This window comes from Mobilicoccus sp. (assembly GCF_032060985.1).
In the GTDB taxonomy this organism is placed as follows: domain Bacteria; phylum Actinomycetota; class Actinomycetes; order Actinomycetales; family Dermatophilaceae; genus Mobilicoccus.
In genome coordinates this window covers 57,672-115,342 of the sequence record NZ_DAMBGD010000001.1, presented here as the reverse complement: position 1 = coordinate 115,342, position 57,671 = coordinate 57,672, and the positions used below count along the sequence as shown (strand labels likewise).

Here is a 57,671-nt window from a genome sequence, read left to right as displayed (position 1 = left end):
GGCTTGCCGAGCTGGGCCTTGGCGAAGGAGATGGCCGTGCCCGCGGCCTTGAAGTTCGGCGCCGGGAGGTTCGCGGGAGAGACGCCCGTGGCGGAGGACGACGACCCGACACTCCCCGCGGCGCCGACCTGGGCACGGATGCGGGCGGCCTCGGCGGCCTCGGCGGCCTCACGCAGCTGGGTCTGGCGCCGCTGCTCGACCTGCACGCTCGTACGACGGAGTTCGGCGAGGCGGGCGACGAGCTGCTTCTCCTGCGCGGCGATCTGGGTCGAGATGTCCGCGGCCTTCTTGGCGGCGTCCTGGGCGTCCGTGAGCGCCGTCGCGGCCTGGGTGGCGGCCTGCTGCTGGGCCTTCTGGGCGGCCACCGCAGCAGCCGCAGCCGCGGCCGCGCGCGCCTGGGCGTCGCGGGCGTCCTCGAGACGCCCCTGGCGGTAGTCCTGAGCGGCGGTGATGTCGGCCTCGGCCCGGGCCATGTCGCCGGTCGACTTGGCGAACAGCCACGCGAACTCGCTGAGCGAGCCACCCCGCATGTAGAGCTGGGCGGCCATGTGCTCGACGTCGCCCTGAGAGGCTTCGGCCTCGGCGGCCGCGGCGGCGGCGGTCTGTCGGGCGGTGGCGGCGGCTCGCGTCTTCTCGGCGAGGAGCGCCCGCGCACCGTTCGCCTTCTCCGCGGCGATCTCGGCGGCGTCCTGCGCCGCCTGCTGCTGCTCGCGCGCGTCGTCGAGCCGCTTCTGCACGGCGGCGACCTCGGCCTGGGTGTCCTCGACGGCCTTGGCGGCGGCGTCGACCTCGGCCTGCGTGACGACCCTGCCGCCCGGATCCGGAGCGGGATCCGCGAACGCCGTCGCCGGTGCGGAGATCCCGCAGGCGAGCACCACGGCCACGCTCATTCGTCCACGCCAGGTCATCGTGCTCCTCGGAGTCAGGTTCGGGGCCGTCTCCCTCACGATCGGCACGCCCGAGATCAATTGCAGCACGGGCACTCATGTGATGCCCGTCGCCATGCCTACTTCAGACCGAACGTTGACCGACGGGCCGGAGAACACGGACACCGGCCGCACTCCTGACCTCCGCACCCGGGGACACAACGCGCGAACACCGAGACGGCAGATGGGATCGCACGTCGGCTACTGCTGGAGCAGTACCGCCGCTGCCATCCCCTCTGCCGTCTCGGTTGAGGGGGCGGGCGTCGGGGGTCGTCCGAACACACGACGCCGGGGCCACGCGGTGTGCGTGGCCCCGGCGTCTGGTCGTCCGAGCCGCGGTCAGCGGGCGGCGGACCCCTCGGTGTAGTCGGCGTCGGAGTCCTTGACCCACGCCATGAGCTTGCGCAGTTCGCGGCCGGTCTTCTCGATGGGGTGCTGGGCACCCTTCTCCCGCAGCGCCGTGAACTCGGGCGCGCCCGCGTCCTGGTCCTCGATGAACCGGGTGGCGAACGTGCCGTCCTGGATGTCGGCGAGGACGGCCTTCATGTTCTCCTTGACGTGCGGGTCGATGACCCGCGGCCCGGAGACGTAGTCGCCGTACTCCGCGGTGTCGGAGATCGACCAGCGCTGCTTGGCGATGCCGCCCTCGATCATGAGGTCGACGATGAGCTTGAGCTCGTGCAGGCACTCGAAGTAGGCGATCTCGGGCTGGTAGCCGGCGTCGACGAGAGTCTCGAAGCCGTACATGACGAGCTGGCTCGCGCCACCGCAGAGCACGGACTGCTCACCGAAGAGGTCGGTCTCGGTCTCCTCGGTGAACGTCGTGCCGATGCCGCCCGCGCGCAGGCCGCCGATGGCCTTGGCGTACGACTTCGCCGTCTCCCAGGCCGAGCCGGAGTCGTCCTTCTCGACGGCGAGGAGCACCGGCACACCGCGACCGTCGGTGTACTCGCGCCGCACGATGTGACCGGGGCCCTTGGGGGCGACCATGACGACGTCGACGCCCTCCGGGGCCTCGATGTAGCCGAAGCGGATGTTGAAGCCGTGCGCGAAGAGGAGCGTCGCGTCCTTCTTGAGGTGCGGCAGGATCTGCTCCGCGTAGACGGTCCGGGCGGTCTGATCGGGCACGAGGATGACGACGACGTCGGCCTCGGCCGTCGCGTCGGCGACGGAGAGGACACGCAGACCCTCGGACTCCGCCTTCTCGCGGCTCTTGCTGCCCTCGGCGAGACCGATGCGGACGTCGACACCGGAGTCGCGCAGGTTGAGGGCGTGCGCGTGGCCCTGACTGCCGTAACCGATGACGGCGACCTTCTTGCCTGAGATGATCGAGAGATCGGCGTCGTCGTCGTAGAACATCTGTGCCACGAGTGGCTCCTTCGTTGGTGAGGGATCGGTGGAGGTGTGTGGGAGCGAGCGCCCGGTGGGTTCAGTGCCGCGAGCTGCGGTCACTGATCGAGCGGGGGCCCCGGCCGATGGCGACCATGCCGGACTGGACGAGTTCGCGCACGCCGTAGGGCTCGAGAAGGGCGAGGAGCGCCTCGAGCTTCTCGACCTTGCCGGTGGCCTCGATGGTCACGCTGTCGGGCGAGACGTCGACGACGCGGGCGCGGAAGAGGTCGACGGTCTCGAGCACGTGGCTGCGCGTCGTGGGGTCGGTCCGCACCTTGATGAGGATGATGCGCCGCTCGACGAAGTGTTCGAGCTCGACCACCTTGATGACCTCGACGAGCTTGTTGAGCTGCTTGGTGACCTGTTCCACCGGCAGCTCGTCCGCGTCGGCGACGACGGTCATCCGCGAGATCGCCGGGTCCTCGGTCTGGCCGACGGCGAGGCTGGAGATGTTGAAGCCGCGCCTCGAGAACAGGGCGGCGATGCGGGTGAGCACACCGGGCTGGTTCTGCACGAGCACGGAGAGCACATGGCGGGTCATCGGGCGCCTCCAGCCTTCTCGTTCATCGCCTCGATGGCGCGGGTCTCGTCCTCGTCGCCGCGGTCCCACACCGGGGACATGCCGCGGGCGTACATGATCTCGTCGTTGCTCACGCCGGCCGGCACCATCGGCCACACCATCGCGTCGCGGCAGACGACGAAGTCGATGATGACGGGCCCGTCGGTGACCTCCAGCGCCTTGCGGATGGTGTCGTCGACGTCCTCCTTGGTCTCGCAGCGGAGGCCGACGCAGCCGTAGGCGTCCGCGAGCTTGACGAAGTCGGGGATGCGCGAGGCGCCGTGGCTCGTGTGCAGGTCGGTGTTGGAGTAGCGCTCGTTGTAGAAGAGCGTCTGCCACTGCCGCACCATGCCGAGCGAGCTGTTGTTGATGACGGCGATCTTGATGGGGATGCGGTTGATGACGCAGGTCGCGAGCTCCTGGTTGGTCATCTGGAAGCAACCGTCGCCGTCGATGCCCCACACGACGCGGTCGGGTTCGCCGACCTTGGCGCCCATGGCGGCCGGCACGCAGTAGCCCATCGTGCCGAGTCCGCCGGAGTTGAGCCAGGCGCGCGGACGCTCGTAGCGGATGAACTGCGCGGCCCACATCTGGTGCTGACCGACCCCGGAGGCGTAGATCGCCTCCGGGCCGGAGAGGGCGCCGATGCGCTCGATGACGTACTGCGGGGAGAGCAGACCGGACTCCGGCTCGGTGTAGCCGATCGGATAGGTCTCCTTCCACGACTGCGCCTCCTCGCGCCACGCGGAGTAGTCGGTCTCGACGCCCGTGCTCCGGAGCTCGTCCAGGAGATCGGTGACGACCTGGGCGGCGTCCCCGACGATCGGCACGTCGGCGGTCCGGTTCTTGCCGATCTCGGCGGGGTCGATGTCGGCGTGGATGACCTTGGCGAGCGGCGCGAACGTCGCGAGCTTGCCGGTGACGCGGTCGTCGAACCGGACCCCGAGCGCGATGAGCAGGTCGGCCTTCTGCAGCGCCGTCACCGCGGACACCGAGCCGTGCATGCCGGGCATGCCGAGGTGCAGCGGGTGGGTGTCGGGCACGACACCGCGACCCATGAGGGTCGTGACGAGCGGGATCTGCGTGAGGTCGACGAGCTCGCGGAGCACCTCGCTGGCGCCGGAGCGGATGATGCCGCCGCCGAGGTAGAACACTGGGCGCCGGGAGGCGGCCATGAGTTTGGCGGCCTCGCGGATCTGCTTGCTGTGCGGCTTGGTCACGGGCCGGTAGCCGGGCAGCGCGAGCTTGGGCGGCCAGGCGAACCGGGTGCGTGCCTGCAGCGCGTCCTTGGTGATGTCGACGAGCACCGGGCCGGGGCGTCCGGTCGCGGCGATGTGGAACGCCTCGGCGATCGCCCGCGGGATGTCCTCGGGATCGGTGACGAGGTAGTTGTGCTTGGTGATCGGCATCGTGATGCCGCGGATGTCGGCCTCCTGGAAGGCGTCCGTGCCGATCGCGCCACTGCCGACCTGTCCGGTGATCGCGACGATCGGGACCGAGTCCATGTGCGCGTCGGCGAGGGCCGTGACCAGGTTCGTCGCTCCGGGGCCGGAGGTCGCCATGCAGACCCCGACCTTGCCGGTGGCCGCGGCGTACCCCTCGGCCGCGTGCCCGGCGCCCTGCTCGTGCCGCACGAGGATGTGGCGGACCTTCTCGGAGTCCATGAGCGGGTCGTAGGCGGGGAGGATCGCGCCACCGGGCATCCCGAAGACGACCTCGACGCCGACCTCCTCGAGGGAACGGACGAGGCTCTGAGCACCCGTGAGCTCCTCGACGACCTGCGTCGGCGTGCCCTGAGGGCCCGGGACGGGGAGGGAGGAGGTGGGAGCGGAGGCGGCGTCGCCGCGCGCCGGCCGCGGCGGCGGCGCGGGGCGCGGAGGTCGGGGATCGGTCACGGTGGGTCACCGCTTTCGTGAATTCGCTACGTGTGGGACGAGGGTCGTACGTGGACGTGTCCCGGTCGATTCTGCCGTCTCCTGGTCGTGAGCCGGTAAGGCGACCCACCCGGATCGGTCGATCCGGGACCGGTCATGAAAAAACCCCGCCGTCCGCCGTGGGGACGATGGGGTGAGCGCGTCGGCGAGTGATCGCTGACGCGCTAAGGGAGTACGAGAATACCGGGCATGCGCCCACCATGCCGGAGCCGACCCCCGGCGTCAAAGATATGAGACCCACATCTCAGGATGCGAACGCCGGGGACGCCGGGGCGTGCGGCTCAGCGGAACGTCACGGCCTGCCAGCGTGACCAGGTGCTGGAGGTGCCACCGGCGGTGGCGCGGACGCGGATCTGCACCGTGGTGCCCCGGGTGCCCTTCAGCAGCGCGGAGGTGCGTCCCGTCTTCGAGTACCAGACCTGCTCCTTGCCGGTCGAACGACCGACGACCCGGCGGATCCGAGCGTCGTAGCGCACCGCCCTGCCGGGCGACCTCCACGTCACGCGACCGTTCCTCGCGACGGACAGGGACGGGGTCGCCACCCTCACCGTCGTCGCGGTCGGGCGCGGGGACGGTCGCCCGACCGCGGCCGCGGATCGGCGGGTCACCTTGCCCGGGGTGCCGGCCACGGCCCGGCCGCTCGCGGCGACGTTCACGGTGACCGTCGCGGCACCGCGACCGACGGCGCCCACCGAGAACCCGACCCCTCCCCCGTAGGAGGCGAAGGTCGACCCGGCCGGCAGCGACCAGTCGGCGTCGCTGCCGGAACCGGTCGGCGAGGCGTCGAGCGCGACGGTGCCCGGCCACTGCTCGGTCGTCGCGGCCTCCTCGCGCAGGACCCGCACCCCGGCGGTCATCGGCATGTACAACCCCGCGTCGCGCCCACCGCGGTCGCGGTACTCGACCCAGTACACCGCGCCAGAGCGCGGGTCCCGGACCCGGGCAGCCCTCACCCCCGAGAGACCCGACACCGGGCGGAGGGTCACGGTGCGACTCCCGGCAGCGACGTCGACGTAGTCCCCCGTCCCGGCGAACCCGACGCGGACGGCCTGCGGCATCGACAGAGACCCGGCGTTGCCCTGCGACGACGCCGACATCACGTCGAAGGGGTCTCCGTACTCGTCGACCCGGCACCCACCGGGCAGGCGGGCGAGGTCGGCATCGGAGGTCGAGCGGCAACGCAGGCCCTTGGCATGGGCGAGCCCGAGGTTGTGACCGAACTCGTGGGCGAGGACGGGCCAGGCCGTGTCCGACACGTAGGCGACACCGCCGCTCGAGAGATCGTGCCCCATCGAGGCCAGGCCGTAGCTGCAACCGGCGTCGACGGCGGTGCGGGGGAGGACGACGACGAGGTGCTTGTCAGGGCCTTCGCGGAAGCCGGTCGCGCGGGCGGCCTCGGTCCACACGGCGAAGGCGGAGTCCCGGCACGTGTACGCGGACGCATAGGGCTTGGAGACCGTCCCGAGCTGGAGCGCGACCTTGCCGCCGCTCTGCTCGCGCCAGTACGTGTCGGCTCCCTTGACCTGCGCCGCGACCTGGGCGGCGGTCGCGACGGTGCCGGACACGCCCTTGGGCCGGACGATGGCGACGGTCACCGTGTGCACCGCCGAAGCCGCGGCACCCGCGGCGACCTCGGCGTGGGCGAGGACGACGGTCTCGCGTGAGGCGACCGGGGTGCCCTCCTCGGCGATGTGGTCCGCGACGGCATGGGACAGCGGCGAATCGCTGGGCGCGGGCCGCAGGGTGGAGGCGCGCAGCTCGGAGCGGGTCACGGTGTGCTCCTCGGCGCCGTCGACCGGGCGACCGGCGCGGATGTCGTCGACGACGTCCTCGGGCACGGGCACGGTCACCCGAACCCGTTCACCGGACTCGGTCACGCCGCCGTCGGTGAGGGGCACACGGTCGCCGCTCGGCAGGCGGACCGCGACGTCGGAGCCGGACGTCACGTCGGACAGCCGCTCGACGACGCCCTCGACGTTCACCTCGGCACCGTCGGACTCGCCGCTGAACGCGTACACCGCCGGGGAGGCCAGCCCCCCCAGCACGGCGACGACACCCACGACCACGACCCACCGGTGTTCACGCATCCTGCGCCCCTCTTCCATCCCTGAACCGCATCCATCCGTGGAGACGGGCCGCCCGTCTGGCAGAACGGGCGGCTCCCTCCGTCATCGGCCGGGGAAGGGGGTGCTCTTAGACAATGAGGACGAGCATTTTGGACGCGCGTCACGTCCCGTTTTTCAACCACGCTGGCGCGGCGACGGATTCGGACGACGCGCGCCGACGTGGCCTGGGACGCATCCGGCGCGATCGCGTGGTCCTGGGCGCGCCGGGGGTCGGGTGGGGGCGCTCGGAGCGGGGGCGCGGGGGCCCCGGACCGACCGGTGCAGGCGCGGTCGACCGGCCGAACGGGCGTTGCTCAGGCGTCGGCGTCGAGGCCCTCGGAGCCGCCGGGCCGGCACACGAGGAGGACCGTGTCGTCGGCAGGGAACTGCGCCCAGGAGCCGGGGTGGGCCATGACGCCGATCGTCGCGGGCTCCCACACGTCCGGCAGGTCGCACCGCACCTCGGCGCACGTCGCGAGGTCCTCGACGGCCGGGGCGTGGGCGATGACGAGCAGATGGGTGACGTCGTCGGACGCGGTGCGCACGACCTCGGCGAGATCGTCGACGGTGCCGTTGTAGATGGCCTCGTCGTACTGCACGTCCTCGCCCTCGAGCCCACCCTCCTGCATGGCCTCCCAGGTCTGGCGGGTGCGGACGGCGGTGCTCACGATCGCGAGGTCGAGCTCGACCCCCTGCGACGCGAGCCAGGCCCCCACGTCGCGGGCGTCCTCGACCCCACCCTCGGTGAGTTCGCGGTCCTCGTCCCCGCCCGCGGAGTGCGGCTCGGCCTCCCCGTGCCGCATGAGGACGAGGAGGCGTGCACCGGAATCGAATCCTGCGTTGTCCATGGTCCCAGCATGCAACGAGGGGCCGCGCTCGCGGGAGACCGTCAGCCGTCGACCCCGAGCGTGGCGAGGATGAGCTGCCGCACCTTCGCCGCGTCGGCCTGGCCCTTCATCTCCTTCATCACCTGTCCGATGAGCGCCCCGGCCGCCTGCACCTTGCCGCCACGGACCTTCTCGGCGATGGCCTCGTTGCGGGCGATGACGGTGTCGACCGCCTCCTGGAGAGCACCGTCGTCCGAGACGATCGCGAGACCTCGGGCGTCGGCGACCTGCGTCGGCGTGCCCTCCCCCTCGAGGACCCCGTCGAGCACCTGGCGGGCCATCGCGTCGGTGAGGCGACCGCTCGCGACGAGGGCGTCCAGTTCGGCGATGTGTGCGGGGTCGACGTCGAGGTCGGAGAGCTCGCGCCCGTCGGCCTTGGCCCGGCGGGCCACCTCGCCCAGCCACCACTTGCGCGCCGCAGCGGGCGTGGCGCCGGCCTCGACGCTCGCCGCGATGAGGTCGAGGGCCCCGGACCCGAGGACGTCGCGCATCTCGAGGTCGGAGTACCCCCACTCCCCCTGCAGCCGGCGGCGCCGCGCCGCGGGCGGCTCCGGCAGCGTCGCGCGCAGCTGCTCGATCCGTTCGCGACTCGGAGCCACCGGGACGAGGTCGGGCTCGGGGAAGTAGCGGTAGTCGTCGGCGTCGGACTTCGGCCGCCCCGAGGTCGTCTCGCCCGTGTCCTCGTGCCAGTGCCGGGTCTCCTGCAGGATCGACCCGCCCGCGGCGAGCACCGCGGCGTGCCGACGGATCTCGGCGACGACCGCACCCTCGACGCTGCGCAGGGAGTTGACGTTCTTCGTCTCCGTGCGCGTGCCGAGAGGCACGGCGAGCTGCTCAGGGCTGTCGGGGGCGCCGACGCGGGGACGCAACGAGAGGTTGACGTCGCAGCGCAGCGAGCCCTGCTCCATGCGCGCGTCGCTCACGTCGAGGGCGCGCATGATCTCGCGCAGTGCGCCGACGTACGCGCGTGCGATCTCCGGCGCGCGGTGCCCCGCCCCGACGACGGGCTTGGTGACGATCTCGATGAGCGGGATGCCCGCGCGGTTGTAGTCGACGAGGGAGTGCACGGCGCCGTGGATGCGGCCCGTGGACCCGCCGACGTGGGTGAGCTTGCCCGCGTCCTCCTCCATGTGGGCCCGCTCGATCTCGACCCGGAAGGTCTCGGTGCCCTCACCGTCCTCGGACGGGATCTCGACGTCGAGGTGACCGTCGTGGACGATCGGCTCGTCGTACTGGGACGTCTGGAAGTTCTTCGTCATGTCCGGGTAGAAGTAGTTCTTGCGGGCGAACCGCGAGTACGGCGCCACCTCGCACCCGAGGGCGAGACCGATGCGGATCGCCGCGTCGACCGCCGCCGCGTTGACCACCGGCAGCGCGCCGGGCAGACCGAGGCACACCGGGCAGACGTGCGTGTTGGGTTCCGCGCCGAACTCCGTCGAACAGCCGCAGAACATCTTCGAGGCGGTCGACAGTTCGACGTGGACCTCGAGGCCGAGGACGGGGTCGTAGGCCGCGAGCGCGTCGTCCAGGGCGAGCGGCTCGACGGAGTCGGAATCGACGTGGGTGAGGTGCTCGGTCATCGGGTGGCCTCCGTGCACGGGATCTGCGTGTGGGACGTCGTCGCTGCGCTGTCGCCGCCGTGGGGCAGGTCCGGGATGCGGTCCAGCAGCCCTCCACCCCAGGCGTGCCGCAGGCGGGCCTCGAGGGCCGCGCCGACGGCGTAGAGGCGGTCGTCGGCCATCGCCGGGGCGTAGACCTGGAAACCGCTGGGCAGGCCGTCCTCGTCGGCGAGCCCGTTGGGGAGGGAGAGTCCCGGCAGCCCCGCGAGGTTGGCCGGGATCGTCGTGATGTCGGCGAGGTACATCGCGAGCGGGTCGTCGTGGGTGGAGCCGAGCCGGAACGCCGTCGTCGGCGCCGTCGGCGACACGAGGACGTCGGCCCGGGTGAAGGCGGCCTCGAAGTCGCGGGCGATGAGCGTGCGCACCTTCTGGGCCTGCCCGTACCAGGCGTCGTAGTACCCGGACGACAGGGCGTACGTGCCGAGGATAATGCGCCGCTTGACCTCGGCGCCGAACCCGGCGGCGCGGCTCGCGGCCATCGTGCGCTCGGTGCTGCCGGCGTCCACCCGCACGCCGTACCGCATCGCGTCGTAGCGGGCGAGGTTGCTGCTCGCCTCGGCCGGGAGGATGAGGTAGTACGCGGCGACGGCGTGGGCGAAGCTCGGGCAGTCGACCTCGACGATGTCGGCGCCGGCCTCGCGCAGGTGGTCGAGGGATTCGGTGAACCGGGCCCGTACCCCGTCGGAGAGGCCCTCACCGAGAAGGTCGCGGACGACGCCGATCGTCATCCCCGAGACGTCCGCGCGCCGGGCGGCCTCGACGACGGGCGGGACGGGGGCGTCGATCGACGTGGAGTCCCGCGGATCGTGCCCGGCGAGCACCTCGTGCAGCAGCGCCGTGTCGAGCACGCTGCGTCCGCACGGGCCGATCTGGTCCAGGCTGCTCGCGAGGGCGATGACGCCGTGGCGGGACACCCCGCCGTACGTCGGCTTGCACCCGACGGTGCCGGTGAACGCCGCCGGTTGACGGATCGAGCCGCCCGTGTCGGATCCCACCGCCAGGGGCGCGGAGAACGCCGCGAGCGCCGCGGCCGACCCGCCACCGGAGCCGCCCGGCGACCTGTCGAGATCCCACGGGTTGTGGGTGTCGCCGTAGGCGCTGTGCTCGGTGGAGGAGCCCATCGCGAACTCGTCCATGTTCGTCTTGCCGAGGATCGGCATCCGGGCCTCGCGCAACCGCTCGACGACGCCCGCGTCGTAGGGAGGGACCCACCCCTCGAGGATGCGCGAGCCCGCCGTCGTGACGAGGCCCTTCGTGCAGGCGACGTCCTTGACGGCGATCGGCACCCCGGCCAGCGCGGGCAACTTCTCCCCCGCCTCGCGTGCCCGGTCGACGTCGGCCGCGGTTGCGAGCGCGCCCTCGGCGTCGACGGCAAGGTAGGCGTGCACCGCCGACCCGGTGGACTCGATGCGGTCGAGGTGGGCGCGGGTGAGGTCGACCGACGTCACCGTGCCGTCGGCCAGGGCGGCGGCGAGGTCGGCCGCGCTCGCGCGGGTCAGGGCCTCGGGGGTGTCGAGAGTGGGTGGCACGGGGGTGTCCTTCGCGAGTGCGTGATGCGGGTGCGTGATGAGGATGCGCTGTGCGGGTGCGTGATGCTGTGAGCGCATCACTCGGGCCGGGATCGGGGCGGGGTGTGTGGGGCGGGCGGGGTGTGCGAGGCGGAAGCCTCGCGGGTGGGGCGGTGAGGGGCTCGCCGCCCCGGGCGTTCAGTCGTCGGTGAGGATGCGCGGGACGACGAAGCGGTCGTCCTCGACGGCCGGTGCCGCGGCGAGGGCCTCCTGCGCGGTGAGGCCGGGACGCACCTCGTCGGCGCGCATGACGTTGACGAGGGGCTGAGGATGCGACATGGCGGGCACGTCGTCCGCCGCCACCTCGCGCACCTGCGCGAGGGAGTCGAGGATCACCGACAGGTCGCCGGCGAGCTGCTCGCTCTCGGCGTCGGTGAGGTCGATGCGCGCGAGCATCGCGAGATGGTCCACCTGGTCACGGGAGATCCTCGACATATCCGCCAGTCTAGGTGGCCCCGCCGACAACCCGTCCTCCCCTGCGCCACGCCCACCCCCCGCGTGGCGCGCCTCGACCCCGAAGGCCGAGCTCGGACGCCCCGGCGCGGCGGCGTCACCGGGGTGGCCGCGAGTCGTCGGCTCGTTGGGCCCCTTGGAATCGTGATGGAGGCAGAGTCGTGCGGTCGACTCGGGCTCGGCATCCACGGCCGGGGCGTCATCCACCCGGCGGCGCCGACCGACAGGACCGCACCCGGCGCCGCCGGGACGTCGTCAGTCGCCGAGGACGGAGATCCGGACCTGACGCTCGGGGTTGTCGACGTTGAGGTCGACGAAGCAGACGCTCTGCCACGTGCCGAGGGCAAGACGCCCGTCGACGATGGGGAGGGTCGCGTGTGGGGGCACGATCGCGGGCATGACGTGAGTGCGGCCGTGCCCACGCGTGCCGTGGGCGTGTCGCCACCGGTCGTCCGCGGGGAGGAGGTCGTCGAGGGCGGCGAGGAGGTCGTCGTCGCTGCCGGCGCCGGTCTCGATGACGGCGATGCCCGCGGTGGCGTGCGGGACGAAGACGTTGAGGAGCCCGGACTGCACGCCGGACTCCGACACCACCCGCTCGCATTCGCGCGTGATGTCGAGGACGACCTCGCGACGGCCGGTCGTGATGTCGAGAACCGTGGTGACCATGACCCCATCCTCCCAGCCGACCCGGCACCGCCCGAAGTGGCGGGGACACCCGAGACGGCAGAGGGGTACGACGCCACGGTACTGCCCTGGCAGTACCTCACCTGCCATCCCATCTGCCGTCCCGGGGTTCTCCGGTGAGTCGGCGCCCGATTCAGAGGGCGATCTTGTCGCGCCCCTTGAGCTGAAGGATCTCGCGCGCGTCGTCGGGGGTGGCGATCTCGAAGCCCAGCTCCTCGACGATCGTACGCAGCTTGCTCACCTGGACCGCCGAGGATTCGGCGAGCGACCCGTCGGTGGTGAAGAGGCTGTCCTCGAGGCCGCAGCGCACGTGCGACCCCATCGTCGCGCCCATCGTCGCGAGGGGGACCTGGCGCCGACCCGCACCGAGGATGGACCACTCGTAGTCCTCGCCGAAGAGCCGGTCGGCCGTGCGCTTCATGTGCATGAGGTCCTCGGGGTGGGTGCCGATCCCGCCGAGGATGCCGAACACCGACTGGATGAGCAGCGGCCCGGTCGCGAGCCCACGGTCCACGAAGTGCTTGAGCGTGTAGAGGTGGGAGATGTCGTAGCACTCGAACTCGAACCTCGTGCCGTTGGCCGTGCCCTGGGTGAGGATGGTCTCGATGTCCTTGAACGTGTTCTTGAAGACGAGGTCGCGCGAGTTCTCGAGGTACTCCTTCTCCCAGGTGTGCTCGAACTCGCTGTAGCGGGCGAGCATCGGGAACATCCCGAAGTTCATCGACCCCAGGTTGAGCGAGGCGACCTCCGGCTCGAAGGTCATGCAGGGCCGCATCCGGTCCTCGACGGTCATCGCGGGCGACCCGCCGGTCGTGATGTTGAGGACCGCCTCGGTGTTGGCGTGGAGCTTCTCCATGAAGGGCCGGAACGCGTCGGGGTCCTGCGTCGGACGGCCCTCGTCCTCGGTGCGGGCGTGCAGGTGGAGGATCGCCGCGCCCGCCTCGGCGGCCTCCAGGCCGGCCTGCGCGATCTCGTCGGAGTTCGCCGGCAGGTACGGCGACATGGACGGGGTGTGGATCGAGCCCGTGAGGGCACACGTGATGATGACCTTGCGCTTCTTCGCCATGCTTGCTCACCTCGAACGTCGTCGGTCGGGTCGTCCTCAATCTAGGCGTCGGCAGGAGCGGGAGACGCTGCGCGGACGACCCCGTTCGCCGAACGGTCGGCGTGGGGCCTGGTTATCGTTGGTGCATCCCCCAGTGGAGGAGACTCGACGTGGACATCCTGCTCATCGCCGGAATGTGGCTCGACGGGCGCGCCTGGGACGCCGTCGTCCCTGCCCTCGAGGCCGCGGGGCACACCCCCCTCGCCCTCAGCCTCCCTGGTCAGGGGCCCGAGCGCTCACCCGCGACTCTCGACGACCAGGTCGACACCGTCGTCGCCGCGATCGACGCCGCGGACGGGCCGGTGCTCGTCGTCGGACACTCGGCCGCCGCCACCCTCGCGTGGCTCGCCGCAGATCGACGCCCGGGGAAGGTCGCCCGGGTCGCGCTCGTGGGCGGGTTCCCCGGCGATGACGGCGAGCCGTACTTCCCCGTGTTCCCGGCGGTCGAGGGCGTCGTGACGTTCCCCGGGTGGGAGCCGTTCGAGGGCCCCGACAGCGCCGACCTCGACGAGGCGACCCGACGTCATATCGAGTCGCTGTGCGTCCCCGTGGCCGAGGGCGTGACCGGCGGCGTCGTGCGTTACGAGAGCGCGCGCCGGTTCGACGTCCCGGTCACGCTCGTGTGCCCCGAGTTCTCCGCGGCCGACGCGCGGGCGTGGGTCGCGGCGGGCGACGTGCCCGAACTCGCCCGCGCCCGACACGTCGACGAGATCGACGTCGACTCGGGCCACTGGCCGATGTTCTCCGTCCCCGACGCCCTCGCCGCGGCGCTCGTGGAGGCGGCGGAACGTCCGCATCTGCTCGACCTCCCGCCGTGGGAGCCTCCCATCACCGGCACGGACGCCGAGCATCTCGGCGCCTCGTTGGACCGCCTGCGGGCGACGTTCCGGTGGAAGGCCGACGGGCTCACCATCGACCAGCTGCGACGACGTCTCCCCTCCTCCCGCCTGTCGCTCGGCGGGCTCCTGCGACACCTCGCGGTCGTCGAGGACGACATCTTCGCGGGGCGCATCGCGGGCGAACGATCCGACGCGCCGGCCTCGATGCCGGAGGGCGCCGACCCCGAGGCGTGGATGTTCGACCTCGCCGACGACGTCACCGCCGACGACCTCTACGCGGTCTACGACGACGCGGTGCGCCGCGCGCGGGAGCGCTACCGCTCCCTCGTCGAGGACGGCGGCCTCGACGCCCCGGCCGCGATGAGGTTCGGCGGTCTGCGTCCCCACGCCCGACGCCACGTCCACGACATGCTCGAGGAGTACGGCCGGCACACCGGCCACGCCGATCTCCTCAGAGAGGCGATCGACGGGCGCGTGGGCGAGGACCCGGACCCGACGTGGACGTGGGCCGTGCTCACCGAGACCCGCACGACGACGGGGTAGGCACGACCTCGGGTCTCGTCGCTCCCGGCCCCTCCGGTGTTCGACGTGCTCCTGCGCAACAAGTTCCGTGGTCGCCGGCGTGCCCACCCCCGTCGTGAGTACCCCCGAGCCTGCGGTCGTGTCAGCCCTGCCCTCTCGGCGGCTCCGGGAAGGGCACCGAGGTCGCGCGGTCAGGACCTCGCACGCCCCGACCGCCGACGGGACGGCATGAGCCCCGCGGGCGGGGTGATCTCGCGGGGGTCGCGGCCCTGGACGATCGCGACGATGCGGCGGAACGACGTCGTTCCCGGCTCGACGCAGTCGGCATGACCACGCGGACCGAGGAGGACGTCGCCTGTGCGTCGGTCCTCCCGATCGGTCTCCCAGACCCCCGTGTCGAGGTCGATGATGCCAGGGAGGGTCATCGGGTCGGCGCCGAGGATCCGCTCCCCCACCCATTCGCCGGCGGTGCGGGCGGGGGCGAACGGCAGCGAGGCGGCCGAGGCCAGCGCCGTGTCTCCCTTGCGCCACAACCGGATGAGGTCGCCCGGCGCGGTGAGCGCGTAGCGGGTGACGTGCCGGGCGCGACCGAGGGCATCACGATCGGGGTAGTCGGCCACCGACCGGATGCCCGGCCCGATCCCCGGCACCCCGGCGTGGACGACCCGGTCGACGCGCAGGCCGAGCGCTTCGGCGGCGCCGACGATCGTGCCGCCGTAGGAGTGTCCGATGACGGTGATCGGCACGCCGCTCGGCACGTCCAGCCCCTCGACGCAGTTCCGTAGCGGTGCGGCGGCCGCCCGAGCGAAACGACCGAGCGGCGCCTGGGTTCCGATCGCGGACGGGAAGGCGGCCCCCATCCACGTGACCACGGCGGTGCGACCGCTCGGGTCGGCGGCGAAGAGCGACCGGACGATGTTCGTCGGCCACCCGAACTGCCGGACGGTCGTGCCCGTACCGCCGACGTAGACGGCGACCTGCGCCGTCTTCTCGTCGATCGCCCCCCACAGCTCGACGACGCGTCCGTCGGGGTGGAACTCCACGACCTGCCGGTGAGCGCGACGACCGCGACCCTGGTCGACGCGGTCGTGGAGGAGACGCTGGGTGAGCTGGACGAGGGCCCGGTGCTCGGCGCGCAGTGCGGTGGCCCGGTCGGCGTCGACCGTCGCGATCGCGGTGACGGCCTCGTTGCCGAGCCAGGCGTCGAGCACCGACCCCTGCACACTGCGCCACGGCGACGACGCGTCGCGCCGACGTTCGTCGGCGATCTCGTCGGCGAACCCGACGTCACGGGCCCGCATGCGTCGAAGGTCGGCCCGCATGACCCACCGGTTGGCCTCCATCCGGGCCGAGAGGGGGGCGCCGTCGAGAGACCCGACGACCCGTGGGTGGAGCAGCGCGCTCCGGCGCACCTCCTGTTCGCCCGCCGAGGCACACAGCTCGCGGACGCGGGCGACCTCGAGGACCGACGTGTCGCCGTGCTGCGTTCGGGACGACGCCCGGACCCCGACGAGCCACGGGGGCTCGGTGGAGTCGGCCGGGTCGGTGAGCGCGGCGAGGAGATCGGGGTCCCGCGCGAGGAGCCGGGCGAGCTGCTCCGGCGCCGCGTCGGCGAGCGCCGCACGGAGGCTCGCGCCCGACGTCCCGGGCGCGGGCGGGCCGCTGGTCGTTCCCAGGACCGGCTCCGCCGCCCACGCCGTGCCGGCGAGCAGGTCGGAGAGCGCGGGAAGGGCGCGGGTCGCCTCGGTGATCGTGTCGCGGCAGCGGGCATCGGCGTGGGCGAGGACGTCGGTGCAGGCGCGGATCTCACGCAGTGCGGTGGGACGGGTGCGCAGGAGGCGTCGTAACCGCGTGCCCTGATCGTCCAGCGCGATGGAGAGCCCGAGGACGGCGGCGCGGACGGTGACGATCGCCGTGAGCAGCCGCTCGGCGGCCTCGGCGTCGACACCGACCCGGCCGAGCACGGCCTCGACCCGGGGGAGGTGGTCGTCGAGCTGACGGACCGTGTGCCGAAGCGTGTCACCGTCGACGAGCATCCACGGGTGGACGAACGGCCGCCAGAGCGTCGAGGCCGTCACCGACACGGCCGCGCGGGCCGACTCCGACAGATCCTTGGCGCGACGTGTCACGACTCCCCCTCGGCGTCGACGACGGTGGCGAGATCCCCCAGGAGGAGATCGACGGCGATCGAGAAGTCGTACGCCACGTCGGCCGTCGTCGACCCGGGCAGCCGATCCGCCGCGAACTGCACCGCAGCCGGGACACCCCACCCACCGGCGAGGTCGTCGAGCTCACGGCCGGCCTCCGCGCGCCTCTCCGCCGACAAGCTCGTCTCCGTGCCGCTCGTCTCCGTGCCGCTCATCCCCGTGCCGCCCGTCTGCCCGCTGTCCGACACCGACCGGCGCGCCGCCAGCCGGCCCTCCGCGTCCGCGCCCTCGCTCACCGTTCACTCATCTCTCGGTCCCGCCGTCCCGTCCGTCCTGGCGCCGCTCTCGGCGTCGTCGTCGCTCGCGTCGTCGTCGCTCGCGTCGTCGTCGCTCGCGCCCTCGCTGCTCGCGCCGTCGTCGCCACCGGCGACCGCGTCCCCGCCCAGGCCGACGGCGGCGAGACCGCCCGCGAGGAGCCGGACGAATCCGTCCTCGTCGAGGACCGGCACACCGAGCTGTTCCGCCTTGTCGGCCTTGGAGCCGGCGTTCTCACCGACGACGACCGCGTCGGTCTTCCTGCTCACCGATCCCGACGCCTTGCCGCCGCGGGCGAGGATGGCCTCCTTGGCCTCGTCGCGCGAGAACCGTTCGAGCGAACCGGTGACGACGACGGTGACGCCCTCGAGGGTGCGTGCGATCGAGACGTCCCGCTCGTCGGCCATGCGCACCCCCGCGGCCTCCCAGCGATCGACGATGCCGCGATGCCAGTCGACGTCGAACCACTCGCGTACCGACTCGGCGATCGTGGGCCCGACGCCCTCCACCGCCGCGAGTTCCTCGGTGGACGCGGCCCGGATCGCCGCCATCGTGCCGAAGTGCCCCGCGAGCGCCCGCGCCGCCGTGGGGCCGACGTGCCGGATCGACAACGCGACGAGCACCCGCCACAGCGGCTGCGCCTTGGCCTTGTCGAGGTTCTCGACGAGCTTGTGTCCGTTGGCCGAGAGCACACGACCCTCGATCATCCCGGGCGCCGGGACCGAACCCGGGTCGGCCGCCTCCTTCTTCTGGGCCAGTCGGGTGTAGAGCGGCACGCGGGCGATGTCGTCGGCGGTGAGGTCGAACAGCCCGCTCTCGTCGTCGATCGCTCCGGAGTCGAGGAGCGCCGAGACGCCCTCCCAGCCGAGGGCCTCGATGTCGAACGCCCCGCGGGCGGCCAGGCCGAAGAGGCGCTCACGCAGCTGCGAGGGGCAGGAGCGGGCGTTGGGACAGCGAATGTCCTTGTCGCCCTCCTTCTGCGGGGCGAGTTCGGTGCCGCACGAGGGGCAGTGGGTCGGCATGACGAACGGACGCTCGGTGCCGTCGCGGAGGTCGACGACGGGCGCAAGGATCTCGGGGATGACGTCCCCCGCCTTGCGGAGCACGACGGTGTCACCGATGAGCACCCCTTTGCGGGCCACCTCATGGGCGTTGTGCAGTGTCGCCATCTCGACGGTCGATCCGGCGACGAGGACCGGCTCCATGACGCCGTAGGGGGTGACGCGACCGGTCCGCCCGACGTTGACCCGGATGTCGAGGAGCGTGGTGGTGACCTCTTCGGGCGGGTACTTGTAGGCGATGGCCCAGCGCGGCGCGCGCGAGGTGCTGCCCAGGCGCCGCTGGACCGCGACCTCGTCGACCTTGATCACGCAGCCGTCGAGCTCGTGCACGAGGTCGTGCCGATGCTCGCCGAAATGCGCGACGCGGCCGAGGATGCCGTCGAGATCGTCGACGACGCGGTTCTCCTGCGAGACGGGCAGTCCCCAGCCGCGGAGGATCTCGTACGCCTGCGACTGACGGGTGATGTCGAACCCGATGCGCGCGCCGAGGCCGTGGACGATGACCGCGAGCGGTCGGGAGGCCGTGTCGGCCGGGTCCTTCTGCCGCAGCGACCCCGCGGCACAGTTGCGCGGGTTGGCGAAGGGCGGCAGACCGGCCTCGACACGGGAGGCGTTGAACTCCTCGAATCGGGCCACGGGGAAGTACACCTCACCCCGGATCTCGACGAGCTCCGGGATGGGCACGGTGTCGGTGGCCTCGTCATGGGCGTCGCGCGGCTGTTCGAGCCGGTGCGGGACGCCGTCGATGGTGCGCACGTTGGCCGTGACGTCCTCGCCGGTGCGTCCGTCGCCGCGGGTGAGCGCCCGTGTGAGGACTCCGTTCTCGTAGAGGAGGTTGACGGCGAGCCCGTCGATCTTGGGTTCGGTGAGGAAGTGCAGCTCCACCCCGGCCAGGCCGTCGACGAGACGCGTGTACCACTCGCGGAGCTCCTCCTCCGAGAACACGTTGTCGAGACTGAGCATGCGCTCCCGATGGTCGACCGGCGTGAACGTCGCGACTCGTCCCGGCCCGGACCCCCCGACGTCCCCACCGTCCGCCCTCGTGCCGGGGTCACCGACGGCTCCCACGTCGAACCCGCCGACCGTCTGGGTGGGGCTCTCGGGCACGCGCAACGACGGGTGCTCGGCCTCCAGGGCCTCCAGCTCGCGCAGGAGCGCGTCGTACTCGCCGTCGCTGATCGTGGGCGCGTCCTTGGCGTAGTAGGCGAACTGATGCTCGCGCAGACGCGTGGCGAGGTCCTCCCACCGGCGGCGGGCGTCCTCCGGGGCGGGAGAGGCAGGCGCCCCCGGGTCGCCGGTCGAGTCGGCGGTCGAGTCGGCATCGGTGCTGCTCGCCCTGCGGCCGGAGGGGGGGAGATCGGGGCTGTCGTCGGTCACGCGACCCATGGTGCCGCAGCCCGCCGACAACCCTTCGCTCCACGCGTGTCCTCGGACCCGACCAGGGTCTGCGCGCCCTGCGCCGGCCCTCCGGACACCGGGGCGGCACCGTCAGGAGCAGGTCAGGAGCACGCCGTACCCTTGCTCACCGGGGCGTTCGCACGCGGCGCGAAGGAGGCGGGATGACGGAGCTGTTCGAGGGATGGCCGATCCAGCTCGTCTTCGTCGCGTTGTTCGTCATCGCCATGCTGCGGGGCCAGCTCGTGTACTGGCTCGCCCGCTCGCTCACCTCGGCGAGTCTGCGCGGTGCCCGCACGGGCCGCCGGGCTCGGCTGGCGGCCTGGCTCGACGACTCCGGGGTCGATCACGGCGCCCGGTTGCTGCGGCGCCTCGGCCTCGTCGCCGTCCCGCTCTGCTACGTGACGGTGGGACTGCAGAGCGCCGTCATGGCCGCGGCCGGGGCGCTGCGTATCGAGGCGTGGAAGTACACCCTCGCGACGATCCCCGGCTCCCTCGCGTGGGCCGCGATCTACGCGACGATCGGATGGGCGTTGTGGGAGGCCGCGCTCCTCGCGGTCGCCGGATCCCCCTGGGGCATCGCGGCGCTCACCCTGATCGTCGCGCTCACGGCCGGCACGGTGTGGTGGCGACGCCGCACGACCCGGGTGGGGCTTCCCGACGGTCGCGCCGCCTGAGCACCCGGCGTTCCTCCTCGCCCTCAGCCGGGCGCGACCTCACCGACGCACCCCCCGTGTACGCGACCCGACCGCCCTGCCGCCTCCCGCCCACCGCCACGCGTCCTCACCCTCGGCGACGTGCGACGAACACGAGCGCGCCGAGCGCCACGACGATCGCACCGCCGATCACCGAGGCAGCCGGCAGCCCGACGGCGAGGACGAGGCACCCGATGAGCCCGGTGACCGGGATCCACGCGGCCGGGCGCCCCTGCTCGGGGTTCAGGGTGAACGCCGAGGCGTTCGCGATCGCGTAGTAGAGCAGGACGCCGAAGGAGGAGAACCCGATCGCGCCCCGCAGGTCGACCGTGAGGACGAGCGCGACCACGAGTACGCCGACGGCGACCTCCGCGACCCACGGCACGCCCCGGGACTCCGACACGGTCGTGAGGGCACCGGGGAGGTGCCCGTCCCGCGCCATCGCGAGTGAGGTGCGTGACACCCCGAGGACGAGCGCGAGGAGCGACCCGGTCGCGGCGAGGACCGCCCCGACCTGCACGACGGCGGGCAGCCATCCCGGTGCCACGCTGCGGGCCACGTCGAGGAGCGGCGCGGTCGAGGCGGAGAGGCCACCGGCACCGAGGACATGGAGCGCACTCGCCGCCACGAGGGCGTAGACGACGAACGCGATGGCGAGAGCGATCGGGACCGCTCGCGGGATGGTGCGCGCGGGGTCGCGGACCTCCTCACCGAGGGTGGCGATGCGGGCGTACCCGGCGAAGGCGAAGAACACGAGCCCGGCGCCCTGGATCACGCCGAGCGCCCCCGCCTGGGCCGCAGCGACGGGGGCTTGGTCGGCCGGGAGGACCCAGGCCGAGAACACGAGCACCGTGAGGACGAGGACGACGACCGTGACGATCACGCGGGTCAGGGCCACCGACTTCTGCACCCCGAGGCAGTTGAGCGCGACGAGGGCGACGACCGTCGCGACGGCGACCGGCACCTCGCGACCGGGCCACGCGTAGGCGCCCACCGTCATCGCCATCGCCGCGCACGACGCCGTCTTGCCGACGACGAACGACCACCCGGCGAGGTAGCCCCAGAACGGCGACAGTTGCCGCGTGGCATAGAGGTACGTCCCCCCCGAGGACGGATGGACCGCGGCGAGCCGCGCCGTCGAGGTCGCGTTGCAGTAGGCGACGACGGTCGCGACGGCGAGCGCGAGGAGCAGCCACGGTCCGGCGGCGTGGGCCGCGGGACCGAGGGCGGAGAAGATCCCCGCGCCGATCATCGAGCCGAGGCCGATGACGACGGCGTCGCGGGTGCCGAGGGTACGGCGAAGGGAGTTCACGAGGTGGGTCCTCCAGGGGGCGAGGTCGGGGCGAGGTGGGGGCGAAGGCCCACTCAACCCGCAACCCCCGACCTCCGGGCGAACGAGAGGTGAACGGCGGCCCCTCGCCGCGCACTCGGCGCCGTCGACGTGGGTTCATGCCCACCGGTGAGCGGTTCCCTGTGCCTCATCCGGAGGTGAGGCTCCCCAGACCCCGACCATGCTCCTCACGGTGGAGGAGCACAGGCGGAGGATCGCGCACCACGCTCGGCGACGAGCCCCTGTGCGCGTCTCTCCCAGCCGGGGTCTCCGGCCTCGGGTCTCCCGCCCCGGGCCGGAGCCGAGAATGAGGTCGCCTCCCTCTCGGACCGTCGGGGAGGATGGCCCGGTGAGTGCGACGATCCACGCCCGCGGCCTTGCGGCCGGTCACGGCGACCGCCTGCTGTTCTCCGGTCTCGAGCTCGTCGTCGCGCCGGGTGACGTCGTCGGGGTCGTGGGTCCCAACGGGGCGGGTAAGTCGACGCTGCTGCGGATCCTCGCGGGGCAGCGGCCACCGGAAGCCGGCACCGTCACGCTGAGCCCCGCGGACGCCCACGTCGGATATCTCACCCAGGAGCCCGACGCGCGGCCCGGCGAGACGATCCACGCGGCTCTGGCCCGACGCACCGGGGTGGCGGAGGCGGCGGCCGTCATGGACGCGACGGCCCACGACCTCGGTCGCCCCGAGGCCGGCGACGCCGAGAACGACGCCTACGCCCACGCGTTGGAGTCCTGGCTCGCGCTCGGCGGCGCCGACCTCGAGGAACGCCTCGACCTCGTCGCCGAGGACCTCGGTCTCGAGGTGGATCTGGACCGCACGGTCGACTCCCTCTCCGGCGGCCAGGCCGCCCGGGTGGGGCTCGCCGCGCTGCTGCTGTCGCGCTACGACGCCTACCTGCTCGACGAGCCGACGAACGACCTCGACGCCGAAGGTCTGGACCGCCTGGAGGAGTTAGTCGACCGGCTCACCGCGCCCGTCGTCCTCGTGAGTCATGACCGCGAATTCCTCTCGCGCGCGACGACGTCCATCGTCGAGATCGACAGATCCCTCCAGCAGGTGACGACCTACGGGGGCGGGTACGACGCCTACCTGGAGGAGCGGTCGATCCGGCGTCGGCACGCTCGGGAGGCCTATGAGGACTATGCCCAACGCCGATCCGAGTTGGAGGCGCGTGCCCGGATGCAGCGGGCGTGGATGGACAAGGGCACGAAGGCCGCCGCCCGCGCGGGCCGCGCCGGTCGGGGCAGGGAGAAGGACAAGTTCATCCGCCACCACGCGAGGGCGACGAGCGAGAAGCAGGCGGCCAAGGCGCGGCAGACCGACGCCATGATCGAACGGATGGAGGTCGTCGAGGAACCCCGCAAGGAGTGGGTCCTGCAGTTCACGATCGCGAGCGCGCCACGATCGGGGGACGTCGTCGCCGTCGCCCGCGAGGCGGTGCTCCGGCGGGGCGGATTCGTGCTCGGCCCCGTGGACGCGGAGCTGCACTACGGCGACCGGGTCGCCGTCACCGGGCCCAACGGCTCGGGCAAGTCGACGCTCCTCGCGCTGCTGCTCGGCCGCCTCGCCCCGGACTCCGGCACGGTGATCGGCGGCTCCCGGGTCGTCGTCGGGGAGATCGACCAGGCCCGGGAGGCGTTCGAGGGCGCGGAGTCGCTCGGCCGTCGCTTCGCCCTCGAGATGCCCGACTGGCCGGACGCCGACGTGCGCACGCTGCTCGCGAAGTTCGGGCTCAAGGCCGACCACGTGCACCGGCCGGTGGAGTCCCTCTCCCCCGGTGAACGCACCCGCGCCGCGCTCGCGCTGCTGCAGGCCCGCGGCGTCAACCTCCTCGTCCTCGACGAGCCGACCAACCACCTCGACCTGCCCGCGATCGAACAGCTCGAGGAGGCCCTCGACGCCTTCGAGGGCACCCTCGTGCTCGTCACCCACGACCGTCGGATGCTCGAATCCGTCCGTCTCACCCGCCGCTGGCACGTCGAGGACGGCACCCTCGTCGAGATCGACGCCGACTGATCCGGGGTGAGGTGCCGCGGGCCGGCGCATGATCCTCCGGAGCGCCGACGGCGGTGACCCGTGACCCGCGGCCCGCGACGGCCCGTGCGAGCGAGGTGCAAGGCCTCAGAGGATCCCCCGCTCGTACCCGACCCGAACGGCCGCGGCGCGGTCGCCGACACCGAGTTTGGCGTAGAGCCGGAGCAGGTGCGTCTTCACCGTCGCCTCGCTGACGAAGAGGCGGTCCGCCGCCGCGCGATTGGTGCCACCGGCCGCGACGACGCGGAGGACCTCCACCTCCCGCGGGGTGAGGAGCGGTGTCGGGTCGGACCGGTGGGCGAGGACGGCCAGAGCCTCCGCCGCGAGCACCGGGCGCCCGGCGGCGACGTCCCGGACGCCGCGCACGAGATCGTCGCGCCGCGCGTCCTTGAGCATGAATCCGTCCGCACCGGCCTCCAGGGCGCCGCGAACGTCGCGGTCCGTGTCGTAGGTCGTGAGCACGAGCACGCGCGGCGTCGTTCCCTGCGCGCGGAGCTCACGGATCGCCTCGACCCCGTCGCCTCCCGGCATCCGCAGGTCCATGAGCACGACATGGACCCCGGTGAGCCCGAGGTTCCGCACGACCGCGACCGCCTCCGGGCCGCTCGACGCCTCCCCCACGACCTCGACGTCGGGCACGAGGTCGAACATCCCCCGCAGCCCGTCGCGCACCACCGGGTGGTCGTCGACGATGACGAGTCGCACCGCCCCGTGTCCGTCCGTCACGGTGCCACCCCCGGTCGGGCGGGGACGTGATCGTCGACGGAACCCTCGTCGGTCGTGGCGCGCTCGGCGACGGCGGCACGGGTGGAGCCGTCACGGGTGGAGTCGTCCCGGGTGCCGACGTGGCAGGTCACATCGTCACTGCTCGGGGGAAGCAGCGGAACGGCGACGGACAGGGCGCAGCCGTCGCCCGGCCCCGTCTCGACGTCCCAGGTACCGCCGACCTCGGCGACGCGACGGCGCATGCCGGCGAGTCCGTGCCCGGCGGTCCCGTGCCCGGCAGCGACCTGTGCCGCGGAGGCGTGGCCGGTGACGTGACCGTCGGGTGCGTGGCCGGTGCCGACGTGACCGGCCTGTTCGCGGTGGGGGAGGAGACGCCTGACGTCGAACCCCGCCCCGTCGTCGCGGACATCGACTCGGAGGCCGTCCCGAGACGCGGCGCCGTAGGTGAGGGTGACGACGACACGCGAGGCGCCGGAGTGCCGTTCGACGTTGGCGAGGGACTCCTGGACGACGCGCAGTACGACCTGATCGTGCGCGCCGGGCTCGGCGGTGCCGTCGACGACGAGCCGGCCGGTGATGCCGCATCGGGCCGACCACGTCGTGAGGAGACGATCGAGGGCGGTCGGCAGGTCGTCCTCGTCGAGCCGCGGCGAGGCGAGCGCGGCGACGGCGCGCCGGGCCTCGGCGAGGGCATCGCGGGCGGACTCCCCCGCCCGGTCGATGCGCCACCGCCAGTCCGCCGGGGGCGCGGTGGGGTCGATCGCCGCCAACTGCCGCACGATCCCGACGAGCCCCTGCGCCACGGTGTCGTGGATCTCCCGTGACAGGCGGGCCCGTTCGTCGAGTACCCCGGCCGCTCTCGCCTCCTCGGCGAGTCTCGCCTGGAGCGAGGCGTTCTCCCGCTCGGCTGCGAGCAGCCGCTCCGTGGTCGCGAGGCGCTCCGCGTCCCGGCGCTCCCGCGCGCGTTCGGCACCGGCCATCGTGAGGGCGATGACGACGTTGACGGCGACGAACACGGCGTAGACCGGCCAGGTCGCCCACCGTCCGACCAGCCCTGCGATCTGGGAGAACGCGACGACCGGCGCCATGGCGCACGTGCCGATCCAGCGGCCGACCCCCGGCAGGACGCGCGCCGCGTCGACGTATCCGATGAAGGCGTAGACGCCGTAGAGGGGGTGCAGCGCCACCAGGCCCAGGCAGATCGGCACATGCCCGGCGAACAGCAGTCCGGGGATCCACCCGCCGGCATGGGCGGCCCGCTCGAAGGCGACTCGATAGACGAGGAGCCCGACCGCGACCACGGCGTACCACCAGGGAGCCGCGTGCGGACCGAGCGCCGGCGTCGACGCGCAGATGAGCGAGGCGACGGTCGCGAGCGCCGCGCCGAGGGCCCCCTCGGGCGTGACGAACGCCGCCTGCATCCTCGCGCGGATCGGGGTCTCCATGGACCCAGTGTCCCCGCGCCGGAGCGCCGGTCCGTCCACCGATCGGTGGACGCACCTGCGGCCGATCGTCCGATGTGGGCCGCCCGGGCGCTTCATAACGTCGAAGGATGAGGATCGAGGGGACCCACGTCGACATGTCCGGCCGCGACCGGGGCAGCCGGGTGTCGAGCGACACGCCTCCGACCCGGCGGCTCCACGGCCTCGACGCCCTGCGGGCCTCGGCGCTCCTGCTCGGGATCCTCCTGCACGGCCTCATGCCGTTCGAACCGGCGATGGGGTGGATGGTCGTCGACACCCGCCCGGCCACGTGGGCGATGCCGACGATCGCGATCATCCACCTGTTCCGGATGGCCCTGTTCATGCTTCTGGCGGGGTACTTCGCGCGGATCGTCGTGGGCCGCCGGGGGATGCGGCGTTACCTGCGTGAACGCACCCTGCGGATCGCAGCGCCGGTCTTCGCGTTCTGGCCGGTGGCCGTGCTCCCGCTGGGGCTCGTCGCGGCCTGGTGGCACGAGGCCCACGGCCTGCCACTGCCTCGGCACGGCGGCGACGGCCCGTCGGCCGCCTTCAGCCCCGGACACCTGTGGTTCCTATGGACGCTCTACCAGTGCTGTCTGCTGCTCGCCCTCACGCGATGGGTGGCGCACCGATGGATGCCGGAGGCCACCGCTGCCCTCCTCGGCCGGGTGGGCACGCTGCTGCGCGGCCCGGGGGCCGTGGGCGTCCTCGCCCTGCCGTACCTGGGGTCGTTGCTCTGGCAGGCCCACCACTACTTCGGCGTGGACGAACCCCGGACGCTCCTACCCGACGCGGCCGTCCTCCTCGCCTACCTGCCGGCCGTCGGCGCGGGGTGGGTACTCGCCCGCGAGTCGGGATCGCTCGAGGACGTCGCGCGCCGCTGGCCGGCGCATCTGTGCGCGGCGGGAGTCGGGTCGGTCGCCGTCGTCCTGCTCTCGAACCTCGTGGAGACCGTGACCCCGACACCCGCCCTGCACGTGGCCTGCGCGGTCGTCTCCGCCCTCACCGCGTGGTGCTGGGTCTACGGGCTCCTCGGCCTCTGCGTCGCCCGTCTGCGCAGCGAACGGGGCTGGGTGCGATACCTCGCCGACGCCTCGTACTGGATGTACCTCATGCACCTGCCGATCGTCGTCGCGGTCGGCGGCCTGCTCACCCATCTCGACCAGCCGCCGGCGTTCAAACTGCTCGTCACCCTCACGACGGCGACGGCGATCCTGCTGCTCACGTACGACGCGTTCGTGCGCTCCACGTGGATCGGCGGGTGGCTCAACGGTCACCGGTGGCCGCGGGCGCTGGTCGTTCGCCGACCTCGACCGCGATCGAGGGGCCACCGCCCCGTCGTACCGTGACGGGATGTCCCTCTTCGCCGCGTTCGACCCCGAGGACCACGGCGAGGAGGCCCCCGCCGTCGTCCGGCCCGCCGGTCCCACGGACCTCGACGCCTGCGCAGCGATCACCGCGCAGCGGGAGGGCGGCACGACCTCCACGTGGCGTGGGGTCCTGGAGCGGAGATGGGCGAGGCCGGACCAGCTCGTGCTCGTCGCCGAGTGCGACGGCGAGGTGGCCGCCTACGCCTCGGCCACCCACCTCACACCGACGTCCGAGGGTGGCCGTGGCGCCCCCGACGGGTGGTATCTCACGGGCGTGCTCGTCGCTCCCCACCATCGACGCCGCGGCCTGGGGCGCCGACTCACGCTCGCGCGGATCGCGCTGCTCCGCGACCGTGCCGACCGGGTGTGGTACGTCGCCTCCTCCCACAACGAGGCGTCCCTCCTCTCCACGCCGAGTTGGGATTCCGCGAGGTCGCCCGTGGTGTCTCGATCCCCGGCATCACCTTCACGGGCGGCACCGGGGTGCTGTCCGTCCTCGACCGTGCCCGGGAGCGGGACGACGCGCGGTCAGGCGTCGGAGAGCCGGGCGATGGTGGCGGCGGCACGGCGGACGGTATGGACCGAGGAGTCCGGGACGATGCCGTCGAGGAAGGCGTACCGGCGCCGGACCGAGGCCTCGTAGGCGGTGCGCGGTGGGGTCGCGCGTACGGCGTGCCACCAGTCGGCGATGTCACCCCAGCCGGGGGCGGCGAGCGAGCCGCCGACATGCTGCACCGCGAGTGAGGAGCACAGCGCGGCGAACGCCAACCGATCCGCGAGAGGCCACGACGCGAGGGTGCCGAGGGCCATCGCGGCACCGAACACGTCCCCCGCCCCGGTCGGGTCGACGGCGCGGACCCGCGGAGTCGGCACCGAGGCCTCCTCGCCGGTCGCCGAGTCGATCCCGAGGGCGCCGTACGGCCCGTTGGTGACGACCGCGAGCGGCACGTGATCGGCGAGGGCGTAGAGCGCGTCCTGCGGGGTGTCGGTGCGCGTATACGCCATCGCCTCACCGGCGTTCGGCATGAACGCGTGACAGTTCGTCAGCTCCCGCAGGATGTCCTGTGACCACTCCCCCGTCGGGTCCCAGCCGACGTCGGCGAACAGGAGCGCCCCGTCGTCGCGGGCCATCTCCACCCACGTCGGGTCGTCGAGGCACCCGGGCGGCTGGGACTCCGCGAGGTCGAGCAGGACGGCCCGCGCCCGCGGTGGCCGGCCGATCATCGTCGTCGGGCATTCGGGGGCGTCGTGGCCGTGGGTCACCATGTTGCGATCCCCGTCCACGGCGATCGACACGGTCACCGGGGAATGCCACTCCGGGTAGCGGCGCGACGCCCGCAGGTCGATGCCCTCCTCCGAGAGGGTGCGGTGGCAGAACTCCCCGTAGTCGTCATCGCCGAACGCGGCGCCGAGAGAGGTCCGCATCCCGAGGCGTGCCGTCGCCACCGCGAGGTTCGCCACGCCGCCCGGACAGCTCCCCATGCCGTCCGCCCAGATCTCACGACCGTCGTGCGGCATCTCGTCCAACCCCGAGAACACGATGTCGAGGAACACCATCCCCTGGAGGAAGACGTCGAACTCCGGGGCGTCGGGTTCGTCCCGCAGCGAGGCGAGCGGATCGAAGTCCTGGTTGGCCATGCGGCTCCTCCTGTTCGTCGGTCCTGCCCATCGTGCCCGGTGGTCAATCGGATTCGGCGACCCGCCAGTGCAGTTCGCGCGCCGCGTCGAGGAGCACCCGGTGGGTGTCGACGGCCTCGGCGGGTGTGACGCCCGCCAGTCCGCAGGTCGGCGTGAGGACGACGGTGTCGAGCAGCGCCACGTCGAGGCCGAGATCCCGCCAGCGGCGCACGAGCGGGTCGATCAGCAGATGGTGGGCGCCCTCGCCGCCCTCGGCCCGTCGCGCGACCGCCGGGCCGACGTCGAGACCGGCCCACAGGCCGACGCCGTCCTCGACCGTCGCGGCGACCGATTCCCACCCGCGGTCGCTCAGCAGGGTGACGTCGAGGGACACCGCGTCGACCCCGGCCTGGCGCAGGATGGGGAGCGGGGGCCGCGCCGCGCAGCAGTGCGCGACCACCTGGGCGGCACCGGCGCGACGCACGTGCGTGACGAGGTCGCCGAGGACCCGGCGCGCCTCCTCGGGGTCGACCGCCCGCACACGGCCGTAACCCGAGGACGTCCGCAACTCGCCGCTGAGGGCGGCGGGCAGCGACGGTTCGTCGAGCTGCACGAGGAGTGTCGCGGCGGGGAGGAGCGTGGCGACGTCGGTGAGCAGGCCCGCGATCCCCTCGGCGAGGGACTGGGCGACGTCGCGGCGAGCCCCCTCGTCGCCGGCGACGCGCTCCCCGCGTGCCAGGCGCAGGTGGGCCGCGAGGGTCCACGGCCCGGTGATCGAGACGGCGAACGGACCGTCGTAGCCGTCGAAGGCCTCGGCGAGGTCGTCGAGGTCGGCGCGGAGAAGGTGACGGGCGCGCTCGAGGTCGCGGCCGGGGCGGTCCACGAGACGCCACCCCGAGGGCTGGAGGTCGACGGGCATCTCCGGCATGAGCGCGGCGGCACGGCCGATCATGTCGGCGCCCGGACCGCGGGCCGGCAGCTCGGGCAGGTAGGGCAGCCCGAACCGCGTCCCGTCGGACTCGACCTCCCCCAGCAGGTCGCGCACCCATCGCAGGGTGGTCCGCATGTCCTCCCCCGGCCAGGAGCCGATACCCGTCGCCGTGCTCACGCGTGCGCCCTCTTCTCGTCGTCCGTTGCCGCGAGGATATCCGCGCCCCCTCCCACACCCCGCCTCCGCCGCGATCGGGGGGCGCGGGGAAGGTCGGGTGGGGACGGGGTCCGCGAGACCGGCTCAGCGGGTGGTCGAGGCGGTGGGGGCGTGGCGCTGGGCGAAGGTGCGGCTGATCGTGGCGGAGCCGACGACGCGGGTGCCGTCGTACAGCACGACGGACTGACCGGCCGCGACCCCCCGCTCCCGCTTCTCCAGCCGGACGACGACCTCCCCGTCCGCCGTCGCCTCGGCGGTGGCGGGCAACTCCCGCCCATGGGCCCGGACCTGCGCCCCGACCGCGACGACGCCCGTCGGCGCCGGTCCACACCAGCGGGCGTGCTCGCCGACGATGACGTCGATGCCGAGGAGTTCCTCCGGCCCGACGACGACGCGGTTGGTGGCGACATCGGTCTCGACGACGTAGCGGGGGCGCCCGTCGGCAGCCGGACGCCGCAGCGCGAGGCCCTTGCGCTGACCGACCGTGTACCCGTAGGCACCGCGGTGCTCGCCGACGACCTCGCCGTCGGTGTCGACGATCTCCCCCGGGCGTTCACCGAGACGCTGCGCGAGCCAGCCGCGGGTGTCGCCGTCGGCGATGAAGCAGATGTCGTAGCTGTCGGGCTTCTTGGCCACGGCGAAGCCGCGCGCGGCGGCCTCCTCGCGGATCTGCGGCTTGGTGGAGTCGCCGAGGGGGAAGAACGCCGCGGCGAGCTGAGCCTCGTCCATGACCCCGAGCACGTAGGACTGGTCCTTGGCCGCGTCGACCGCCCGGTGCAGCTCACGCCGCCCGGTGGTGTTGCCGGGCTCGCCGGGGTCGACGATGCGCGCGTAGTGACCGGTGGCGACCGCGTCGAACCCGAGGGCCAGGGCCTTGTCGGCCAGGGCCGAGAACTTGATCCGCTCGTTGCACCGCAGGCACGGGTTGGGGGTGCGTCCGGCGGCGTACTCGGCGACGAAGTCCTCGACGACGTCGCGGCGGAAGTCGTCGGCGAGATCCCAGACGTAGAAGGGGATGCCGAGCCGGTCGGCGACGCGGCGGGCGTCGCCGGCGTCCTCGATCGTGCAGCAGCCGCGTGCCGACTCGCGCAGGGTGGCGGCGCTCGTGGAGAGCGCGAGGTGGACCCCGACGACCTCGTGACCGGCGTCGAGCATGCGGGCGGCGGCGACCGCCGAGTCGACCCCTCCGCTCATCGCGGCGACGACCCGCATCAGCCCGCCCGCCGTGCCTGCCCGGCCCGCCAGGCGCGCTGAGCTCGTTCGACGCACTCGCCGATGACCTCGAGGACCCCGTCGACATCGGCCTGCGTGGAGGTGTGGCCGAGGGTGAGTCGCACGGCGCCGGAGGCCTGCTCGTCGGTGTACCCGAGCGCGAGGAGCACGTGACTCGGCCGCGGTACCCCGGCATGGCAGGCCGACCCCGTCGAGCAGGCGATCCCGGCGGCGTCGAGGAGGAACAGCAGGGAGTCACCCTCACACTCGGGGACGAGGAGGTGCGCGTTGGTGGGGCTGCGGAGGGTGGTGTCTCCCGGCGTCCAGGCGCCGCTGACCTGCGCACCCGGCACCCGATCGAGGATGCCTGCGAGCAGGGCGTCGCGAAGGACGACCAGACGTGCGCTCTCACTTTCCTGCTCGGCGACCGCGAGAGCGATCGCCGAGGCGAGCCCGGCGACGAGATGAGTGGCGAGCGTGCCGCTGCGGATGCGCCGCTCCTGACCGCCTCCGTACGAGGTGGCCTCGATGGGGGCATCGCGCCGCGCGAGCAGGAGGCCGATGCCCGAGGGGCCTCCGAGCTTGTGGCCGGTGACCGTCATGAGGTCGACACCCGACTCGCGGAAGTCGAGTGGCACGTGCCCGGCGGCCTGGACCGCGTCGGTGTGGAACGGGACACCGTGCTCGTGGGCGAGCGCCGCGAGGGCGGGGATGTCCTGGACGACGCCGATCTCGTTGTTGACCCACATCACCGTGGCGAGGGCGGCGGTCCGTGGCCCGCCCCCGGCGTGGAGTGCCGCGGTGAAGGACTCGGGCGTGATGCGTCCGTCGGCACCGCACTCGATCCACGTGATCTCGGCATCCTCGTGGGTGAGCAGGTACTCGGCGGCGTCGAGGACGGCGGAGTGTTCGAGGACACTGACGAGTACCCGGGTGCGGGCCGGGTCCTCACGGTGCCGACGCCGGTAGGTGCCGATCACCGCGAGGTTGTCGGACTCCGTGCCCCCGGAGGTGAGGACCACCTCCGAGGCCGTGGCACCGAGCGCCTCGGCGATCGTCTCGCGGTGCTCCTCCAGACGCGTGCGGGCGGCGCGCCCCGGGCCGTGGAGCGACGAGGGGTTGCCGAGCCGACCGAGCTCGTCGGCCATCGCGGCCGCCGCCTCGGGGCGGACGGCCGTGGTCGCCCCGTGGTCGAGGTAGATGGGTGCGCGCGTCACGCCGGTGATTCTACGATCCGTGCCCGACAGCCCTTGCGGGCCGCCGAGCCGCCGAGCGTCTGTGCGACCGCGCGACCGCGCCAGGGCCCGCCATCACCCGCAGGACCGCCCGGCACGGTACCCGTGGCGCAACTCACGTCCACGAAGAGACACAAATCGCCCCCTTCCGTTGCGCAACCGGCACGTCCGAGCGCCCGCTTACGGTACTTTTCAACCATCGCCCGGAGGCGGGTTCGATCCCCCTCCGCAGCCCCTGATCCACTGAGCCCCGACGATGACCCCCGACTCCGTCGGGGCTCAGTGCTGTCCGCCTCCTGGCCTGGCCGAACACCCCGCGAACGAACTCACCCGAGCACGAGAAGAGCCGCGATCGCGAGCATCGTCAGCCCGACGAGGACGTCGATCACCTGCCAGGTCCGAGGGTGCGACAACAGCGGCGCGAGGGCCCTGGCCCCCAGGCCCAGCCCGGTGAACCAGACACCGCTCGCCGTCACCGCGCCGAGGGCGAACAGCCATCGACCCTGCGGCCCGTACTGGTTGGCCACCGACCCCAGCATGAGCACCGTGTCGAGGTACACGTGCGGATTGAGCCAGGTCAGCGCAACGGCTGTGAGGGCGACCGAGCCGGCCGCTCGCGGCTCGCCCGCGTGCAGAGCGCCCGAGGACCGCGCCGACCACAGACTGCGGAGTCCGAACCAGACGAGGTACGCCGCCCCGACCCACGTGAGGAGGTCGATGATGCGCGGGTGCAGTCCGGCGACGACGCCGACCCCGGCGACGCCGGAGGCGATGAGGACGACGTCGCTGAGCGCGCAGATCGCGATGACGACGCCCACGTGCTCGCGGCGCAGGCCCTGCCGGAGGACGTAGGCGTTCTGCGCTCCGATCGCGACGATGAGGGCGGCACCGGTGAGGAACCCAAGGAGGATGACGGTCACGCGCCGACGCTAGGACCGCGGGCGGCATTCAGTCCATCGCATGTTCCTGGAGCAGCCTCAGGGATCCTTCACCAGCGGCGAGCGCGACCTGCGTGTCGACGGCCTGGCAGGCATCCCCCTCCGACCGGCCCTCACACGCGAACGCGGCGCCCGCCCGTCCCCGGGGACGAGGGGCGCCGCGTTCGCGGACGTGACGGCCGAGTCAGCCCTTGGCGGCCTTGACCGCCTCGGTGGCCTGCGGGAGGACCGTGAAGAGATCGCCCACGACACCGAAGTCGACGAGCTCGAAGATCGGCGCCTCCTCGTCCTTGTTGATGGCGACGATCGTCTTGGAGGTCTGCATGCCGGCGCGGTGCTGGATGGCGCCGGAGATGCCGCACGCGACGTACAGCTGCGGGGAGACCTGCTTACCGGTCTGACCCACCTGGCTCGTGTGCGGGTACCAGCCGGCGTCGACGGCGGCGCGGGAGGCGCCGACGGCGGCACCCAGGGTGTCGGCGAACGTCTCGACGGGGCTGAAGTCGCCGCCGGTGCCGCGGCCACCGGAGACGACGATGGCCGCCTCGGTGAGCTCGGGGCGCCCGCTCTGCTGCTTCTCGCGACGCTCGGTGATGCGCGCGGCCTTGGCGACGTCGGAGATCTGCACGTCGACGACCTCGTCGGCCGCCGCACCCGAGGCCTGCTCGGGGGCGCACGAGTTGGGCTTGACCGTGATGATCGGCGTCCCGCGGGTGATGGTGGACTCGACGGTCCAGCCGCCGGCGAAGACGGACTGGGTGGTCTCGACACCCTCGCCGCCGGCGCGGACGTCGACGGCATCGGTGACGAGGCCGCTGTCGAGCTTGATGGCAAGACGCGCCGCGATCTCCTTGCCGTGGGGGGCGCTGGAGACGAGGACCGCCGCCGGGGAGGCCTTCTCGACGAGCTGGGCGAGGATCTCGGCGACGGGCGCGACGAGGTACTCGCTCACGTCGGCGGACTCGATGCGGTAGACCTTCTCCGCGCCGTAGCCGGACAGGTAGTCCTTGGCGGCGTCGAAACCGTCGCCGATGAACACCGCGGAGGGCTCGCCGACGCGGCGGGCGAGGGTGAGCAGCTCGGCGGTCGTCTTGCGAACGTCACCGTCGACGTGGTCGACCAGGACGAGAACTTCGGACATGTGGGTGACTCCTTCTACCGGTCGAGGCTGCTCAGACGAACTTCTGCATGGCGAGGAACTGAGCGAGCACGGCGCCGCCGTTGCCGTCGTCGGAGACGATGAGGCCCTGCTGGCGCGGGGGACGCTTGGCCGTGGAGAGCACCTTGGTCCAGGCGTTCTCGAGGCCGACCTGCGAGGGGTCGACGCCGAGGTCGGACAGCGACCACGTCTCCACGGGCTTCTTCTTGGCCGCCATGATGCCCTTGAACGAGGGGTAGCGCGGCTCGTTGATCTGGTCGGTGACCGACACGACGGCCGGCAGCGAGGACGCGATGATCTCGGTGGCGACGTCCCCGTCGCGGCGGATCGTGAGGCCGTCGCCCTCGAGGGTGAGTTCGGAGGCGAAGGTCACCTGGGGCAGGCCCAGACGCTCGGCGAGCATGGCCGCGACGACCGACATCGTGCCGTCGGTCGAGGCCATACCGGTGAGGACGAGGTCGACCTGGCCGAGCTTCTTGACGGCCTCGGCGAGGACGAGCGAGGTCGCCCCGGCGTCGGAGCCGGCGAGCGCGTCGTCGCAGATGTGGACGCCCTTGTCGGCGCCCATCTGGAGGGACTTCTTGACGGCCTCGGCCGCGCCGGTCGGGCCCATCGTGAGGACGGTGACCTCGGCCTCGCCGGCTTCCTTGATCTTCAGGGCCTCTTCGACCGCGTACTCGTCGAGCTCGGACAGCAGGCCGTCGACGCCTTCACGGTCGACGGTGTTGTCGGAATCGTCGAACGTGCGGTCCGCTTGCGCGTCGGGCACGTACTTGACGCAGACGACGATGTTCATGTGGCGCCCTCTCCTTCGGGTGGTGCTGGTCTCGTGGGCGCGTACCCGCGCCCGTCCCCCGCCGCCGGTCGCGGCACCGGGTGGCGCGTTGGACCCGCAGGCGTCGAGGGACTCCGGCCCGACTCTACGGAACGCCGCGCGCCGCCCCAAGACCGACCCAGCGTGTCGGTTGCCACACGGGCAGGTCCGCACGGGTGGGCATGGTCGCGGCGTGAGCGGGTAGTCGGGCGCCGCGAGGCGACCGGCACGACCCGTCGTGCACCCACCCACGGACCGGCACGAATCCGCGCGCGCCCGCAGGAACCCGCACGAACCCGCATGGACGAACCTCGCCCCTCACCGCACGACCCGCACGACCCGCACGACCCGCACGACCCCGGAGGATGCCGACGACCCCGACGACGCGCGAAGGGGCCGGACCGCGGTGTGCGGTCCGGCCCCTTCGCCTCACCCGGCCGCGTGCATCGTCACGATGCGCCGGGCGTGGGGCGTCAGGCCTGCGGGCCCTCGTCGCCGAAGACGTCCTGGCCCAGCATCATCTGGTGCCAGAACTGAACGGCGGTGAGGACGAGCTGCGTGCTGATCTGCAGCAGGCTGCGGACGTCGGCGTCGGGGCCGACGATGTGCTCGGCGGTGCAGACGAGCGTGCCGTTGTTGATGCCCACCTTGACGATGTTGAGGCGCAGCGAGAGGTCGTTGGCGTTGGTGAGGCGCAGCATCTCGTCGGCGGGGAGATCCTCACCGATCTGCCACTGGCCGAAGACGCGCATCACGGGCACCTCGCCCTCGGCGCAGTGCACGAAGAGCTGCTGACCCTCGACCTTGAAGCTGACGTCGCCGTCGCCGTCGATGTCGGGGCGGAAACCCTCGTCCTGGAGGGCGTCGAGCACCCGGCCACGCAGAGGCGCGTCACCGGCGGGCGGAGGGAAGTTGGGCAGAGAAGTCGGGTCGGTCATGTCTCAACGGTAGCGAGAAAACTCCGATTCTCCGACCGGTCGCGGTGTTCGGCCCGGGTGTGGCCGCGACGATCGGCCGTCTCGTCGCGGACTCACGGGGGCGAGGCCGTCCGGGCGCGGGCCTGGCGGGCACACGGCACGGAGGCGTGGCGTCACGCACCCTGTCCCGAGCGCGCCGTCGGCTGAACCGGACCAGCGCCTGCGCTCCCGACGCGGGGTCCGTGCTCACGACCACCCGTCTGTGCTCCTGCGGTACGGGGAGCACGGGTGGAGTTCTCGAGCCCACGGGCAGACCGACAGGAGCGGGACCCACGTCTCGCGAGCACCGGTGTCGCGCCGAGCGATCGCGTGCGGGCTCCTCGACGGAGGCGGCCGCACCGTACCCTTCGTTCATGCGTCCCCATCTCGATGTCGCCCCGTCCCTCGGCGCCACACCGGAGCCCGGGGGGACGACGTTCGCCCTGTTCGCCGCCCACGCCGACGCCGTGGACCTCTGCCTGTTCGACGAGGCGGACGGAGGCCCCGAGACCGAGCGACGGGTCCGCATGACCGACCGTGTGCACCACGTGTGGTCGGTGTTCGTCCCCGGCGTCGGCCCGGGTCAGCGGTACGGCTATCGCGTGCACGGACCCTGGCGACCCGCGGCGGGGCTCCGGCACAACCCGGCCAAACTCCTCCTCGACCCGTACGGCGCGGCGATCGACGGCGCCCCCCGCTGGAGCCCCGAGCTGTTCGCCCACGAGGTCGACGCCTCGTTCGACGGCAGCCCCGACGTGCGCGACGAGCGCGACGACGCCGCGGTGATGCCGCGCTCGGTCGTCGTCTCCCCCGACCTGCCGCGCCCTCGGCCCGTCACCCGGGTGCCGTGGACCGACACGGTGATCTACGAGGCGCACGTGCGCGGGGCCACCCTGCAGCACCCCGGCATCCCCGAGGAGCTGCGCGGCACGTACGCGGGCCTCGGCCATCCGGCGTTCGTCGACCATCTGCGCAGCCTCGGGGTGACGACCCTCGAGCTCATGCCCGTCCATGCCTTCATGGACGAGCGGCACCTCGCCCAGCGGGGGATGCGCAACTACTGGGGCTACAACACCCTCTCGTTCTTCGCCCCCCACCCGGCCTACGCGGTGGCCGACGACCCCCAGGCCGTCGTGGCCGAGTTCCGCACGATGGTCGACACCCTCCACGCGAGCGGCATCGAGGTCGTCCTCGACGTCGTCTACAACCACACCTGCGAGCAGGGCAGCCAGGGACCCACGTTGTGCTGGCGGGGCATCGACGCCGCCTCCTACTACCGCCTCGACGGGTGGGGACACAACGTGGACGTCACCGGCTGCGGCAACACCCTCGACCTCCGCAACCCGTACGTGTGCGGGATGGTGCTCGACTCGCTGCGGTACTGGGCGAGCGAGTGCGGCGTCGACGGCTACCGCTACGACCTCGGGGTGGCGCTCGCCCGCGGCCCGCAGGACGAGTTCAACCCCGACCACGCGTTCTTCGTCGCGTTGCGCACCGACCCCGTGTTGCGGGGGCTCAAACACATCGCCGAGCCGTGGGACGTCGGGATGCACGGGTGGCGCACGGGGCAGTTCCCGCCGCCGTTCGCCGAGTGGAACGACCGGTTCCGGGACACCGTGCGCACGTTCTGGCTCCCCGACGTGGCGACGAGCTCGGCGAACGGGCACGGGGTACGCGAACTCGCGACCCGCCTCACGGGCAGCCAGGACCTCTTCCACGCCGGTGACCGCGGCCCCTCCGCCTCGATCAACTACGTCGCCTCCCACGACGGATACACCCTCGCCGACACGACGGCCTACGAGCGCAAGCACAACGAACCCAACGGCGAGCACAACCGCGACGGCCACGGCGACAACCGCTCCTGGAACCACGGGGCCGAAGGGCTCACGGACGACGTCGAGGTCCTCGCGCGCCGACGCCGGTCCGTCCGCAACCTGCTGGCGACGACGATCCTCGCGACCGGAACGCCGATGCTCTGCGCCGGGGACGAGTTCGGACGCACCCAGCGCGGCAACAACAACGCGTACTGCCAGGACAACGACACGAGTTGGCTCGACTGGGAACACGGCACCTCCCAACGCGACCTCCTCGACTCGACGCGGTTCCTCCTGCACCTCCGCCGGGAGTACCGGGTCTTCCGTCAGCACGCGTTCTTCCAGGCCGCGCCGCGGTGGGGCGACGACGCGATCGACGTGCTCTGGTACGGCCGCCACGGCGAGGAGATGACGGCCGCCGCCTGGGAGGACCCCCGCTGCCGGGTGCTGCAGATCCTTCTCGTCGGCGACGACGTCGACGCCTCCTCGATCCTGCTCGTGTTCCAGGGCAAGTCGACCCGGGAGGAGGTCACGCTGCCGCCCCTCACGGGTGAGCACACCGGTTACACCCTCCTGTGGGACAGCGCGTGGGAGCGTCCCGACACTCCGCCCGAGGGGACCCGGACGACGTATGCCGCGGACGAGCGGGTGCGGCTGAAGGCCGCGTCGATGTGGGTACTGCAGGTCGACTGAGGGATCGGACCCGCGGCGCGTCACGGCCGACGCGCGCCCCCGCGGGAACGGACTCGGCGGACCGACGCCCCATGCTGCGTGAGACGGCTCCGACCAGATAGTTTCGGAGCGTGAGAACCCACACCTCGAGCCCCACGTCCACGATCCTCGAACAGGCGGGACAACGGCCCCTCGGCCGGATCCCCGTGATGAACGTTCAGCCCGTCGTCGACGGGGGGGCCTACCCCACCGCCGCCGTGACCGGCGAGGACGTGGTCGTCTCCGCGGAGGTGTTCCGTGAGGGACACGACGCGGTCAACGCCAACGTCGTGCTCACCGATCCCGAGGGCACCGAGCACGTCGTCCCGATGCGGTGCGTGAACGTCGGCCTCATGCTGTGGCAGGCGACGATCCGGGCGGACCGTACCGGCATGTGGACGTTCCGTGTCGAGGGATGGTCGGACCCGTACGCGACGTGGGAGCACGACGCGACGGTGAAGATCGAGGCGGGCGTCGACGTCGAGGTGATGCTCGAGGAGGGCGCGCGGGTTCTGGAACGGGCCCTCGCCGAGGGCGACCGCTCGGCAGCGGCCACGACGCTGCTCACGCGCGCGGTCGAGCGGCTCCGCGACACGAGCCGATCGGTCGAGGAGCGGCTCACCGCCGGCACCGCGGCCGACGTCGAGCACGAGCTCGTCGCCAACCCGTTGCGGGAGTACGTCTCCCCCAGCCCCGACCACCACCTGCTCGTCGAGCGCGAGCGTGCCCTCTACGGGGCCTGGTACGAGTTCTTCCCCCGCTCCGAGGGGTGCCACTTCGACGAGGCGACCGGCAGGTGGGTCAGCGGCACCCTGCGCACCGCCGCCGAGCGACTCCCCTCGGTCGCGGACATGGGCTTCGACGTCATCTACCTCACCCCGGTGCACCCCATCGGTCAGGTCAACCGCAAGGGGCCGAACAACACCCTCGACGCCGGCCCGGAGGACCCGGGCAGCCCGTACGCGATCGGGTCGGCCGACGGCGGCCACGACGCCATCGAGCCCAGCCTCGGCACGTTCGAGGACTTCGACGCCTTCGTCGCCCGCGCGGAGGAACTCGGCCTCGAGGTCGCTCTCGACCTCGCGCTCCAGTGCGCGCCGGACCACCCGTGGGTCTCCGAGCACCCCGAGTGGTTCACGACGCGCAACGACGGCACGATCGCCTACGCCGAGAACCCGCCGAAGAAGTACCAGGACATCTACCCCCTCAACTTCGACAACGACCCGGCCGGCATCTACGCCGAGATCCGCCGCGTCGTGCAGGTGTGGATCGACCACGGCGTCAAGATCTTCCGTGTCGACAACCCCCACACCAAGCCGGTGCAGTTCTGGCAGTGGCTCATCGCGGACGTCGCGACGGACCACCCCGAGGTCATCTGGCTCGCCGAGGCCTTCACCAAGCCGCCGATGATGGCGACCCTCGCCAAGGTCGGCTTCCAGCAGAGCTACACCTACTTCGCCTGGCGCAACGAGAAGGAGGAGCTCCTCGAGTACATGGAGGAGCTCTCCGGGCCGGCCGCGGCGTACATGCGCCCGAGCTTCTGGCCGACGACGCACGACATCCTCACGCCGTTCATGCAGTTCGGCGGCCCCACCGGGTGGAAGTTGCGGGCCGCGCTCGCCGCCACCCTCGTGCCGACGTACGGCATCTACGCCGGGTACGAGCTGCTCGAATCGGTCCCGCGCCCCGGGGTCGAGGAGCAGATCGACAACGAGAAATACCAGTTCAAGAACCGCGAGTGGGAGCGGTACGCCCCCGGCGGTGACCGTGAGGGCCAGCTCTGGATGGCCGACTGGCTGCGGATGCTCAACACCATCCGCCGCGAGCACGTCGCCCTGCACGAACTGCGCACGTTCCGGTCCCACCCCGTCGAGGACCCGGCGACGATCTGCTTCTCCAAGCGACGCGTCGTCGGCGGGCGGGAGGACACGATCATCGTCGTCGCCAACCTCGACCCCCACACCACCCGCGAGACGTGGGTCCACCTCGAGATGGAGGCGCTCGGCATGCACCCCGGTGAGACCTTCCTCGCCACCGACCTCGTCACCGGGGCCACGTGGGAGTGGGGCCAGGACGCCTACGTGCGGCTCGGGGTCGACGGCGAACCGGTCCACATCCTCCACGTGCTCAGGGACGACGCCCGATGACGAGTCCCCACCACACCGGGCACGGCATCGGGTACGACCCCGAGTGGTTCCGCACCGCGGTGTTCTACGAGGCCCTCGTGCGCGCGTTCGCCGACTCCAACGGATCGGGCAGCGGTGACTTCAGCGGCCTCATCGGCAAGCTCGACTACCTGCAGTGGCTCGGTATCGACTGCCTGTGGATCCCGCCGTTCTACGCCTCCCCGCTGCGCGACGGCGGCTACGACATCAGCGACTACACCGCCGTGCTCCCCGAGTTCGGCACCTTGCCGCAGTTCTCCGAGCTCATCACCCAGGCCCACGCCCGGGGCATTCGCATCCTCATCGACTTCCCCATCAACCACACGAGCGACCAGCACCCCTGGTTCCAGGCCTCCCGCAGCGACCCCGCAGGTCCCTACGGCGACTTCTACGTGTGGAGCGACGACGACACCCGGTACGGCGACGCGCGCATCATCTTCGTCGACACCGAGGTCTCCAACTGGACCTTCGACCCCGTGCGTCGTCAGTTCTTCTGGCACCGGTTCTTCGGCCATCAGCCCGACCTCAACTTCGAGAACCCCAAGGTGCGCGCGGCCGTCCTCGACGTCATCCGGTTCTGGATGGACCTCGGCGTCGACGGGGCACGGCTCGACGCGATCCCCTACCTGTTCGAGGAGGAGGGGCACAACGGCGAGAACCACCCGAAGACGCACGAGTACGTCGCCGAGATCCGTCGGATGGTCGACGCGGAGTACCCCGGGCGCATCCTGCTCGCCGAGGCCAACCAGATGCCGCACGAGGTCGTCGACTACTTCGGCACGGAGGAGACGCCGGAATGCCACATGTGCTTCCACTTCCCCGTCATGCCGCGACTGTTCCGCTCGGTGCGCGAGGAGAAGGCGACGCCGATCATCGACGTCCTCGCCGAGACCCCGGAGATCCCGCCGGGCACGCAGTGGGGCACGTTCCTGCGCAACCACGACGAGCTCACCCTCGAGATGGTGACGCCGGAGGAACGCAGTGCGATGTATGCGTGGTACGCGCCGGACTCCCGGATGCGCGCCAACGTCGGCATCCGCCGCCGTCTCGCGCCGCTGCTCGACAACAGCCGCGCCGAGATCGAGCTCATGCACGCGATGCTGCTCTCCCTGCCGGGCTCGCCGTACCTCTACTACGGCGACGAGATCGGGATGGGCGAGAACATCTGGCTCGAGGACCGGGACGCCGTGCGCACCCCGATGCAGTGGACACCCGACCGCAACGCCGGGTTCTCCAACGCGGACCCGGGCAAGCTCTACCTGCCGGTCATCCAGTCGCTCGTCTACCACCACAACAACGTCAACGTCGAGGCGCAGATGGCGCACTCGAGTTCGTTGCTGCACTGGGTCCGGGCCATGCTCCACATCCGCAAGCAGCACCCGGTGTTCGGGCTCGGCACGTTCGAGATCGTCCCGGCCGGCAACGAGGCCATCCTCGCCTTCGTGCGTGAGACCACCGACCGCGGTGAGGCGAACGAGGCGGTCCTGTGCGTCAACAACGTGTCCTCCCGCCCACAGGCGAGCGTGGTCCGACTGCCCGAGCGGTTCGCGGGCGCCGCCCTCAAGGATCTCTTCGGCGGCACCGGGTTCCCCCGCGTCGGCGACGACGGCACGGTGACCCTCACATTGGGGTCGCGGGACTTCTTCTGGCTCGCCCTGGAGGTGGCGTGATGGCGAAGATCTACGACGCAGCTCTGTTCCCCACCAAGCTCGAGCTCCTCGCCTCGTGGCTGCCCTTCCAGCGGTGGTTCCGCGGCACCCACGAGCCGCAGCTGCGCCGCCTCGGTGGCTACCGCCTCGACGACCCCGACGGCGAGGTGGGCGTCGAGACCCTCATCGTCGCCGACGATTCCGGAGACCGCCCCGTGGTCTACCAGGTGCCGGTGACCTACCGCGCCGAACCCCTCGTCGGGGCCGAACGCGCGCTCGTGGGCACGATGGAGCACAGCGTGCTCGGCACCCGGTACGTCTACGACGCGCCCCACGATCCCGTGTACGCGTCCCTGCTGCTCGGGCTGCTCACCGGGCACGAGGAGGCCCAGCACGCCTCGCGGTCGCACACACCCCACCCGAGTGTCGCCGGGCGTCCCCTCGACGGCGCGGACACCCGTGCGGTCACCGCCTCCCGCGTCCTTGCCGGGGAACAGTCGAACACCTCGATCATCCTCGAGACGACGGCGGGCGACGGCGCCGAACTGCCCGTGATCTGCAAGGTCTTCCGGGTGCTCCAGCACGGGGAGAACCCGGACGTCGAGCTGCAGACCGCGCTCGCCAAGGCAGGCAGCACCGACGTGCCCGCGCCGCTCGGGTCGATCCACGGCACGTGGCGCGACCCCGAGGTCGAGGGCGCCCGCGCCGAGGGGCCGCTCGCCTTCGCGAGCGAGTTCCTCCCCGGCACCCGTGACGCGTGGCGCGTGGCACTCGAGGCCGCCCGACGCGGCGAGGACTTCTCCGACCGCGCCCGCGCGCTCGGGTCGGCCACGGCCGCGATCCACGTCGCTCTCGCCGAGGTACTCCCCACCCGCGCCGCGGACGAGGGCGACCGTCGGGCCCTCGGGCGCAGTTTCCACGACCGCGCCGCGGCCGCGCTCACCGGGGCCCCCGACCTCGCCGACCTCGCCGCGACGATCGAGCGCGTCGAGGGGGGCGGCCTGCGGGCCCCGTGGCCCGACCTGCAGCGCGTCCACGGCGACTACCACCTCGGGCAGGTCCTCGACGTGCCCGACCGTGGCTGGGTCGTCCTCGACTTCGAGGGCGAGCCGCTGCGGCCGATGGACGAGCGCACCGCCCCGGATCTCGCCCTGCGCGACGTCGCCGGCATGCTCCGCAGCTTCGACTACGTCGCCGGCACCCTGGCGCAGGAGGCGTCCGAGGCGACCGACGACACCGACACGACCGAGGAGAACGCGGGAGGCACGTCGACCACCCCGTCCCGGAGTGCGGAGGACGAGGCGAGGCTCGAGGAGACACCGCGAGTCTCGGCGCAGGCCGCGCGTGCGTGGGCCGAGGCGGCCCGGGAGGCGTTCCTCGACGGGTACGCCGCGACGGGGCCCGACCCGCGCGACGCCTCCGCCGCCCCGCTGCTGCGGGCGCTCGAACTCGACAAGGCCTTGTACGAGGTCACCTACGAGGCCCGCAACCGTCCCACCTGGGTGGACATCCCCGCACGAGCGGTGAGGACCCTCTGCGACACCGGAGCGGAACCCGTCGGCGGTCCCTCCTCCGAGGGCGACGACCTCGACGACGACAACGACCCGACCGACACCACCACGACTGCCCGAAGGAGCGTGACGCAGGTGTCCGACCCGACGACCCCCGCGCCCGGCACGACCCCCGACCACACCACCGGCGCCTCCGACGCCACGGGGACCGGGGAACTCGACCCCACCGCGACACCGCTGTCCTCGGAGGAGGACGACGCCCAGGTCATCCCCGCCTCTCCCGAGGAGGCCCCGGGCGCGACGGGTACCGGTTGGCCGATGGGCACCCCCGTCCCGGCGGATGCCGCCGAGCCCTCGTCCCCGTCGCCGTCGAAGGCCTCGCCGGCCGCATCCTCGGCCCGGCCGAGCGGGGCGGCCACGCAGACCGGCCCCGCCTCGCCGAGCGCGACCGGTCTCGAGCCCGAGCCCGAGGCCGAGCCGCAGGCGATCATCCCCGAGGCCCGACACGTGCACCTGCCCCAGCTCGATCTCCTCGTCCGGGGTGGGCACGGGGATCCGCACCAGATCCTCGGTGCGCACCCGCACGACGGCGGCACGACGATCCGGGCGCTGCGTCCCCTGGCGAAGTCCGTCGTCGTCGAGCTGTCCGGCGACCGCCGGGTCGAGATGACCCACGAACACCAGGGCATCTGGCTCGCCCACGTGGACGGACGGGTGGACGACTACCGCCTGCTCGTCACCTACGCGGACGGCCCCGAGCTGCGGCAGGACGACCCATACCGCTTCTGGCCCACGCTCGGCGACATCGACCTCCACCTCATCGGCGAGGGTCGGCACGAGGAGCTGTGGAAGGTCCTCGGGTCGCACCTGCGCACCTACCCCGGAGGTGACCTCGGCGAGGTCCACGGCACCTCCTTCGCCGTGTGGGCGCCCAACGCCCGCGCGGTGCGGGTCGTCGGTGACTTCAACTCCTGGAACGGCCAGACCCACCCCATGCGTGCGCTCGGAAGCACCGGCGTGTGGGAGCTGTTCGTCCCCGGCGTCGGAGAGAACTCGACGTACAAGTACGAGATCCTCGGCCGCGACGGGTACTGGCGCACGAAGGCCGACCCGCTGGCCCGGGCGACGGAGTGCCCTCCCGCGACCGCGTCGGTCGTCACGGAGTCGCACTACTCGTGGAACGACGGCGTGTGGCTCAACGACCGGGCCCGGCACCCCGACCCCCACAACCGGCCGATGAGCACCTACGAGGTGCACCTCGGATCGTGGCGTCCGGGACTCACCTACGTCGAGCTCGCCGACCAGCTCGTCGATTACGTCAAGGACCTCGGCTTCACGCACGTCGAACTCCTGCCCGTCGCCGAGCACCCCTACGGCCCGAGCTGGGGCTACCAGGTCACCGGCTACTACGCCCCCACCTCGCGGTTCGGCTCCCCCGACGAGTTCCGCCATCTCGTCGACCGCCTCCACCAGGCGGGCATCGGGGTCATCCTCGACTGGGTGCCGGCGCACTTCCCCAAGGACGGGTTCGCCCTCGGCCGCTTCGACGGCGAGCCGCTGTACGAGCACCCCGACCCCCGCCGCGGCGAGCACAAGGACTGGGGCACGTACATCTTCGACTTCGGCCGCCCGCAGGTGCGCAACTTCCTCGTCGCGAACGCGTGCTACTGGATCGAGGAGTTCCACATCGACGGCCTGCGGGTCGACGCCGTGGCCTCGATGCTCTACCTCGACTACTCCCGCGAGGACGGGGAGTGGGCTCCCAACCAGTTCGGCGGCCGCGAGAACCTCGAGGCCGTTCAGCTGCTGCAGGAGACGAACGCGACGGTCTACCGCCGCTACCCCGGTGCCGTCACCGTCGCGGAGGAGTCGACGAGCTGGGCCGGCGTCACCAAGCCGACGTACATGGGCGGGCTCGGGTTCGGCCTCAAGTGGAACATGGGCTGGATGCACGACAGCCTCGGGTACGTCGAGCTCGCACCGATCTACCGGCAGTACCACCACCACCAGATCACGTTCTCGATGGTCTACGCCTACAGCGAGAACTTCGTCCTGCCGATCAGCCACGACGAGGTCGTCCACGGCAAGGGATCGATGCTGCGAAAGATGCCGGGCGACCGGTGGGAGCAGCTCGCGAACCTCCGGGCCTACTACGCCTTCATGTGGAGCCACCCCGGCAAGCAGCTGCTGTTCATGGGGTGCGAGTTCGCCCAGGAGAGCGAGTGGGCCGACTCCCGCAGCCTCGACTGGTGGCTGCTCGACCACGCCCCGCACCAGGGCGTGCACGCGCTGATCCGCGACCTCAACGGGCTCTACACCTCCCGTCCTGCGCTGTGGCAGCTCGACAACGACTGGGAGGGCTTCTCCTGGATCGACGCGAACGACGCGAGCGGCAACACGTACTCGTTCCTGCGCTTCGGCAAGGCGGACGAGCGGGGCGACCGCCCGGTGGTGGCGTCGATCGTCAACTACAGCGGCATGGAGCACCACCAGTACCGCATCGGCCTCCCCCGGCCGGGCGTGTGGCGGGAGCTGCTCAACACCGACGCCGAGCAGTACGGCGGTGCGGGGGTCGGCAACCTCGGCGAGATCATCGCCGAGGAGGTGCCCTGGCACGGCCAGCCCTACTCGGCCGTCGTCACGATGCAGAAGCTGTCGGCCGTGTGGTTCGAACCGGTCGCCGACGGCAGCGGAGAGTCCTCGCAGGCACAGACACCGGGCGTGCCGCGCCCCGAGTTGAGCCGCACCCCGGTGGCCGAGGAGGAGGTCGTGCGAGGCAACCTCTCCGAGGCCGAACTCCGGGCGGACCCCGCGCACGACCGCCACACCAGCGGCGAGGGTCACAGCTGATCCGTCGCGGTCCGACGAGCGGGGGCGGGTGCCGGCACACGGCGCCCGCCCCCGGTCGTCCGCCCCGTCGCCCGGTGCCCGCGCACCGACCACACGACCCCCGGCCGACGGGCGGCCCCCGCACCGCCCCGGATGAGCCCCGCACGGACCCGGCCGCCGCGCGTTGCTAGCGTGGGGACGGTGATCGCACGAACCTGGGAACGTTATGTGGCTGTCGGAGATTCGTTCACCGAGGGGCTCATGGACCCGGCGCCCGGCAAGCCCGACGCCTACGTCGGATGGGCCGACCGACTCGCCGGCCACCTCGCCGCCCGCAACGCGGAGGTGGGGGCCGAGTTCGGGTATGCCAACCTCGCGATCCGAGGGAGGCTCATCGCCGACGTCGCCGGCCCCCAGCTCGACGACGCCCTCGAGCTGACGCCCGACCTCGTGAGCTTCTCCGCCGGCGGCAACGACTGCCTGCGCCCCAAGGTCGACCTCGACGAGGTCACCGCGCAGGTCGAGGACGCCGTGAGCCGAATCCGGGAGACCGGCGCGGACGTGCTGCTCGTCACCGCCCCGAACGTGCGGGAGGCGCCCATCGTCGGCCGCATCAACCCGCGCGTCGCGGAGTTCACCGCCAACCTGTGGGGCGTCGCGACGCGCCACGACTGCTACGTCCTCGACCTGTGGAACCTCATCCCTCTGCGCGACTCGCGCATGTGGGCGGCGGACCGCATCCACTTCTCCCCCGAGGGCCACGACCGCATCGCCGGCCAGGCCGCCGCCACCCTGGGCCTGCCGGTCGACGGCCAGAGCTACCGCGAGCCCCTCCCGCCTGCCGCGCCGCTCACGCGGTGGGAGACGATCGCCGCCGACCGCGAGTGGGCTCGCACCCACCTGCGCCCGTGGATCGTGCGGCGCATCCGCGGCCAGAGTTCCGGCGACGGTCGCACCCCCAAGCGTCCGGTGATCGAGCCCCTCACCCTCGAGGAGAACTGAGGGCGCCAGTTCGCCGCTGACGTGGGCCGTCTCGATGCGTGCACCCCGAATCCGCGGCCCTGGGCGTGCGAACTATCCTCGTCGGACCCGTAGGTGCCCGCGCGCCACCGCTCGACTCCGGAGATCAGCTCGTGCCCGTCAACATCCCGCACTCCCTGCCCGCCCGGCTCACCCTGGCGCAGGAGAACGTCTTCGTCATGTCGCGGGAACGGGCCGACCGCCAGGACATCCGGCCCCTGTCGATCGCGATCCTCAACCTCATGCCGACGAAGATCGCGACGGAGACCCAGCTCCTGCGCCTCCTCGGGAACACCGCGATGCAGGTCGAGATCACGCTGCTCACGATGCGCAGCCACGAGTCGCGCAACACCGCTCCGGAGCACCTCGACACCTTCTACCGCAGCTTCGACGACGTCCGCGGCGACCGCTTCGACGGGCTCGTCATCACCGGCGCGCCCGTGGAACTGCTGCCGTTCGAGGAGGTCGACTACTGGCCCGAGCTCGTCGAGCTCCTCGACTGGAGCCGCACGAACGTGTGGTCGACGATGCACGTCTGCTGGGGCGCGCAGGCGGGCCTGTTCCGGCACTACGGCATCGGCAAGGTGGAGCTCGACGCCAAGATGTTCGGAGTGTTCGAGCACGAGGTCCAGGCCCCTCGTGCGCGCATCGTCAGCGGGTTCGACGAGACGTTCTCGGCGCCGCACTCCCGCCACACCGGCACGCCGCTCGAGGCCGTCGCGGCGCAGCCCGCGCTCGAGGTCATCGCCACCTCACCGCAGGCGGGGCTGTACCTCGCCGCGAGCCGGGACGGCCGGGAGGTCTACGTGACGGGCCATCCGGAGTACGACGCCGACACCCTCGCCGGTGAGTACGAACGCGACATCGCCCGCGGCCAGGAGATCGCGGTGCCCGTCGGGTACTACCCCGACGACGATCCGACGCGACGACCCCGCCAGTCGTGGCGCTCCCACGCGTTCCTGCTCTACGCCAACTGGCTCAACTACTGCGTCTACCAGCGCACCCCCTTCGACAAAGCCTCGATCGGCACGCCCGGTCCGGCGATGCCGCGCACCGAGGACTCGTCGACCTCACAGGCGGGCTGAGGGCCGGAGCGTCGTCCGCCGGCCCTGCGGCGGGAGGTCAGCCCTGCGGCGGGGCGTCAGCCCTGCGGCGGGGCGTCAGCCCTGCGGCACGTCAGTATCGGAAGCGGCTCACAAGGGCGAGAAGGTCCTCGGCACGTCCCACGAGGTCCTCGGCCGTCGCGTTCAGACCCTGGCCCGACTCACTGGATCGCGCGGCCTGGCCGGCGATCTCCGTCACCCCGGAGGCGATCTCGGCCGCACTCGTGGCGGCGTCGGCGACGTTGCGGCCCATCTCGTTGGTCGTCGCGGTCTGCTCCTCGACGGCCGAGGCGATCGTGGCCTGGGTGTCGTTGATCTGGGCGATGATCGAGGCGATCTCGCTGATCGCGGCGACGGCGGCCTCGGTGTCGGCCTGGATCGCCTCGACCCGGCGGCCGATGTCCTCGGTGGCCTTGCTCGTCTCCTGCGCGAGGTCCTTGACCTCGTTCGCCACGACCGCGAAGCCCTTGCCGGCCTCACCGGCCCGGGCGGCCTCGATCGTCGCGTTGAGCGCGAGCAGGTTGGTCTGCTCGGCGATCGAGGTGATCGCCTTGACGACCTCACCGATCTCGGCCGAGCTCGTCCCGAGCTGGGCGACGGTGGAGTTCGTCCGGTCGGCGACCTGGACGGCCGAGGCGGCCACCTCTGCGGCACCGTTCGCGCTCTTGGAGATCTCACGGATGCTCGCGGTCATCTCCTCGGCGCCGGCGGCGACGGTGTCGACGTTGCGTGACACGTCGTCGGCCTGGCCCCGGACGCGCGCGAGCTGGTCCGCCGCGGCCGACGAGGTCGTGGCGAATCCCTCCGAGGAGCCGGAGACCTCCTGGCTCGACGCGGCGACCCGCCGTGCGGAGTCCGCGACCCCGGCCACGAGGGTCCTCAGACGCCCCTGCGCGACCCGCATGTCCGCGGCCATGTCGGCGAGTTCGGCGGGGACGGTGACCGTCGGCTCCTGGGTGAGGTCCCCGTCGGCCAGCGCCGTGACCGTGCGCCCGAGCTCGACCAGGGACCGCCTCGTGCGGGTGATGACCCACCACGCGAGCAGGCAGAGGGCGCCGAGCAGGACGATCCCCGTGACGACCTGGACGCGGGTGAGCAGCGTGGCGAGGTCCCGCGCCCGCTGGTCCGATTCGGCGAGACGCTTCTCGATCGAGGCGAGGAAGGTGGGCATGACCTCGCCGACGGTGCCGTACTCGGCCCACGCCTCGTCCATGATCACCGCGTCGGCGGCGTCCACCGCGGCGGGAGTCCCGCGGCGGTACAGGGCGACGGCGCGGTCGTCGGCGGCGAAGAACCGCCCCCAGGCGTCCCGGATGGTCGTGAACTGCGTCCTCTCCTCGGGGGTGAGGACGTCGACCGGCATCGCGTCGAGTTGCGTGCGCAGCTCCGCCGCCGAGTCGAGGTAGCCCTTGCGGTTGGCGTTGTCGTCGGCGACGGCCTTCGCACCGCCGATGCGCCGGGTGTCCCAGCCGTACGCCGCCTGCCACCCGCTCACGTCGGAGTTGTACGTGCGGATCGTCGCCCCGACGTCGTGGGCCACCCGGATCGCGTTCGCGTCGTCGATGGCCGCCCGGAAGCGGTTCGACGTGGTCCACCCGAGCGCACCGACGACGATCGTCGCGACCACCCCGAGAACGGCGAGGGTGCTGACGGCCTGGACGAGGCCGGGGGTGTGCCGACGTGCTCTCGGCGGGGTGTCGTTCGACGGAGTGGACATCGTCTCTCCTGGGCAGGGGGCTGAATCGTCGCCGCCTCATCGACCGAACCGGCCACGGGGCGAGCCGATCCCCCACCGATGTGGGATGAGCCTCGTCGCGAGTTGGACCCTCTCGACGTCCCCGGCCGCGGCGACGAGCGCGTCGTCGCCGCGGCACCCGACCCCGTGCCCGACCTCAGCCGTGGTCGTGGCCGTCGTGGTCGTGGCCGTCGTGGTCGTGGCCGTCGTGGTCGTGGCCGTCGTGGCCGTCGTGGTCGCTGTGGTCGCCGTGGTCGTGGCCGGCGTGGGCGTCCTTCGGGGCCTCGGCCTTCCCCGTCGTCACGGCGAACTCGACCGGCGCGGCCGGGAGCGAGTACGTGTTCGTCACCTTCTTCGTGGCGAGGTCGACGACGGTCATCGTGTGGTTCTCGGCGTCGCTCACGTAGGCGTGCGAACCCGCCACCTTCACCGCGGGACCGGGCTCCTGCCAGTCGTCCTTCTCCCTCCACGGCTTGATCACGGGGATCGCGGCGGTCTCGGCGCCCTTGGCGACGTCGACCACCCGCAGCTTTCCGTCATAGGTGAGGACGAGCCCTTCGCCCTTCGGTCCACGCGCCAGGGAGCGGAACCAGTACGGGGAGGTGAGATCGAGCAGCCTGAGCGTGTCGGTCCGGGTGTCGATGAGCGAGACGCGCGTGGGCCGCTCGGGCTTGGCCTCCTTGTCGACCTTGTAGTCGCCCAGCACGATCGGGGACTCCTCGTGTCCGGCGAGATTGCCCGAGCGGGCGTAGGCATCCTTGACGGGCACCTTGTGGAACGTGCCGTCGCGGTAGACGACCGGCCCGTTCTCGCACCCGAAGGCGAGCACCTCGCCCTTGCCGTTGGGCTCGGCCATCGCCTCGCCGTGGACACCGGGGCAGTCGGTGGTCTCGGCGACGACCTTGTCACCCTTCTTGGCCTGGACGGTCGTGCGCTCGTCCTTGGTGCCCTGCGTGGTGACGAGGGTGCCGTCGGCGAGTTCGATCGCGACGCCGTGGTGAGCGGCGTCGGTCTTGGCGGACTTCGCGTTCTTCGGCGGGCCGGGGAGGGAGTCCGAGTCGAAGGACCGGATCTCGCCGGTGCCGTCGGCGAACAGCACGGTTCGTCCCTCGTGCAGGACGACGTGGCCGGCCTTGGGAGCCTCGAACGTCACGTCGGTGAGGCCGGGGGTGTACTCGTAGTGGTGGGCGTGGTCACCGTGGGGCTGTGCGTGGATGCCGGTGTCGTAGAGGCGGAAGACGTCGGAGTCGCTCACCATGACGTGGCGCCCGTCGCCGGCGTTGTTGAGGCGCAGGAACGCCGGGTAGGACGTCTCCTTGATGACGGTTCCGGTCGCCGCGTCCAAGAGCGCGAGACCACCGGCGTGCGAGACGAGCAGCCGGGGCTTCAATGCACCGACCTCCTTCTCTCCCCCACCGACACCCGGGTCGGCCTGCGGGGCGGCGGGCGAGGGGGACGCCGCGGTGGTGGCGCCCGCTGCGGTCGGCGAGGCGGCCGGGGTCGCGGTGCCGCAGGCGGCGGCGGCCAGGGAGGAGACGGTGAGGAGGGCGAACAGGGCGGAACGACGATGTGGGGTGCGGATCATGCGCCGACCCTATATGAATATGATTCTCAAATGCTCCGGGGCCTCGGCGCACGCCCAGGCCTGCAGCGCCTACGCTGTCGACCATGCCGACCGACCCTCACGAACCCCGCGACGAGCCCGGATCCCGAGTCCTCGCCCGAGCGCTGCTCGTGGGTACGCTGTCCGCCGTCCTCTGGTTCCCGCTGCAGTCGGCGATGGGTGGCCGGGCCTCGTGGTCCACGGCCCTCGCCGTCGCCGTCGTCGTCGGCCTCGGAACCCTGGTCGGATCCGTCGTGAGGAACGCCCGGCGTCCGCAGTAGGTCCCCGCGCATCCCCTCACCGGCCCGCCCCGGGGATGTGGGAGCGTGTGCGCATGTCCGCACGCGTCCCCGTCGTCCTCCTCTCCGGCGGCCTCGGGAGCGGCAAGACGACGCTGCTCAACCACCTGCTCGAGCAGGGTGTCGGCCGGATCGGTGTGGTGGTCAACGATTTCGGAGACATCGCCGTCGACGCCTTCCTCGTGCAGGGGCAGGTCGACGCGACCGCGACGATCTCCGGCGGCTGCCTGTGCTGCCTGTCCGATCCGAGTGAACTCGACGACACACTCGCGTCTCTCGCGGCCCCTGCTCTGGACCTCGACGTCATCGTCGTCGAGGCCTCGGGCCTCGCCGAACCGCGGGAACTCGCCCGGATGATCCTCTCGAGCGGCGTCCGCGCGATCCGGTTCGGTGGGGTCGTCGAGGTGCTCGACGCGGCCGCCTGGGCGCAGGCCGACCCTCAGGGACCCCTGCCTGTCGCGACCGATCATCTGCAGGTCGCGTCGGTCCTCGTCGTCAACAAGATCGACCGACTCGAGGGACACCCCGAGGCGACCCGCCGCCTGGACCAGGCCATCGCGCGTCACGCCCCCCACACCCCCGTCGTGCGGACGAACTTCGGACGCGTCGACCCCAGCCTGCTGTTCGACGCCGCCGAACGCGAGACCCCCACGGGGCAGTTGTCCTTCGCCGACCTGCTGCGGGAGACCGCCGGAGAGCACAGGGACCCCCATGGGCACGGGCACGCACACGGGCACGCACACGACGCACACCACGGCCACGCGCACGAGTCGTGCACGTCGGTGAGCGTGGATTCACCGCTCGGAACGTCGCCGCGGCAGCTCGTCGATGTCCTGGAGAACAGGAGTCCGGGTGTCTACCGGGTCAAGGGACGCACCTGGTTCGACGCACCCGGGCATCGGGTGCAGTACGTCGTCCAGGCCGTCGGCGGGTGGCTCGCGTTCGAACGCCGCCCCTGGCCGGCGGGAACGACGAGGGGCACCCAGATCGTCGCCGTCGGTACGGACATGGACGACGCAGCGGTCGAGGCCGACCTCCGCTCCTGCCTCACCGACGAACCCGTCCCCGCCGACCATCTGCACGCCGTCATACGACTGACGCGGTGAGTGCCTGCGAACCGTGCCGCGGGCCCGGTCGCGAAATGCCTGCCATCACACAGTGACTCGGGGTAGCGAGCGACGCTACCGCCGCGTACGTTGTGCGCACCTCGTCGGACGTCTGTCGACGAGGTGGGCCTCGCACCGTCGCGACGCCCCCCTGCTCGATCCGCTCGGAGGACAACGATGTCCATCTTCACCCCTCGCAGTGTCGTCGCCACGAGTGCGCTCACCGCAGCGCTGTTGGCCCTTGCTCCGGCTGCCGCCACCGCCGACGAGCACGACATCCCGGGCACCGCCGGTGCCGCCACCCTCACGGGGACGCCGGAACCGCCGCGACCCGCGTTCTACGAACCCCCCGCCGAGATCCCCACGACCCCGGGCACGATCATCCGTCAGGAGAAGGCCGACAACGTCCTCGACCCGCTCGACGTGACCTCGGCATCCTTCGACGCCCGCCGGGTGATGTACGCCTCGCAGGACCGGGAGGGCCGCCCGATCGCGGTCACCGGGTTCGTCGTCTCGCCGCGCGCCACGTGGCTCGGCAAGGGGCCGCGCCCGATCATCTCGTTCTCGGTCGGCACGCAGGGCATGGGCGACTCCTGCGCCCCGTCGCGACAGCTGCGCGACTTCACCGAGTACGAGATCCTGGCGTTCAAGGGGCTGTTGCTCCGCGGCTACGCCGTCGCCCTCACCGACTACCAGGGGCTCGGGACGCCCGGCAGCCACACCTACATGGTGCGCGCGGCCCAGGGACAGGCCGTCCTCGACATGGCGCGCGCGGCGCAGCGGGTCGGCGTCCGTGGGCTGTCCGCTGCCAACCCGATCGGTCTCATGGGGTACTCCCAAGGCGGTGGCGGGGCGGCGGCGGCAGCCGAGCTGGCGTCGTCCTACGCCCCCGAACTGGACATCAAGGGCACCGCGGTCGGCGCCGTGCCCGCCGATCTGTCCTCCGCGGTGCCGCGCAAACTCGACGGGTCGCTCTACTCCGCGTTCGAGCTCTACGCGATCGTCGGGCTCTTCCAGGGCTACCACGTGGACCCGGCGGCCTTCCTGAACGCCCGGGGCCTCGCGGTCCTGCCGAAGGTCGAACAGAGCTGCACCCAGAAGCTCGCCGACCTCGCGTTCGTCCGCACCTCGACGCTCACGAAGGACGGGCGCCCCATGCACGATTCCTTCGCCGAGGAGCCGCTGCGGAGCATCCTCACGGACAACAGGATCGGCAACCGCAAGCCCAGCAGTCCGGTGCTGCTCACGCACTCGATGGCCGACGACGTCATCCCCTTCTCGGTCGGCAAGCAGCTCGCCAAGGACTGGTGCGCCAAGGACGCCACGGTGTGGTTCCAGCCGCTCGTGACCCCCACGCACGTCGGTGGCGCGCTGCCCACCGCGACCTACGCGGGCACCTTCTTCGAGGCCCGGTTCCGCGGGGACAAGGCCACCGGCAACTGCGCCGTCCGATGACCGACGCGGGTGGGGTCGCGACGCGGTGACCCCACCCGCGGCAGGCCCCTCGTCAGGCGACGATGTGGCCGATGCCTCGGGCGTCCGGGCGGACGCATGGTGCGAGGATGGACGCATGACCGCGAACCGTGCAGGACAGCCCGCCGAACCCCGCGACCTCGTGGACGTGGCCCACCTGATCACCGCGTACTACACGCTGCATCCCGACGCCGAGAACGTCGACCAACAGGTCGTGTTCGGCACCTCGGGGCACCGCGGCTCGAGCCTCAGGACCGCGTTCAACGAGGACCACATCCTCGCCACGACCCAGGCGATCGTCGACTATCGCCGCGAGCAGGGCTTCGACGGCCCGCTCTTCCTCGGGCGCGACACCCACGGCCTGTCCGAACCGGCGTGGGCGAGCGCGATCGAGGTGCTCGTCGCCAACGACGTCCACGTCATGGTCGACGCCGAGGACCGGTACACCCCCACCCCCGCGGTGAGCCACGCGATCCTGCGCGCCAACAAGGGCAAGATCGGCGGGTTCGACGACCTGCCGGCGAACTCGGGGCTGGCCGACGGCATCGTCGTCACCCCGAGCCACAACCCGCCCTCGGACGGCGGCTTCAAGTACAACCCGCCGCACGGCGGCCCGGCCGACTCCGACGCCACCGCCTGGATCGCCGACAAGGCCAACGCCTACATCCTCGCCGACCTCGAGGGCGTCCAGCGCATCCCCTTCGACGAGGCCCGCCCCTCGTGCGAGAGCTACGAGTTCAAGCGCCTCTACGTCGAGGACCTCGAGAACGTCGTCGACATGGCGGCGATCAAGGAGGCCGGCGTGAAGATCGGCGCCGACCCCCTCGGCGGCGCCGCCGTCGACTACTGGCAGGCGATCGCCGACCACTACGGACTCGACCTCACCGTGGTCAACCCACTCGTGGACCCGACCTGGCGCTTCATGACCCTCGACTGGGACGAGAAGATCCGCATGGACTGCTCCTCCCCCTCGGCGATGGCGAGCCTCATCGACAAGAAGGACGCCTACGACATCGCCACCGGCAACGACGCCGACTCCGACCGCCACGGTATCGTCACCCCCGACGGCGGGCTCATGAACCCCAACCACTACCTCGCGGTCGCGATCCAGTACCTCTACGGCGGGGCCCGGCCGCAGTGGCCCGCCGACGGGTTCATCGGCAAGACCCTCGTGTCGAGTTCGATGATCGACCGGGTCGCCGAGGACCTCGGCCGAACCCTGGTCGAGGTGCCCGTGGGGTTCAAGTGGTTCGTGCCGGGGCTGCTCGACGGCTCGGGGCCGTTCGGCGGCGAGGAGTCGGCGGGCGCGTCGTTCCTGCGCTTCGACGGCACGGTGTGGTCGACCGACAAGGACGGGATCATCCTCGCCCTGCTCGCGAGCGAGATCCAGGCGAAGACCGGCAAGAGCCCCTCTCAGCACTACGCCGACCTCGTCGCGGCGCACGGCGACCCCGCCTATGCCCGCGTCGACGCCCCCGCCGACCGCGAGCAGAAGGCCAAGCTCAAGGCCCTCTCCCCCGAGGCCGTCACCGCCGAGACCCTCGCGGGCGAACCCATCACGGCCAAGCTCACCGAGGCCGCCGGCAACGGCGCCGCGATCGGCGGCCTCAAGGTGACGACGGAGTCCGCCTGGTTCGCGGCCCGCCCCTCCGGCACCGAGGACGTGTACAAGATCTACGCCGAATCCTTCAAGGGCCCCGAGCACCTCGCGCAGGTGCAGAAGGAGGCGCGGGAGGTCGTCTCCGCCGCTCTCGGCGGCTGACCCGCGCGAGGTCCTGGATCTCACCGCTGGGCTGATCCCTTCTTCGTCACCGACGGCCGCTCCCCCGGGGGAGCGGCCGTCGGTGTGTCCTCGCGACCCGGTCGGGTCGCCGCTCGTGTCGTGTCGTCGCTCGCGGCGCCGCCGGCCGTCTCACTCCTCGCGTGAGCACCTCGAGCTGACGGGTGTCGAGCCCCGGCGGCCCTGCCTCGGCGTCCCGCGCCCGGCTCCACCCTCGGCCCCGGAGTCCGGTGGGGGCCGCGGCGTGAGGTGCCAGAGTCCCGAGGTGAGCAGCAGCGCAGCGCCCGCGGTCGCGCCACCGACCGTGACGGCGTCGTAGAGGAGTCCGTAGAGTCCGCCACCCCCGGCGGCGAGCTGCGACGTGGCCACGACTCCACCGACGAGCAGCGGCGCGAGGAGCACCCACGGCGCGAGTCGTGGCCGTCGGCGGGCCTCGGACGGGGTCGGCGTCCGCCGGACGAGGATCGTCACCGCGACGACGGCGAGGATGAGGAGACCGGCGACACCGCTCACGTACTGCGCCCACCTCGCCCCGATCAGGGGGCCGTGCTGGGCGGCGAGCCACGGCACGTGTCGCACGCCCCAGCGGTCGGTGTGCGTGAACTCGTCCCATCCGACGTGGGTGGCCGCCCCGATGAGCGCGGCCGGCAGCACCAGCCATCCCC

Annotated in this window: 43 protein-coding genes (2 of these 43 cut by a window edge); 15 read left to right on the top strand and 28 right to left on the bottom strand. The window is 72.1% G+C overall.

Annotated elements, in window-relative coordinates:
* The 11 genes from RT054_RS00455 to RT054_RS00405 all read right to left on the bottom strand — a co-directional run.
* A protein-coding gene (locus RT054_RS00455; RefSeq protein ID WP_313021515.1) for a C40 family peptidase crosses the window boundary here: on the bottom strand, positions 1-890 show its 5' portion. It extends 310 nt beyond the left edge of the window; 890 of the gene's 1,200 nt are visible here — the first part of the coding sequence; the start codon lies at positions 888-890; its stop codon lies beyond the left edge, outside the window.
* 375 nt (positions 891-1,265) lie between these two features.
* Positions 1,266-2,294, bottom strand: a complete 1,029-nt coding sequence (gene ilvC / locus RT054_RS00450; protein ID WP_313021512.1) for a ketol-acid reductoisomerase — start codon at positions 2,292-2,294, stop codon at positions 1,266-1,268.
* 61 nt (positions 2,295-2,355) lie between these two features.
* On the bottom strand, positions 2,356-2,859 hold the full coding sequence (gene ilvN, locus RT054_RS00445) for an acetolactate synthase small subunit (RefSeq protein ID WP_313021510.1): 504 nt from the start codon (positions 2,857-2,859) through the stop codon (positions 2,356-2,358).
* A complete protein-coding gene (locus RT054_RS00440; protein ID WP_312720385.1) occupies positions 2,856-4,772 on the bottom strand; it encodes an acetolactate synthase large subunit in 1,917 nt (638 codons plus the stop codon). Before RT054_RS00440 ends, ilvN begins: the two co-directional genes overlap by 4 nt.
* A gap of 320 nt (positions 4,773-5,092) precedes the next feature.
* The gene (locus tag RT054_RS00435; RefSeq protein WP_313021507.1) at positions 5,093-6,898 is read right to left on the bottom strand and encodes a reprolysin-like metallopeptidase; all 1,806 of its coding nucleotides are present in this window, start codon (positions 6,896-6,898) and stop codon (positions 5,093-5,095) included.
* Between the two features lie 332 nt (positions 6,899-7,230).
* Entirely contained in the window at positions 7,231-7,764 is a 534-nt protein-coding gene (locus tag RT054_RS00430) for a histidine phosphatase family protein (protein WP_313021505.1), read from the bottom strand.
* Between the two features lie 41 nt (positions 7,765-7,805).
* Positions 7,806-9,383: an Asp-tRNA(Asn)/Glu-tRNA(Gln) amidotransferase subunit GatB gene (gene gatB / locus RT054_RS00425; RefSeq protein WP_312720392.1), complete on the bottom strand. Its 1,578-nt coding sequence runs from the start codon at positions 9,381-9,383 to the stop codon at positions 7,806-7,808.
* Positions 9,380-10,951 (bottom strand): Asp-tRNA(Asn)/Glu-tRNA(Gln) amidotransferase subunit GatA, encoded by a 1,572-nt coding sequence (gatA, locus tag RT054_RS00420; RefSeq protein ID WP_313021504.1) that lies wholly within the window; start codon positions 10,949-10,951, stop codon positions 9,380-9,382. The genes gatB and gatA overlap by 4 nt, the downstream gene beginning before the upstream one ends.
* A gap of 177 nt (positions 10,952-11,128) precedes the next feature.
* On the bottom strand, positions 11,129-11,425 hold the full coding sequence (gatC, locus tag RT054_RS00415; protein ID WP_312720396.1) for an Asp-tRNA(Asn)/Glu-tRNA(Gln) amidotransferase subunit GatC: 297 nt from the start codon (positions 11,423-11,425) through the stop codon (positions 11,129-11,131).
* A 273-nt stretch (positions 11,426-11,698) separates the two neighbouring features.
* Complete coding sequence (locus RT054_RS00410) at positions 11,699-12,109, bottom strand: secondary thiamine-phosphate synthase enzyme YjbQ (protein ID WP_313021503.1); 411 nt, start codon at positions 12,107-12,109, stop codon at positions 11,699-11,701.
* A gap of 151 nt (positions 12,110-12,260) precedes the next feature.
* On the bottom strand, positions 12,261-13,193 hold the full coding sequence (locus RT054_RS00405) for a 3-keto-5-aminohexanoate cleavage protein (RefSeq protein WP_312720399.1): 933 nt from the start codon (positions 13,191-13,193) through the stop codon (positions 12,261-12,263).
* A 149-nt stretch (positions 13,194-13,342) separates the two neighbouring features.
* Here RT054_RS00405 and RT054_RS00400 point away from each other — a divergent pair, with 149 nt between their 5' ends.
* Positions 13,343-14,614, top strand: a complete 1,272-nt coding sequence (locus tag RT054_RS00400) for an alpha/beta fold hydrolase (RefSeq protein ID WP_313021502.1) — start codon at positions 13,343-13,345, stop codon at positions 14,612-14,614.
* A gap of 170 nt (positions 14,615-14,784) precedes the next feature.
* Here the strand turns inward: RT054_RS00400 and RT054_RS00395 are convergent, their stop codons facing one another.
* The 3 genes from RT054_RS00395 to ligA are packed head-to-tail and all read right to left on the bottom strand — an operon-like array spanning position 14,785 to position 19,493.
* Complete coding sequence (locus RT054_RS00395; RefSeq protein WP_313021501.1) at positions 14,785-16,722, bottom strand: alpha/beta hydrolase; 1,938 nt, start codon at positions 16,720-16,722, stop codon at positions 14,785-14,787.
* Positions 16,719-17,036: a hypothetical protein gene (locus RT054_RS00390; protein WP_313021499.1), complete on the bottom strand. Its 318-nt coding sequence runs from the start codon at positions 17,034-17,036 to the stop codon at positions 16,719-16,721. The genes RT054_RS00395 and RT054_RS00390 overlap by 4 nt, the downstream gene beginning before the upstream one ends.
* Before the next feature lie 3 nt (positions 17,037-17,039).
* The gene (gene ligA / locus RT054_RS00385) at positions 17,040-19,493 is read right to left on the bottom strand and encodes an NAD-dependent DNA ligase LigA (protein WP_313021498.1); all 2,454 of its coding nucleotides are present in this window, start codon (positions 19,491-19,493) and stop codon (positions 17,040-17,042) included.
* A gap of 182 nt (positions 19,494-19,675) precedes the next feature.
* Here ligA and RT054_RS00380 point away from each other — a divergent pair, with 182 nt between their 5' ends.
* Positions 19,676-20,188, top strand: coding sequence for a VTT domain-containing protein (locus RT054_RS00380; RefSeq protein ID WP_313021497.1), 513 nt, complete (start codon positions 19,676-19,678; stop codon positions 20,186-20,188).
* A gap of 106 nt (positions 20,189-20,294) precedes the next feature.
* On the opposite strand, the gene RT054_RS00375 is transcribed toward RT054_RS00380, so the two are convergent.
* Positions 20,295-21,518, bottom strand: coding sequence for an APC family permease (locus RT054_RS00375; protein WP_313021496.1), 1,224 nt, complete (start codon positions 21,516-21,518; stop codon positions 20,295-20,297).
* Positions 21,519-21,885: 367 nt separating this feature from the next.
* On the opposite strand from RT054_RS00375, the gene RT054_RS00370 reads away from it, so the two are divergent.
* Complete coding sequence (locus tag RT054_RS00370; RefSeq protein ID WP_313021495.1) at positions 21,886-23,553, top strand: ABC-F family ATP-binding cassette domain-containing protein; 1,668 nt, start codon at positions 21,886-21,888, stop codon at positions 23,551-23,553.
* A 105-nt stretch (positions 23,554-23,658) separates the two neighbouring features.
* Here RT054_RS00370 and RT054_RS00365 read toward each other — a convergent pair whose 3' ends face one another.
* Both RT054_RS00365 and RT054_RS00360 read right to left on the bottom strand, forming a co-directional pair.
* The gene (locus RT054_RS00365) at positions 23,659-24,297 is read right to left on the bottom strand and encodes a response regulator transcription factor (protein ID WP_312720414.1); all 639 of its coding nucleotides are present in this window, start codon (positions 24,295-24,297) and stop codon (positions 23,659-23,661) included.
* Entirely contained in the window at positions 24,294-25,742 is a 1,449-nt protein-coding gene (locus RT054_RS00360) for a sensor histidine kinase (protein ID WP_313021494.1), read from the bottom strand. The genes RT054_RS00365 and RT054_RS00360 overlap by 4 nt, the downstream gene beginning before the upstream one ends.
* A 107-nt stretch (positions 25,743-25,849) precedes the next feature.
* On the opposite strand from RT054_RS00360, the gene RT054_RS00355 reads away from it, so the two are divergent.
* Together RT054_RS00355 and RT054_RS00350 are read left to right on the top strand one after the other, a co-directional pair.
* Positions 25,850-27,109, top strand: a complete 1,260-nt coding sequence (locus tag RT054_RS00355) for an acyltransferase (protein WP_312720419.1) — start codon at positions 25,850-25,852, stop codon at positions 27,107-27,109.
* Between the two features lie 4 nt (positions 27,110-27,113).
* Positions 27,114-27,773: a GNAT family N-acetyltransferase gene (locus RT054_RS00350; RefSeq protein WP_312720420.1), complete on the top strand. Its 660-nt coding sequence runs from the start codon at positions 27,114-27,116 to the stop codon at positions 27,771-27,773.
* On the opposite strand, the gene RT054_RS00345 is transcribed toward RT054_RS00350, so the two are convergent.
* The 8 genes from RT054_RS00345 to RT054_RS00310 all read right to left on the bottom strand — a co-directional run bounded on the left by RT054_RS00345 (position 27,659) and on the right by RT054_RS00310 (position 36,190).
* Positions 27,659-28,768 (bottom strand): PfkB family carbohydrate kinase, encoded by a 1,110-nt coding sequence (locus RT054_RS00345; RefSeq protein WP_312720421.1) that lies wholly within the window; start codon positions 28,766-28,768, stop codon positions 27,659-27,661. The genes RT054_RS00350 and RT054_RS00345 overlap by 115 nt on opposite strands.
* Before the next feature lie 43 nt (positions 28,769-28,811).
* Complete coding sequence (locus RT054_RS00340; protein WP_312720423.1) at positions 28,812-29,855, bottom strand: methionine synthase; 1,044 nt, start codon at positions 29,853-29,855, stop codon at positions 28,812-28,814.
* 123 nt (positions 29,856-29,978) lie between these two features.
* Entirely contained in the window at positions 29,979-31,106 is a 1,128-nt protein-coding gene (gene mnmA / locus RT054_RS00335; RefSeq protein WP_313021491.1) for a tRNA 2-thiouridine(34) synthase MnmA, read from the bottom strand.
* Complete coding sequence (locus RT054_RS00330; protein WP_312721655.1) at positions 31,106-32,323, bottom strand: cysteine desulfurase family protein; 1,218 nt, start codon at positions 32,321-32,323, stop codon at positions 31,106-31,108. The genes mnmA and RT054_RS00330 overlap by 1 nt, the downstream gene beginning before the upstream one ends.
* Positions 32,324-32,667: 344 nt before the next feature.
* Positions 32,668-33,261: a LysE/ArgO family amino acid transporter gene (locus tag RT054_RS00325; protein WP_313021488.1), complete on the bottom strand. Its 594-nt coding sequence runs from the start codon at positions 33,259-33,261 to the stop codon at positions 32,668-32,670.
* Positions 33,262-33,463: 202 nt separating this feature from the next.
* Positions 33,464-34,420: an electron transfer flavoprotein subunit alpha/FixB family protein gene (locus RT054_RS00320; RefSeq protein ID WP_312721651.1), complete on the bottom strand. Its 957-nt coding sequence runs from the start codon at positions 34,418-34,420 to the stop codon at positions 33,464-33,466.
* A 31-nt stretch (positions 34,421-34,451) separates the two neighbouring features.
* Positions 34,452-35,234, bottom strand: a complete 783-nt coding sequence (locus tag RT054_RS00315) for an electron transfer flavoprotein subunit beta/FixA family protein (protein ID WP_312721649.1) — start codon at positions 35,232-35,234, stop codon at positions 34,452-34,454.
* Positions 35,235-35,725: 491 nt separating this feature from the next.
* Positions 35,726-36,190 (bottom strand): hypothetical protein, encoded by a 465-nt coding sequence (locus RT054_RS00310; protein WP_312721647.1) that lies wholly within the window; start codon positions 36,188-36,190, stop codon positions 35,726-35,728.
* Between the two features lie 392 nt (positions 36,191-36,582).
* On the opposite strand from RT054_RS00310, the gene glgX reads away from it, so the two are divergent.
* The 6 genes from glgX to metA all read left to right on the top strand — a co-directional run bounded on the left by glgX (position 36,583) and on the right by metA (position 48,992).
* A complete protein-coding gene (gene glgX, locus RT054_RS00305) occupies positions 36,583-38,715 on the top strand; it encodes a glycogen debranching protein GlgX (protein WP_313021486.1) in 2,133 nt (710 codons plus the stop codon).
* A 110-nt stretch (positions 38,716-38,825) separates the two neighbouring features.
* Positions 38,826-40,880: a maltotransferase domain-containing protein gene (locus RT054_RS00300; RefSeq protein ID WP_313021484.1), complete on the top strand. Its 2,055-nt coding sequence runs from the start codon at positions 38,826-38,828 to the stop codon at positions 40,878-40,880.
* Complete coding sequence (gene treS, locus RT054_RS00295; protein WP_313021482.1) at positions 40,877-42,568, top strand: maltose alpha-D-glucosyltransferase; 1,692 nt, start codon at positions 40,877-40,879, stop codon at positions 42,566-42,568. Before RT054_RS00300 ends, treS begins: the two co-directional genes overlap by 4 nt.
* Positions 42,568-46,908, top strand: a complete 4,341-nt coding sequence (gene glgB / locus RT054_RS00290) for a 1,4-alpha-glucan branching protein GlgB (protein WP_313021478.1) — start codon at positions 42,568-42,570, stop codon at positions 46,906-46,908. Before treS ends, glgB begins: the two co-directional genes overlap by 1 nt.
* Positions 46,909-47,040: 132 nt before the next feature.
* Positions 47,041-47,889 (top strand): SGNH/GDSL hydrolase family protein, encoded by an 849-nt coding sequence (locus RT054_RS00285; RefSeq protein WP_396837163.1) that lies wholly within the window; start codon positions 47,041-47,043, stop codon positions 47,887-47,889.
* 65 nt (positions 47,890-47,954) lie between these two features.
* Positions 47,955-48,992, top strand: coding sequence for a homoserine O-succinyltransferase (metA, locus tag RT054_RS00280; protein WP_313021474.1), 1,038 nt, complete (start codon positions 47,955-47,957; stop codon positions 48,990-48,992).
* Between the two features lie 91 nt (positions 48,993-49,083).
* Here metA and RT054_RS00275 read toward each other — a convergent pair whose 3' ends face one another.
* Both RT054_RS00275 and RT054_RS00270 read right to left on the bottom strand, forming a co-directional pair.
* Positions 49,084-50,727, bottom strand: a complete 1,644-nt coding sequence (locus RT054_RS00275; RefSeq protein WP_313021472.1) for a methyl-accepting chemotaxis protein — start codon at positions 50,725-50,727, stop codon at positions 49,084-49,086.
* Positions 50,728-50,902: 175 nt separating this feature from the next.
* Positions 50,903-52,330, bottom strand: coding sequence for a hypothetical protein (locus tag RT054_RS00270; protein ID WP_313021469.1), 1,428 nt, complete (start codon positions 52,328-52,330; stop codon positions 50,903-50,905).
* An 83-nt stretch (positions 52,331-52,413) separates the two neighbouring features.
* On the opposite strand from RT054_RS00270, the gene RT054_RS00265 reads away from it, so the two are divergent.
* The 4 genes from RT054_RS00265 (at position 52,414) to pgm (ending at position 56,988) form a co-directional block, all read left to right on the top strand.
* The gene (locus RT054_RS00265; RefSeq protein ID WP_312721473.1) at positions 52,414-52,629 is read left to right on the top strand and encodes a hypothetical protein; all 216 of its coding nucleotides are present in this window, start codon (positions 52,414-52,416) and stop codon (positions 52,627-52,629) included.
* Positions 52,630-52,682: 53 nt separating this feature from the next.
* Positions 52,683-53,753 (top strand): GTP-binding protein, encoded by a 1,071-nt coding sequence (locus RT054_RS00260; RefSeq protein WP_313021466.1) that lies wholly within the window; start codon positions 52,683-52,685, stop codon positions 53,751-53,753.
* A 177-nt stretch (positions 53,754-53,930) separates the two neighbouring features.
* Positions 53,931-55,208 (top strand): lipase family protein, encoded by a 1,278-nt coding sequence (locus RT054_RS00255; protein ID WP_313021464.1) that lies wholly within the window; start codon positions 53,931-53,933, stop codon positions 55,206-55,208.
* Positions 55,209-55,323: 115 nt separating this feature from the next.
* Positions 55,324-56,988: a phosphoglucomutase (alpha-D-glucose-1,6-bisphosphate-dependent) gene (gene pgm / locus RT054_RS00250; RefSeq protein ID WP_313021461.1), complete on the top strand. Its 1,665-nt coding sequence runs from the start codon at positions 55,324-55,326 to the stop codon at positions 56,986-56,988.
* 150 nt (positions 56,989-57,138) lie between these two features.
* Here the strand turns inward: pgm and RT054_RS00245 are convergent, their stop codons facing one another.
* Positions 57,139-57,671 carry the 3' portion of a DUF4184 family protein gene (locus RT054_RS00245; protein ID WP_313021459.1) on the bottom strand. Its footprint extends 289 nt past the window's final position, so only the last 533 of its 822 coding nucleotides appear in the window; its start codon lies beyond the right edge, outside the window — the gene reads right to left on this strand; its stop codon occupies positions 57,139-57,141.

Excerpts from the sequence above, each read along its gene's own strand:
- ilvN (WP_313021510.1), bottom strand. The coding sequence starts at position 2,859 with ATGACCCGCCATGTGCTCTCCGTGCTCGTGCAGAACCAGCCCGGTGTG.
- RT054_RS00435 (WP_313021507.1), bottom strand. The coding sequence starts at position 6,898 with ATGCGTGAACACCGGTGGGTCGTGGTCGTGGGTGTCGTCGCCGTGCTG.
- RT054_RS00430 (WP_313021505.1), bottom strand. The coding sequence starts at position 7,764 with ATGGACAACGCAGGATTCGATTCCGGTGCACGCCTCCTCGTCCTCATG.
- gatB (WP_312720392.1), bottom strand. The coding sequence starts at position 9,383 with ATGACCGAGCACCTCACCCACGTCGATTCCGACTCCGTCGAGCCGCTC.
- gatC (WP_312720396.1), bottom strand. The coding sequence starts at position 11,425 with ATGTCGAGGATCTCCCGTGACCAGGTGGACCATCTCGCGATGCTCGCG.
- RT054_RS00410 (WP_313021503.1), bottom strand. The coding sequence starts at position 12,109 with ATGGTCACCACGGTTCTCGACATCACGACCGGCCGTCGCGAGGTCGTC.
- RT054_RS00405 (WP_312720399.1), bottom strand. The coding sequence starts at position 13,193 with ATGGCGAAGAAGCGCAAGGTCATCATCACGTGTGCCCTCACGGGCTCG.
- RT054_RS00380 (WP_313021497.1), top strand. The coding sequence starts at position 19,676 with ATGACGGAGCTGTTCGAGGGATGGCCGATCCAGCTCGTCTTCGTCGCG.
- RT054_RS00360 (WP_313021494.1), bottom strand. The coding sequence starts at position 25,742 with ATGGAGACCCCGATCCGCGCGAGGATGCAGGCGGCGTTCGTCACGCCC.
- RT054_RS00355 (WP_312720419.1), top strand. The coding sequence starts at position 25,850 with ATGAGGATCGAGGGGACCCACGTCGACATGTCCGGCCGCGACCGGGGC.
- RT054_RS00350 (WP_312720420.1), top strand. The coding sequence starts at position 27,114 with ATGTCCCTCTTCGCCGCGTTCGACCCCGAGGACCACGGCGAGGAGGCC.
- RT054_RS00345 (WP_312720421.1), bottom strand. The coding sequence starts at position 28,768 with ATGGCCAACCAGGACTTCGATCCGCTCGCCTCGCTGCGGGACGAACCC.
- mnmA (WP_313021491.1), bottom strand. The coding sequence starts at position 31,106 with ATGCGGGTCGTCGCCGCGATGAGCGGAGGGGTCGACTCGGCGGTCGCC.
- RT054_RS00320 (WP_312721651.1), bottom strand. The coding sequence starts at position 34,420 with ATGTCCGAAGTTCTCGTCCTGGTCGACCACGTCGACGGTGACGTTCGC.
- RT054_RS00315 (WP_312721649.1), bottom strand. The coding sequence starts at position 35,234 with ATGAACATCGTCGTCTGCGTCAAGTACGTGCCCGACGCGCAAGCGGAC.
- RT054_RS00310 (WP_312721647.1), bottom strand. The coding sequence starts at position 36,190 with ATGACCGACCCGACTTCTCTGCCCAACTTCCCTCCGCCCGCCGGTGAC.
- glgX (WP_313021486.1), top strand. The coding sequence starts at position 36,583 with ATGCGTCCCCATCTCGATGTCGCCCCGTCCCTCGGCGCCACACCGGAG.
- treS (WP_313021482.1), top strand. The coding sequence starts at position 40,877 with ATGACGAGTCCCCACCACACCGGGCACGGCATCGGGTACGACCCCGAG.
- glgB (WP_313021478.1), top strand. The coding sequence starts at position 42,568 with ATGGCGAAGATCTACGACGCAGCTCTGTTCCCCACCAAGCTCGAGCTC.
- RT054_RS00285 (WP_396837163.1), top strand. The coding sequence starts at position 47,041 with ATGAGCCCCGCACGGACCCGGCCGCCGCGCGTTGCTAGCGTGGGGACG.
- RT054_RS00275 (WP_313021472.1), bottom strand. The coding sequence starts at position 50,727 with ATGTCCACTCCGTCGAACGACACCCCGCCGAGAGCACGTCGGCACACC.
- RT054_RS00270 (WP_313021469.1), bottom strand. The coding sequence starts at position 52,330 with ATGATCCGCACCCCACATCGTCGTTCCGCCCTGTTCGCCCTCCTCACC.
- RT054_RS00265 (WP_312721473.1), top strand. The coding sequence starts at position 52,414 with ATGCCGACCGACCCTCACGAACCCCGCGACGAGCCCGGATCCCGAGTC.
- RT054_RS00260 (WP_313021466.1), top strand. The coding sequence starts at position 52,683 with ATGTCCGCACGCGTCCCCGTCGTCCTCCTCTCCGGCGGCCTCGGGAGC.
- RT054_RS00255 (WP_313021464.1), top strand. The coding sequence starts at position 53,931 with ATGTCCATCTTCACCCCTCGCAGTGTCGTCGCCACGAGTGCGCTCACC.
- pgm (WP_313021461.1), top strand. The coding sequence starts at position 55,324 with ATGACCGCGAACCGTGCAGGACAGCCCGCCGAACCCCGCGACCTCGTG.